The following is a 56,382-nucleotide window of genomic DNA, read 5'->3' on the forward strand; positions in this document are numbered from 1 at the left end:
GGCTTGCTTTGCTGCATGTCTGCCTCTCATTCGAAGTACCCCTGCACCCCGAAGTCACGGCCGCGGTCCCCGGATCGGTTCACGTGCGGGGCCCGAACCACCGGTGTGACGATCACCCCATGAACTTCCGGCCCCCTGCGGACGTGCCACCGGGAAACGGAAAATCGATCTGGTGACGGTGATGACCATGCGTGTGCGGGCACTGCTCCTGACGTTGTTGACGGCATCGACTCTCGCGGCGTGCGGCGGCGAGGGCACGAAGTCCACTCCGGCCGGTGGCGGGCCGGTCCGCGGCGGACCGACGATCAAGGTCGCGGACTCCGAGGTGGGCCCGATTCTCGTGGACGGATCGGGGCGGACGCTCTACGGCTTCACCCGGGACCGGGACAAGTCGAGCAACTGCGACGCGGACTGCATCGCGGTGTGGCCCGCGCTGACCAGCTCGGCGCCGGCGAGCGCGGGCGACCGGGCCGTCACGTCGCTGCTCGGCCAGGCCGGACCGGCCGAGGGAGCGGCCCAGGTCACCTACGGGGAGTGGCCGCTGTACTACTACGTCGGTGACGCCGTGGCGGGAGACCTGAACGGCCAGGGAATCGACGATGAATGGTTCGTCGTGGCCCCCGACGGATCCCTGATCAAGCAAACGCCCTGACGGGCCGCGCGGTGCGGGTGTTCGATCGAACACGGTAAACCACGCATCAATTTGAGGTGCGGATGGCTGACCATCCACCCGGTCCATCGGAGAGGGTGTGACCGGCGGTCCAGCGGACGTGGAAGCGGGTGGCGGCACACCACCCTGCACGTGCTTACACCTCTCGGCGCCGCGTTACTGAAGAGGCCGATCAGGACCCGGTGAGGCAGAAGCTCCGACCGCGCATGGCCGGAGCACGACCACCGGCAGTGGCGCCAGCTCGACCAACCCGTCAGCACGGCGGGTCAGGACCGCCTGCCTAATCGGAGCAGCACCGTGCTCGACCTGGCCGCCGGTACGCCGTGCGGACCGCAAGGGAAATCGGCCGGGACATCACGCAGCCGGTTGGCGTTGTTCCTCAACGAGATCGATCTCGAACTCGACAACATCCGGACCAAAAGAGACGGCAACCGACGCCGCTCGCCAGGGTCAGCAGGGCCGTACTGGCACAGCTGTAGCGACATCACGCTGCACATGGCGGCTCGACGGATGCTCCGCGGCGGTGACCCGACCCGGCCCCCACCGGTACACCACGACACGACCACGCGGTTCCGACCTGCATAAATGTGAGCCGGCGACATGCTCCGACACCCGCCGGAACGCCCTCTTAACCAGCGGGTTCGGAGTTCGATTCCCTGGCGGCGCACCATCAAGCCGCAGGTCGACACCACTGTTGACCTGCGGTTTTGTTGTTTCGGGCGACCTCCAGCAACTGCCCGGACCGTCCACTTTGTTCTGATCGCGTCTCCGTCGCGTCTCCTGGGCGGAACTCGGGACGGAATGAAGATCGACATCCAGACTCGCTCACTCGCGAGATGCCACGCTGAACAGCCGCGGGTTCGAGTCCTGCCCAGGATTCGAACCTGCGCGGCGCTGTGCACCGAGGTGTTGGCTCTCTAGCAGTCTTGGCCGCTGGGAGAAGCGATTGGGAGCAATATGGGAGCACCCCGATGCGCTGAACAGCCCTGAACCGCACCCAACGGTGCTCAACAGACGTGCCGTGACCTGCAAGAGTCAGATTCCTGCAGGTCACGGTACTTGTTGATCTACGTTGACACGGTAGAGGTCACTGGTTCAATCCCAGTATCGCCCACCATCATTCCCAGTTCAGACAGGCTGCTCGGCTGTTTGACCGTGGCAAGTGGCATGTTGGGTTCTGCGGTGATCGTTTGACCGTCAGTTGACCGTGACGCTCGCATCAACGCCGGTGCCGGTAACACGCCCTGTGCCCGGCACCGTGACCTGAGCGTTGCTCGACCGCCAGCAACGCATCGACCGGATCCGCCGCGGCCAGGGCTGGTTTCCAGGCCTGTTGCCGGAAGAAGTCGCGCGGCAGGTGCCCATCCGTGGTTAGCGGCCGTCGCACTGGCCGCACACTGCGGACGGCGGCTGGCCGGATACAAAATCCCGAAAAACTTCACGTTCGTCGACCGTATCCCCCGGTCGGCCGTAAAATCCAACGCTGGTGGCTCGGCCCAGACGATGAGGACGGTGAACCCACACAATGAACCCAGCCGTTGACAACGCGACCGGCACCGGCTCAGCGCACCCGCGGGACCCGATCGAAATCTGGCTGGCCCAGCAGTGGCAGGAAGTCCTCGGAGTCGGAATCGGGGAGAGCTTTGTTCGGAATAGGCGGAAATCGCTGGACGCGGAAAGGACCATCAACGCCGTCCTCGACCAGTTCGGCGTCCAGCTCTCCCTGAACGTAACGATGGAGAGCCCACCCGTGGAAAGCCTCGCCACCCGATTACGCGAGCTAAGAACGCTGGTCGGCTGATGGAACGGCGAGTGCGGCTGACCCCGCTGAGATCGATCCCGGTCAGCTTCAGCGGACGACGAGCCGCCGAAGGACCGCTCACCCTCGGCCAGCTCAACATCCTGGAGTGGTTGAGCCGCATACCCGACCACTTCTTGGCGACCGTCTGCACGGAGCTCGAGGTGCCCGACGGGGTGCGGGTCAACGATGTGGCTGAAACGATGGCCGTACTGCTTGGCCGGCACGAGGCCCTCCGGACCACCTACGTGGACGGCGAGCACCCGCATCAGAAAGTCGCCGCCTCCGGCGTGCTCATGCTCGACGTCTGCGCACTCGGCGACGGGCAGTGGGGACCGCGGGACCGGCCCGCCGTGGCCGAAGCGCTCATCCGGTGGCTGCGACAATCGCCAAACACGGCGCCCCTTCCGGTCCGGGTCGCGATCGCCACCGCGTCCCATGCGGAGCGCGTCATCGCCTGCGCCGCCAGGTTCTCCCATATGGCCGTGGACTTCCAGGCGATGGGGATCATCAAGCACGAGTTCGTCGAGATGATCGACGACCATTCCGCGCGACGGATCGGGGAACCGCGCCACCAGCCACTGGATCAGGCGGAACTGGAAGCCACACCGGCTGCACGGCGCCATGCCGAGGCCGCGCTGCGATACATGCTGGCCCAGGTGCAGCGGATGCCCCAATGCTTGTACGCCACGCCACATGCCCATCCCACCGGCGAGTCGCTCGCGGTGGAACTGTCCTCCGCGGCGGCCGCGATAGCTGTACAACGGGTAGCCGCACGGACCCGGGCCAGCCGGTCAAGCACCGTCCTCGCCGCGATCTGCGCCGTCCTCGCCCGCCGCACCGGATACCAGGAACTCGTGTTTCCCCTCCTATCCAGCAACCGTTTCGAACGCCACCTGAGGCACTACGTCGGCTCCCTGGCCCAGGGCACCATCATCCCCATCGAGGTCGCCGCGAAAACCTTCGACGCGCTCGTCAAACACACCTGGATATCGGTCATCAAAGCATGTCACCACGCCAGATACGACGCCACCAAGCGTGCGGAGGTCGACAAGCGAATCCAGCATGACCGCGGTCTCAGCTTTAACTACGACCCACTCTTCAACAGCCTCGTCGCCGAGTCTCCGGCTGCGTCCGACGCCGTCGTCGAACACCACCCCGAGCAGGTGACCGCCGCGCTCCAGGAGACCGAACTGCGGTGGCGCCCGGCCCCCCGCAACGGATCCCTGATGCGATTCACCCTCAACCAGATCGACGGCCCACTCCGCCTCAACCTCTGGAACTCCGACACCGGGCAGCTGCCCCGCGCGGAGATGGAGTCGTTGCTCCTGGCTGTCGAGCGGCTGCTCGTGGCCGCGGCCCACGATGATCTCGACGTTCAACGGATTCGCGAGGCCGTTGCGCTCGAGCCCATCCAGCGCGGGCCGAACTGGACGCTGGTCGACTCCTGCTGGGTCGACCTCGCCGAGGTCCAGCGCCTCCTCGACGAGGCACTCGCACCCGCGACAGCCCGGATCTTCCCCGCTGCCGGAGGCCAACCCCTGGTTGCCTACCTCGCCGCGACCGGATCCGTCCACACCCCAGAGCAAGCCCACGCCCGCTGCATGGCCGCCCTCCCCGACCGCCCCACCGCCATCGCCCCACACCACTACGTCATCTGTGCAACCGCCCCACCCGATCCGGCGAACCTCACCGCCTGGCACGGGGTCCTTTCCGCGGGCGCCGGCCGCACCTCTGATTCCCCGGAGGACCGTGTGCGACGGTAATCCGGGCGCGACCCGTCAGCGCGGTACTTCCTGAAGTTCGCCGAGGACATCGCGCCGCGGATCAACACCGCTGAACGGGAACGGCGCCTGGCCCGCCTGGAGTCCGAAGTGGACAACTTGCGGGCGGCACCGGCCTGGAGCCGCACCGGCGACCCGCCGGACGTGCATGTTCGGCTGACCGCCGCGCTGGTGTGGTTCTGGCTCTACCGCGGGCATTTCAGCGAGGCACGAGGCTGGCTCGCCGGAGCGGCCGACCGGGTCTGCGGCCAACCCGACCGGCACACCGCGACGGCGATGGCACAAGCTCACGCCGGTGCCGGTTTCATGACCCTGGCGCAGGGCGATCATGCCGCCGCTCGGGCTCACCTCGAGCGGAGCGTCGGATTGTGGCGGAAACTGCCGAATCCGTGGGGTATGGGGCAGGCGTTACGCTGGCTGAGCGCCACGGTGGAGGCGGAAGGCGACCATCCACTGGCCCGCTCGCTCATCGAGGAAAGCGTACGGTTGCTCAGAAGCCAGCCGCACAGTTTCGATCTCGCCAGGTCATTGGCCAGGCTCGGCAACGTGGCGGTGGTCCAGGAGGATTTCGACACCGCCTGGTCCGCGCTCGAGGAAAGCGTCGTCATCAGCCGGCGGACCGACGACCGGTGGAGCCTCGCGACGGCCTTGTGGCGCTGCGGCGTCGCCGAGTTGCACCGCGGCAGGTACCAGCGGGCGGCGGACTGGCTCACCGAAGGGCTGGCCCTGCTGCGCGACGTCGACTACACCTTCCTGAGGCTGCACTGCATGGAAACGCTGGCCGCGGTGTTCGCCAGGCACGATGAACCCATCCGGGCGGCGCGATTGTTCGGTGCTTTGGCAGCGCTGCGCGAGCGGGTCGGGCTGTCGGTGATGTATCCCCGGGACCACGAGCGCGGCATGGCAGCCGCCAAAACCGCGCTCGGCGACAATGCCTTCCATACGGCGTGGACCACCGCCCGAACCATGTCGCTGGCGGCGGCCATGGAGCTGGCGCTGGAACCCGCCGCCCCCGCGGCCGCGCCCGAACTGACCGCCCGGGAGACCGACGTGCTGCGCCTGGTCGCCCGCGGAATGACCAACGAACAGGTGGCCAAGGAACTGTTCATCAGCTCCCGCACCGTCAACTGGCACCTCACCGCCGTCTACAGCAAGCTCGGCCTGCGCTCCCGCACCGAGGCCACCCGGTTCGCCCTCGAGCATGGCCTGCACTGACCCGTGACACGCGGCTTCATGATCGCTGTCTTGGGAACGTCACGCCCGTATATGAGCGTCGGTTTCCCAAAACGGCGATCTTGACCCCTGTGTCCGACAGATGGAAAGGCTCAGTGACCCGGTACTTCTACCGGGTTCCCACCGCGCACGGAACCGGTAGTCCACACGGTGTGCCGCCACCACGGCGGCGGGGAAACTGTTTTCGGCCGAGAACGGCCAGGAATATCTCCTCCGATTGGAGCTCTGAATTACATGAGCAAGTTGCGTCGTGCTTTCGTGGTGGCGGCCGCCTGTCTGGGGTTGGCCGCAAGCGGGGCGGTGGCATCGACGTCGAAGCCTTCCCGCGTCCCACCGAGGACGACGGCAGCTTCGCCTGGGCCCAGTCCAGTGTGGACGTCGGCGCCTGGGAGAGCAACGCCTTCACGCGCTCGCTGCAGGTTCGCTGCCCGCTGACCGCGCTGCCGGAGTGCTCGTACCGGGTGCAGGTCCAGGTGCGTAACCACGCCCAGGGCCTCAACTTCCGCGTCGACGACAGCACCGTGGAAGCCCAGCTGACCTACCAGTGATCTTTCGGTGTGTTGGCCCCTGACGTCGCCATGTTGGCTCGTGGCGTCGCTGCGTTGGCTTGGGGCGTCGTCGTGTTGGCCGAGTGTGCGTCGGGGTTGCCGTCAACGGTGTCCGGCGGCGTCGTCACCAGCCAACACACCCACGCCAGAGGCCAACACAGCGACGTGGCGCGCCAACACGGCGACGTGAGACGCCAACTCACCGCTCGCTGGTGATGACCGGGGGCGCGACCTCGAAGGTCTCGTCGTGCTGCTCGACCACGCTGTACTTGCGCTGGTGCTCCTTGTCCTTCTCGCCGGCCGCCCGGGCGCCACCCAGGCCGCCCAGCGGGACGCCGCCCGGCGTGCCGCTTCCGCCGGTCGAGGTGTGGGCGGTCGGCTGCCTGCGGTTCTGGCGGACGGTGTCGGCGCCGGCGCGGGCGCCACCGGCGAGGCCGGGGCCGGCGGCACCGAACGGGGGCGCACCGCCGGGCGCGGCGCCGGTGGAAGCTCCTCCCCCGCCGGGGTGGCCCGGATACCGGGACGCGTCCGGGATGGTGCCGTGGGACGGTTGGACCGCGCCGGTCGACTGGGCGGCGACTCCCAGCGGGACGGCACCGGGGCCGGCCGAGCCACCCGGCAGGGAGGTGCCACCCGGCGAGGACGCGCCGCCGCCGAGCCCGCCGGCCGTCGACGCCGGGGCCGGTGATCCGGTGGTTGCGGAGTCCGCCGCGCTGTTACCGGGCTCCGCCGCGCCCATGGTGCTCGCGGGGCCGGCGCCCTGCTGGCCGGCACCGCCGCCGGGGTTTGGCTCCGCGTCGGGCCGGATGCTCTGCTGGCTGATGCCCGACAGCGCCTGCTTGATCAGATCCACGACGGCCATCGCGCCCTGCACGAGCTTGAGCAGGTTCTCCCCGCTGGCCACCAGCGCCGCCAACTTCGCGGCGATCCGCAGGGCGTACTCCACGGCGATCCCCACGCACGGCGGGATGGCCTCCACGACGCTCTGGCCGAAGGTTTCCGGGGCCCTGGCGATGGCTTGAGTCATGATCGGAACGATCTGCGAGACCGCCTCGGCGATCAGCTCGGTGACCTCCGCGATGGCCTGCGCCACCACCTGGCCCGCGCCGATGATCGCGCTGCCGGTCGTGGTGCTCGCCTGGCCGAGGCCGGCGACGCCGTCCGCGTGCTGCGCGCCGGCGTCCCGGTACTGCGACGCGGCCGCGCCGGACCAGCTGGAGGTCTGCGCGCTGGTCGACGCCCGGTACGAGTCGGCCACGCCGGCGATGTCCTGCCCGGCGTCGCCGAAGTCCCGCGCCCCCGACGTGACCGAGGCCCCGTTGCCGCCCTGCAGCTGGGTGAGCCCCTCACCGAGAAACGACACGAGGGGCATGAACCAGCCGAGGCCGGCCGCGGCGAGCCCGGACAGCGGGTTGAGCGTCGAACCCAGCAGGCCCAGCGGGGCGCCCGGCACGCCGAGCCCGGGCGCCACCCAACCCTTGGCGCGCACGGCATCGTCCGTCGCCCGCAGGTCGACGACCAGCTGGGCGGTGTTCGTGTCGGTCATCGGGGGTACTCCCGGGTCAGGTTGGCGGCGTTGCTCTCGTCGGTGTACTGGTAGTCGGAAGCCGTCCGGGTGATGCCGGTGCTCATCTCCGCCACCGAGGACGACGCGTCCGTGATCGTGTTCGCGACCTGCGTCATGGCACCCTGCAGGCCGGACGCGAGGAACTGGGCGAACAGGCCGAGCGCGAGGTCGGCGAGGCCACTCGGCAGCCGCCCGCCGATGGCGGACAGCTGGTCGGCGACGTCGCCGACGCTGCCGGCGTGGCCGTAGAGCTGCTCGGTGTCGACGTCAAACTGGGTCATTTGGTGATCTCCGGTGGGTTGGCGAAGTAGTCGTCGTCGTCGCGGCGGTTGATCACCGGCACGCCGGCCGGCAGGTGCTGCTTGATCACCTCCAGCGCGGGGCCCGCACCGAAGTACTCGGTCGCGATGCCGGCGATCTGGGCACTGACCGCGTGCCGCGCCCGCCGCGTGGTGTCCAGGATCAGCCGCGCCAGCTCGTCGGATTCCAACGTGCGGGCCGCGGGTGTGAGGGTGAGGTCCTCGAGCGCGCCGCCGGCGCCGACCCTCACCTCGACCTCACCGCGGGGCGAGGTCGCCGTCCCGCCGACCTGCCGCACGCGCGCGCTGGCCTCCTTGGCCCGGGTCGCGACCTCGGTGAGCCGCTTGTCATAGTGCGCGAGCCACTGTTCAGGATCCATCGTGTTCCCTTCTCGCGATCATGGCCAAACTGTCGAGCGCGAAGCGCATTTCGTGCTGCCGCAACGGGTTGACGCTGGTCCAGTCGTCTGCCGTGCGATTCACCCGCACGCGGCCGCGTGGACCGTCCAACCAGGACAGCTCGGTTCCGGACCGGGTGTCCCCGCCGGCGCCGCGGCGGGTCGCCCCGAGCTGCCCGTTGCCGGTCAGCTCGGGGAGCAACGCGCCGAGCTCGTCGAGCACGGCGGGCTCGCCACCGTCCGGCGGGAGCGTGACCGGCATGGCCAGGGCCGGCTCAACCTCGGGCACCATCCCGATCAGCTCGCCGGCCAGCGCGTTCTGCGCGACCCGCCGGATACGGACCCCGGGCGTCTCCGGGTCGCCGGTCAGCGGCTGGCGGCAGATCAACGCCCAGGACCGGTAGACCATGGCCACCACGCCGGTCGCCGAGTCCGGGCCGACCAGCACGAGATCGACCGTGCCCCGGTACTCGCGGAGCGCCGTGACCACCTCGGCCGCGACGCCGCGCGGCCCGTGCTCGCCGGCCAGCCCCCGCGCCCGCAGGGTCACCCCGGCCGCGGCCAGCAGCACCTCCCGCTCCCCCTCGATCCGGCCGAACTCCGGCACCCGCAACGGAAACGGGAACCGCACCCCGGCGTGCGCGGCGAGCAGGTCCAGCTCGACGAGTCCAAAGTAGATACCGTCCCGCCTCTCCGAATTTAACACTTGTGGTCGCCTTGGGTTGATGCCGTGCGGTTCCGTGCGTACCGGTGGCTGAGTTGCGTCCCGTTCCCCTTGGGTGCGGTTGGCGGGCCCGACGACCTGAGGTGACACAGGGAGTGTCATGGCGCCGTCTCCTGGTCGGTGAACTGCCAGGTGGCCTCGCGTTCGTGGTTCTGATACTCGTTCACGGTGGCCCGCAGCGCCCGGTGGTAGCTGGCCAACTCGGCGTCGGCCGCGCTGACCTCGCCGGTGAGCCCGGCCGGGCCGGCCGCCTCACGCAGCCGCAACGCCAGGTGCATCGCGGGCGGCGCGGTGCCGAGCAACGGCTGGTGCTCGGCAAGCCGCTGCGCCGAGGACACCAGGCCATTCGTCTCGTCGCCGATCTCGATCAACGCCTTGACCTGCCCGATCAGCTCGCCGGTCAGGAGCTGAAAGCCGTGCTGGGGTGACTTCTTAGCGGCCAACGTCGTGCTCCTTGTCTGTCAAGCCGATCACCGGGGCGCTGGCTTTCTCGTCCAGCGCGAAGAGCCGGTTGTCCACGTTGGGCAGGCGGCTGCGGTGGCGCTGGTCCTGCTCGTCGTCCGCTGCTCGCGCGCCCATGCCTGGCGGCCAGAAGCCACCGGCACCCGTGGCGCGCTTGGCGGCCAGGTCAGCCAGCATGGCGCGCTCCGCGGCCAACACGCTCTGCACGGGGCCCGGACCGACACCGACCAGCCCGCCCCCGCCGAGCGGAGCACCTCCGACCAGCCGGGCCCAGGGCGCACCACCACCGGCCACGCCCCGACCCACGAACGGCGCGTCACCCAAGACCGCGGCCGAGCTGGTCGTCGCCCCCTCCAGCCCGTCCACCTGGTACGTCCTGGGCCTGGTGGCGTCGGACTGTGCCGGCACGACCTGGTGGCCGCTGTTCCGCAGGCTTGCTTCGTAGCGCTGCATCACCCGGACCGCCTCGGCCTTGGACGCGCCCGCCACGGCGTCAGCGGTGAATATCCGTGCGCCGCCGACGATCACCGCCTCGACCGGGTTCATCGGTCCGGCGCCGACCGCGCTCGTCATCAGCGTCAACGGGTCCGGCGGCGGCGGTGGCATGGTGTTCCGCGCGAGGGCCAGCGCGTCGCCGGCGTCATTGGTCGCCTTCTGGACCGCGCCGGCCCGGGCACCGACGTTCCAGATGCGGTCGCTGAGCTCGGCGAGCCGGTCCGCAGCCAGTTCGGCCGCCCGACCCTGCCAGTTCGACCGCAGTGCCGCCCCCTGGCCGCGCAGCGCGTCGGCGAACCCGGTCAGCGCCGTGCTGTGCCGCCCCCATTCGGCGGCCACCGTGCCGACATCCCCGACATCCGCGTCCTGCCACAGCATCTGGTACAGCTGCTCGTGGCTGTAGGCATTCCAGTTCGTGCCGCCCGGCGGCGTCGGCGAACCGAAGAACTCAGCCCACACGCTGTCCAGGGCGTCGGTCAGGGTTCGGGTCAGCTGCGCGAGCGGCCCGTCCGGACCCAGTACCGAGGTGACCGCGCTCGCCAGGTCCTCGACAGTTTCGAACACGTCACAGACAGTGGCGCGGACCGGGGTACGCCGACCAGGACCGCGAACCGGCCATCTATGTCCGGCGGCGAAAACCGCAGGTCAGCCGACGTCAGTCAGGTGATCTTGGAGACGGGCGTGCCGGAACTGGTACACGGCACCGACCTGACGGAGCACCCCGCGCTGGCACGCGTCGTCCAGGAACGCGATCAATGCCCAGGGCAACCGCCCATGCAGCGGCAACCAGATCCGCGACAGCGCCAGCCACTGACCCCAGGCGGTCAGGCTGAGCGCGACACCGAGCCAGACCGCGAGGCCGAGCACGAGCCCGTAGGAGAGCCCGTGCGCCAGCCCGTACCGCGGCCCGTGCAGGAGTCCGGCCAGGATTCCGTACCCCGCCGCGCAGACGAGCCCGAGAACCGATGATTCAAAGATCACGGTCGACCGGTTGGTGCGCAGCAGATCGGTAGGGCTGACCACGGTTCTGACATCGACGGGTGCTTCGAAGCGGGCCAGGATCCCCCACACCAGCCCGACCAGCGGACCGAACACCAGCCCGAACAGAACCCCGTACCCGGCCCCGGGCCCGAGCCGGCCCACGATCCAGAACCGGATGCCGAGCACGCCCGCGAGCCCGAGACCGCCCGCGAGCGCGAGCCCTCCTGCCAGCCCAACCATGAACCTGCGGATGAACCGCGCCCCCAGCCGCCGCGTCCCGCCGTGCAGCCGGATCTGCACGCGGGACGGCACGAACGCCGCTCCCCCGAACGCGATCCCGATTCCGCGCGCAAGTCCGACGGTCAGTCCCGCGGCGAGCCCGTCCAGGGGGCCGGCGATGAACCCGTCGACGACTCCGGTCCCGAACCCGAGCCCGCCCATCAGCGCGGCCGCGAGTCCCGCCGCGAACCCGAAGGCCACCCCCGCCACCAACCCGGCGACGACAATTCGCCGCCAGAGGCGCATGGTGCTGCCCAGCTGCCACCAAGCGATGTCATGAGTGCCGAGCCGATCCAGGTGCCGGGCGAGGTAGCCGAGCCAGCTCCGCACCCGCTCGGGATCCCAGCGCCTGCGGCCGGGCTGGTCACGGTAGACCGTGGGGATGAAACTGCCCAGCAGGTGACGTTCGAGGGCGTACTGGCTGTCGAACCGTTCGGTGTCCAGCAACTCCATGGGGTCGCGGCCGGCGGTGTCGCTGTAGATGGCGCGGGCGATCCCGACCATCAGCGGAGTGGTCAGCACCGTGCGGAGATTGACGCAGGCCGGATGCTCCGGATGGTCATGCAGCTCGTTCAGGATGGCATCCCACACGGTCGCACGGACGCCCTTGCGCGTGGTCCGCGGCAGGTAGTTGACCAGGTCGGTCACGGTGAGGTCGGTCAGCCGGACCGCGGCGGCGGCGGTCAGCGCGTCGGTTCCGGCCACGCTCGCGTATTCACCGCGGCGGCTGGTCAGCAGCAGCGGCAGGGTGGTGGCGTTGAGCGCGTCCAGCGCGGCCCGGTGCAGCCCCCCGGCGAGCTCGTCGAACCCGTCCAGCACCGGCAGGATGCGGCCGGCCTCGACCAGCGCGGTCGCCAGTGTCGAGCCGTCCTGCCCGCTCGCCGCAAGCCCCGGATGATCACGAACCAGCTGACCGGCCAACCAGTCCCGGAACCCGGTGGTGGTCGGGTTCCACGACCCGAGGCTGAACACCACCGGAACGGCATCGGCGCGTGATCGGGTCTTCAGGAGGTCGAGGACGAACCGCACGGCCAGCACCGACTTGCCCGATCCCGCCCGCCCCAGCACGACGAGCCGCCCGGACGGTATCCGCCGGTACACGTCGGCGATCTCGTCCAGGTGACCGGCCAGGTCCAGCGGTTCGGCGGACCGGCCCGGCGAGACGCGGCAGATGTTCTCCCAATGATCCATCACGTCGTCGGGCGCGAGCTGCCAGCGGACCGGTAGCGGACACGGATCCTGGATCCGCCGGAGCTCCTCTTCCCGCTCCCAGCGCGCGCCGACCGCGTGCGCGAGATCATCGCTGGCGTCCGCCAACCTGCGCTCGAACGCCGACTCCGGTGGGATTCCGTTGGCACCGGGTGGATCCGGCGCCACCCGGCCGCCGGCGGCGGCCAGCAGCCGGGCCCGCTCGGCCGGACTGAGTTTCAGCGCGTCGGAGAGCTGCCGCACCGTGTCCAGCTGCGGGTTGGCGCGTTCCCCCGTCTCCAGCCGGCGAATGGTCCGCACCGACAAGCCGGAGCGTTCCGCCAGCTCCTCCTGGGTCAACCCCGCCTGCTGCCGCAACTGCCGAAGCAGCACGCTGAACTGGCTCGTCACACGACGCACTCTATCGAGCGCGGCCAGCCACCATTGGCCTGATCCGGCCCAAGGGGCCTAGGACGCGGTCAACGAAGAGTGTGGCGCGGGAAAATTTCGGCGGTCATGTTGGCCGAGCGGGCAGCGTCGATGCGCTGGTCGATTGTGGTGGGTGGCATGGTCGAGAATGAGGGATGGCGATTGGTGCGGAATATCGACCGGGCGAGGGTGCGCAGGAACCTGAACATTATTGATTCTCCACCTGTTGAGGCCGGCCGGACTTTTGGGAAACGGCCGGGGACTATCGGTTCACGTTGAGGAAACCGATGAGGACGGCGCCCCACCAGCAGATCTGGGAAACTGCTGAGGTGCAGCCGCCCCAGAGGAGCAGCCGCATCGGCGGGATCCCGTCGAGGACGCTCATGCGTTTGCTCAGTGCCATCGCTTGTACGCCGTTGACGGTGAGGGCGGTGACGAATCCCAGCTTCAGGATGGTGATTCCGGAGGTGAGGTTCGGGCTGAGCAGAGCACCGCTGATGAGGAGGCCGGCCAGACCGGACCAGATCAGGGGGTGCAGCCGGGTGGTGTTGGTGACGGCTTCGGCGAACGTCGTGCGGCCGAGGACCCAGAGGGCGAAGAAGTAGTCGGCGACGAGGACCGCGCCGAAGCCCAGGACGAGGAAACCCAGGTGGGCGAAGAGGGCCAGGTCATGCAGGACGGGGCTCGGGTGCACCAGGGTCGACAGCCAGACCGCGGCGCCCACCAGGGCGGTTGCCGCGGTGGCGGCGGCGGCATAGCTACGCGGCCAGCCTGGCCGGGCGGTGTCCGACGGGCCCGGAGCGAGCCTGTGGCGCGGAGGGCCGCTGTCGTCGGGCATGATCTTGTCCTCCCCATGAACGGCTGGGCGTGCCATGCGCTGAGCAGCCAGGTTCCGGCCGATGATTTTCGGCGAAAGCAACTGGTGCTGTGTCAGTACATTTCATGGCAGGCTTGGTCGACAGCCTTTTCTGGGAAGGACAACCAATTTATTCGGTTGGGGGTCAGTGCCATGAAGGTGACCTTCAGGACGCTCAATGTCCCGAAGGTGACCTTCATGGCATCAGACCCGGGACGAGGTGATCACGTCGGTTGGTCGGACTCTGACCGGTCGGGTGTGGGCGCCAATACCGGGTATGGCTTGAGTGTGATGGAGTTGGCCGCTTTGTGGATGCCGCTCATCATCTTGCTGGCGCCGGGCAGGTGCGGAAGGAGGCGCATGAGCTGGTTGCGCATCCAGATCCCGCGGCGGGTGCGCGGGGCGAAACCGCTGGCGCTGCTCGCGGCGCGTTTCCTGTTCCGGGTCACGTAGTCGCGCATTTCCTTGTCGTACTCGGCGAATGCGATGCGGTGGTCGCCACCCGCCGCGGCGAGTTCGCCGGCCAGCACGTAGGCACCGACAAGCGCCATGCTCGTGCCCATGCCGAGCGAGCCGCCGAAGGCCGCGTCGCCGAGCAGAACGGTGCGGCCGCGGTACCAGTGGTCCACGCGGACCGTGCCCTCCCGCGCGAAGTAGAGGTCGTCGGTGTGCCGGAGTTGGTCGATCAGGGCGGGGATCTCCCAGCCCGCTCCGGCGAACACCTCGGCGAGCAGTTGTTTCTGGGCCGGCAGGTCCCGGCGGTCGTAGCCCAGGTCGGGTGCGACGAACCCGAGCAGGACCCGGACCTGCCCGGTGTCGCCGAGCGGATACAGCAGCGCCACCCGGCCGCCGACGCCGTTGCCCGCGGGCAGGTTGTACATCAGCTCCCAGCCGTCGAGGTCGAGCTCGGTGCGGGCGGGAAAGTACGACAGGTAGTAGCCGCGGTCCCGGACCAACTCCTGGTCCTGCCCGAAGGTCAGCGCGCGTACGCCGGAGCGCACCCCGTCGGCGCCGACGACGAGGTCGAAGGACCGCGGCGGCGCCTTGTCGAAACTCACCCGGACGTTGCCGGCACCCTCGTCGATCCTGGTGATCACGTTGTCGTACAGGATCTCCACGTCCGTGCCGGCCGCCTCGTGCAGGATGCGGACGAGGTCGCCGCGGAGGATCTCGATCTCGGCGACGATCCCGCCCGAGTCGCCGAAGTCAGTGTTGCCCATGGCCGCGACGCGCTCGCCTCTCCCGTTGAGGAAAGCGAATCCGTGCGTGCCGGTGTGGTGGGCCCGGATGGTGTCCAGGATGCCCATCCGGGTCACCACCTCGCGGGCGGTGCCGCGGATGTCGACGGCTTGCCCGCCGGATCGCACCGCGCCGGCGCGTTCGACCAGCGTGGGCTGGAAGCCGTGGCGGCGCAGCCAGTACGCCAGGGAGAGGCCGGCGACGCTCGCGCCGGAGATCAGTACGGTACGCATGCGTACACCGTACAAACACTCGCTATACACTGTACAGATGCTCTAGTACGCTACATGTGCCAGCAGGTTGTTACGGCCTGAGCGCACTAGTGCATCGGGAGGTCGGCGTGGAACGCGGGGCGCCCTATCAGCGAATCGCCGCGGAGATTCGGGACCGGATCACCAGCGGCCGGCTGCGCCCGGGCGACCGGATCCCGTCGACCCGGCAGATCAGCCGGGACTGGGGAGTCGCCATGGCGACCGCGAGCAAGGTGATCGCCGCCTTGCGCGACGAGGGCCGGGTGGAAACCAGGCCGGGCGCGGGAACCGTGGTGCGGTCAGCGGATCGCGCGTTCACCCGGGCCCTGCCGCGCGAGCACGACGTGGGCCGGGACCAGATCGTGCGCGCGGCGATCGCGATCGCCGACGCGGAGGGCATGCCCGCGGTGTCGATGCGCCGGGTCGCGACCGACCTCGGCGTGGCCACCATGTCGCTGTACCGCCACGTGTCCAGTAAGGACGACCTGATCCTCCACATGGCCGACGCCGTGGTCGCAGACGAGCCGCTGCCGGCGCGGCCCCCGGCGCACTGGCGGGCGTGCCTGGAGTTCGCGCCCCGTCTACTGTGGACGACCTGCCGGCGGCATCCGTGGCTGGCCGAGGTGATGATCTCGGTGACCCGGCCGCGGCCCGCCCCGAACCTGATGCTCTACTCGGAATGGGTGCTGACCGCGCTGCGCCGGCTGGGGCTGGGTCCGGACGACATGATGTACATCCACCTCAACCTGTTCGGCCACGTCCGCGGCCTGGCCCTGGCGCTGCAGACGGAGGCACGGGACCGCCAGGACACCGGCATGACCAACAACGAGTGGATGGACACCCAACTGGCGGCGTTCCAGCAAATCGTCGCCACCGGCCGGTACCCGACCATGGAGTACGTGGTGACCCAGGACTTCGAGCAGGACCTCGACGTCATGTTCGAGTTCGGCCTTCGGCTGCTGCTCGACGGGGTGGAACAGCGGTTGGCACGAGCCACCCCTGCTTCGGCGCCCGGCTGACACCGCAGCCGACTCGATCACGAAGCCCGAGGCTAATAGCCGGCGCGCAGGGAGCCGGCGACGGCGGGTAGGTCGCGGGAAATCGAACCGGCCATGTCGAGGGCGAACGCGCGCACGAGCGGCGAGAGGCGGAGTCCGGCGAAGTCATGGTGGGCGTGGCTGAGGATGCCCGCGTCGACGAGCTCGTCGGCGAGTTCGTCCTCCTCGGACGGCAGCGGGCTGACGTCGTCGGCGGAGGTCCTGGCCAACCAGTGCAGCAGTATCTGGGCGGGCTGGCTGAGCGTGAGATAGGCCGACCGGAGGGATTCGCGCATCGACAGGTCTCCGATGCACAGCCAGCTCAGCGCGTTTCCGTTCTGGTGCCAGCCGTCGAGCAGCTGGCGCAGGATCACGTGCGGGCGCAGGGCGATTCTGCGGAGCGCGATGTCCAGGGCCAGCGGCAGATCGCCGCAGAACTCGGCGAGCCGGTCGAGGTCGTCGGGGCCGGCCGTGACGGTGGGCGGGAGCGCCACGGTGATCATGGCGATGGAGTCGGCGCGCGACAGCGGGGTCACGTGCACGCGGCGGACGTCGCGCAGGCCCAGCAGCCGTTTGCGGCTCACCAGGAGGGTGGTGCTGGTGTCGGTCTCCACCAGCAGCGGTCGCACCTGGCGTTCGTCCCAGACGTTGTCGAGCAGCACCAGCAGCCGGCGCTCGGCCAGCAACGTGCGGTACAGGCCGGCACGGTGGTCGAGGGTGCCGGACAGCTGGTCGGCCGGGACGCCGAGAGCGCGCAGGAACCCGTCGAGGATGTCGTACGGGCTGGGCACACCCTCGGCGTGGTGGGCACCGAGATCGGCGTAGAGCTGCCCGTTGGTCATCTCGGCCGCCCGCGCGTAGGCGTAGTACAGGGCCAGGTCGGTCTTGCCGACGCCGGCCGGACCGCTGATCACGATCGGCGTGTCGCCGGGGGCCTGTAACCACGCCAGCTCGGTCGCCCGCCCGATGAAGCCGCGCGGCCGCTGCGGAAGCTGCGCCGGATACGGCAGCCCGCCCGCCGGCCGGCCCGGCAGCCGCGAGGGGAGCCGCATGTAGCCGCCCGTGACGGCGAGCCAGCGCTGCCGCCAGGTTTCCTCGTCCCCACCGCAGGCGGTGACGAAGGCGAGGGTCACCGGCAGGGACGGCATCCGGTTGCCGCTCGCGGCGCTGGACAGCACGGACGGCGAGAACATCGCGGACTGGGCCATCTCGCGGTAGGTCGGATTCCCCGCCTGTGCGCGTAACTGCCGTAATTCGCTGGCGAACTGCGCGACGAGGCCGCCGGCGGAGTTGACAGGTTTTTCTGGTCTGCCCATGAGGGATCCTTCCCCACAGTCATTCACCGTGGCTGAATTGGCCTGCCTCCTGTGGAAACGTCCGCGCTGATTACGACCAGCTGGGGCCGGTCGCCGGTCTTACGGTCCGCCATGGATAATGAGAACCAGACATCGTAGTTGTCGAACTCATGCGAGCACCGCGAGCAGATGTCCATCAGGTGGAAGAAGTGCGTCCTTTTCCGAAGTTCAACGTAGGCTTTTTGCGCCTCCTTCAGAACAGGGTCGGCTGGGTCGGCTGGCTGGGTTCCTCCGCCGGCTGTCTTCGACGGCCGTTAAGGGCGAACCTGTCCTCTATCGTCTTGTCCGGGTCCGGGAAGCCGTGCTTCGCGATCAGCGGGCGGATCCGGGAGTCGATCTCGTGGCGGTACTCACGCAGCCGCTTCGAGCCCGACGAATACAGCGTCGTGTATTCGCTGACGAGATCCGGATGGGATTCGCGCAACCACGCGAAGAACACGTCCTTCACCCCGGACGACAGGTACAGCGGGTGGAACAGCACGCTGGTCGCGCCCGCGGCCGCCACCGCGCCGACCAGCTCCGCCAGCTGCTCCGGCGAATCCGTGAGCCTGGGCAGGATCGGGGACAGGAACACCGTGCACGGCAGGCCCGCGTCGCGGATGGCGGTGATCGTGGCCAGGCGGGCCGTCGTCACCGGTGTGCCGTTCTCCACGGACTGCTGGAGCCGCTCATCCATGATCGAGATCGACAGGCCCAGGTGCACCGTCGTGACCCGGCTCGCGGCGACCAGGCGGTCGAGGTCACGGCGGATCAACGTGCCCTTGGTCAGGATCGAGAACGGGATCCGGAATGCCGCCAGGGCGTCGATGATCCCCGGCATCAGCGCGTACCGGCCCTCCGCGCGCTGATAGACATCGGTGTTGGTGCCGAACGCCACCCGCGGCGGCAGCTTGCGTTTGCGGGCCAGCTCGCCGCGCAGCACCTCGACGATGTTCGTCTTGACGATGATCTCGTTGTCGAAGTCGCCGGCGATGTTGAGGCCCAGGCGGGTGTGCGTGTTTCTGGCGAAACAGTACTGGCACGCGTGGGTGCACCCGCGGTACGGGTTGATCGTGAATTCACCGGGGAGCATGCGCGCGTCCGCCGGCACGTGGTTCAGCGCGGTCTTGGCCAGGACCTCATGGAAGGTGACGCCGCGGAACTCCGGGGTCCGGACGCTGCGGACGAACCCGGCCAGCCGGGCCAGGCCCGGCAGGGTGCCTTCGTCCACCCGGTCAGCCCGCTGACCGCTCCAGCGCATCCCGGCCACACTGCCGTCGTCGCTCGTGGTCACCAGTCCTCCTTTGAAGTCAGGTGCAGGCGCGCCGATCCTTTCCCGAATTACCTTGCAGAATTCGCCGGCAAACGGCTAGAGGGCCTCACCCCAATGTCCGGGCCCGGACAGGTCGACGGTCGTGGCCCGCGGATCCGCGACCGTGTGGTAACCGCCGTGCACGAACACCAATGCCGGCGGCCGCCCATCGTGCCCGGTGGCCAGGACGTCCCCGATCACCAGCGTGTGGTCGCCGAGGTCGAACCGGTCCTGCAGGCCGCATTCCAGCCAGCTCGCCCCGGCGAGGACGAGCGCGCCGGTCCGTTCGCCGGGGCGCGCCTCGATCTCGGCGACGTGCGCGGCGCGCGCGGCGGGCGGCCCGGCCAGCCGGCGGGCGATCTCCCGCGCACCGGCCGGCAGGATCGACACCGCCCAGCGGCCGCTCGCCAGCAGATCGCCGAGGAACGTCGAATCCCGCCGGAAGGACAGGGACACCAGCGGCGGGTCGAGCGAGATCGACCCGAGCGAGTTGACGGTGACGGCGTCGTGGCGGCGGCCGCCGGGGGTGTCGCGGTAGGTGGTGGCGACGCACACCCCGGTGGCGAAGGTGCGCATCGCGCCGCGCAGGTCGGGAGGCATTCCAGCGGCTCCTCGGCAGGTCATACGGCTTGCGGGAAGGTGAAGAACCGGTCGGGGTCGTACCGGCGTTTGACCTCGGCGAGCCGGCCGGCGTTGGGCCCGTAGTAGGCCCGCTGCCAGCCCTCGAGGTCGGGGTCGGTGAAGTTGACGTAGGCCGCGTCGGGCGCGAACTCGCCGGTTGCGGCGTGCAGGGCGTGCAGCCACTCCAGGTTGGCGCGGACGGTTTCCGGCGGGTCGGCCTCCGTCCAGGAGGTGTCGAGGCTGAGCAGGAACCGGGTGTCGCGGTGCGGGAACGCGGTGTCCGCGACCGGAACCCGGCTGATCGCCCCGCCCCAGGCGAAGAGCGCCGCGCCGGCCCCGTCGGGGTTCCCGCTGCCGGGCCACTTGTCCACGGCCCGGACGAGCGTGGTCAGCCCGGCGTCGTCGATCTCGTGCGGCGTGCACCGGGTGCGCACCGCGAAGGCTCCCCCGGCGCTGCTGTGGTGCAGATACGTTGCGGCGGCCCAGAAGTCCCGGTCCTCGATGTCGGCGCGGCCGGGTGCGGCGATGGCGAAGGCCGGCGCCATCAGCTCCCGCAGCTCCGCCGACGGCCCGAGGTGGTGGCCCACCACGGACACAGCGCTGTCACCGCCGTCAGCGCCGTTGGACGAGCGGGCGATGCCGATGCGGGCGGAGAAGCCGTCCGGCGCCGTCAGCATGATCTCCTGCATCGTGGCGAGCACGTCGACCGCGTGCGGCCACGACCACAGCGCCAGGCAGGTCGACCCGGCCGGGGCGGGCCGGGTGCGGAACGTGAAGCCGGTGTTGACGCCGAAGTTGCCGCCCCCGCCGCCCTGGCACGCCCAGAACAGGTCCGGATGCTCCCGCGCCGAGGCCGTGACCCTGGTCCCGTCGGCGAGCACGACGTCGGTCGAGACCAGCGCGTCGCAGGTGAGGCCGTGCGCGCGGGAGATCGTCGTGACGCCGCCGCCGAGGGTCAGGCCACCGATCCCGACGGTGTCGGAGTTGCCCAGCGGGAACGTGACATCGTAGGGCCGCAGCGCCGCGTAGAGGGCCCGCATCGGGGTGCCGCCGCCCACGGTCACCTGCCCGGTGTCCGGGTCGAACCGGATGCCGGCGAGGTTCCGCAGGTCCAGCACCAGCCCGGTGGACACGCAGTAGCCGGCGTAGCTGTGGCCGCCACCGCGGACGGCCAGCGGCACCGACTCCGTACGGGCCCACTCGACGGCCAGTGCGACGTCCCCGGCGTGGGCGGCCGAGAGGACGGCCGCCGGGCGGACCGCGGCGAACCGCCGGTTCACCGGCGACCCGGTTTCGGCGAAGCCGGGGTCGCCGGGGAGCCGGAGCTCGCCGTCCACCAGCCCGCGCAGCGCCTGCCATCCGGTCATCGCGCCACTCCCACGGGCTCCAGGGCGGGAATCTCCTCGAGGTAGGACACGCCGGTGGCGGCATGCTCGCCGTAGCGCTCCCAGACCTCACGCAGCACCAGGGTGCCGCCGTGCCGCTGCGGTGTGTTGGTGCTGTGCCCGGCGATCACCTCGCCGGTCTCCAGCACCATCGTGTAGGCCAGCCGCAGCACGCCGCGTTCGTCGCAGGTGCCGGTGATCGTGCCGCGCCGGACGTGCCCGCCCTCGAACACCGCCCAGACCAGGTTCCCGCGCTGGTTGTACTCGGCGCAGACGCCGTCGCCGCCACCCAGCGCACGAAACCGGCGCCCGTCGTAGGAGATGCTCATCAGCCCGCCTTTCCGGGATTTACCTGCGGTGAATGCGTCTTTGCTCGCGCTGGCCGTGAGGAAGGACGCATTCATCGCCCTGTTCATTCGTCCACGTCCAGGAGGCCGGCGGGCATGGTCAGGGGGGTGCCGGCCGGCGGGGGGTCGACCGGGTCGGCGTCCAGCTCGACCAGGGCGGCCGCGTGGTCCAGGCGCCGGGCACAGGTGCGCGGGTCCGGGGCCGAGCAGATGACGAAGGAGTGCCGGGCGATGTAGCCGCCCGGCGGCAGGCGCAGCGTGGTGCCCGGATCGACCATGCGGGAGGCGAGGATCAGGCCCGGCGCTTCCCCGGGCACGGTGACCGAGCGGACGACGCAGTCGTGGGCGGGGTAGCCGAACCGGATGCCGGCGACACCGGCGCTGGTGTGCGTGAGGTCGGGGCGCGCCCCGGTGGCGATGTCGAACAGCACGCTGCCGGGTTCGATGCCGGTGGCGATCTGGCCGAGGAACGGGATCAGGTCACCGCCGAGCCGGCCGTTGACCTCGATGATCACCGGACCGTGCGTGGTCAGCCGGACCTCGGTGTGCGTGATGCCGTTCTCGATCCCGAGCACCTGGTGCGCCCGGGCCAGCGTGTCCAGCAGCGCCTCGTCGCGCAGCAGCGGGTCGGCCGGGTCGACGACGTGGCCCAGCTCCTCGAAGAACGGGGGCAGGCCGGTGGTCTTGCGGGCGAGGAACATCGGCAGGTACTCGCCCTTGTGCACGGCGCCGTCGATGCTGATCTCCGGGCCATCGGCGAAGCCCTCGATGATCGCCCCGCCGCGGTAGGGCTCGTCGCCGACGAGGCTGGCCTCGTGCGCGACGCGGTAGGCGAACTCGAGCTCCCGCTCGTCCGGCGCGAGCGAGACACCCATGCTGGCGCCGAGCGCCCGCGGCTTGACGATCACCGGGTACCCGATCCGGGCGGCGGCCCGGCGGGCGTGGTCGAGATCGGCGGCCAGCTCGAACCCGGGCTGCGGCATGCCGGCCGCGGTCAGCCGGGTGCGGCAGCTGAACTTGTCCCGGCAGCCGTGCACACCCGGGATGCTCAGGCCGGGCACGCCGAACTCGGCGGCCAGCTCGGCCGCGGGCATGACCAGCGGCTCGTCCCAGCACATCAGCCCGGTGATCGTGTACCGGCCGGCCAACTCGCGCGCGGTCCCGGCGAGCAGTTGGTGGTCGAACACGTTGGCCACGGTGATGTCGTCGAAGTACTCGTGCTGCCAGGTCGGCCGGAGATTGTTGATCAGCACCAGCCGGAGTTCGGCCTCGCGGGCCCGTTCGGCGACGGACCGGACGATGTACTCGCGGTAGAGCTTGAGGCCGCTGCCGATGACGAGCAGCGCGCCCGGGGCGGTTCTGGTCATGGGGAGATGTCCTTGATGGTCGGATGGGATGTCATGGGGCCATTGCCACGGCACCGGCGGCCCGGCCCGCGAATTCGTCGACGACCGCGTCGACCGCCTGGGGTGCGGTGCGGAACCCGTCGCCGCCGCTGGCCGGGCGGGCCCAGACCGCGGGCCCGACCCGGACGAAGCCGGTGTCGCCGCCGGCGGCGGTGGCGTAGTGGCAGTGCCGCACCGCAACCACGCCATATCTGTCTACTTCGGACACGACACCGGCGGAGAGCACCCGGGCGGCCCAGCCGGCCTGGTCGCCCGGATCGGACAGCGTCGGCACCTCGCGCCGCACGGCGTCGGTGCTGATCTTGAGCAGGGTGCCGGCCACCGGGGGCAGCAGCCACGCCTGCCCGCCGGCACCGATCCCGCCCGCGACCGGCGTCACCGCCCAGCTGTGCGCCAACTCGGCCGGCGGCCGCAGGTACACCATGGTCTGGCAGTGCAGGGTCACCGGCAGCCCCACCAGGGCCGCGGACCAGGGCCCGGCCGTGACGAGCACGGCGTCACCGGACTCGGCCGGGCCGCCGGCCAGCAGTACCCGGCCGCTGTCCGGCAGCACGCCGACGACCTCCCGGCCGGGCCGCAGGTCCGCGAGCGGGTGGTGCCGCAGCCAGCGGGCCGCCGCGGCCAGGATGCGGTCGGCCAGCAGGACCCCGGCGTGCGGCTCGAGCACGAGCGCGGAGCCGGCCGGGAACCCGATGTGCGGGTAGCCGGCCGGGTCGGCGATCCGGATCGGCAGCCCGGTGGCTTCGGCCGTGGCGGCGGCCGAAGCCACCTCGCCGGGGGGCAGCGCCGTCAGCACCCCGACGCGCCGGTAGAGGCGGGCACCCGGCAGGTGGTCGCGCAGCAACGAGTCCAGCTCACGCCAGCGGCGGTGCAACGGCGCCGCCCGGCTCGTGGCGGCCGCGTCGCCGGCGACCAGGGCCCGCAGGGCACGGTGCTGGTCGAACGACGTCGAACCCGGATGCGGGATCGGGCCGCGGTCCAGCAGCACCACGCGGTGCCCGGCCAGCACGCACCGGATCGCGGCGAGCAGCCCGGTGACGCCGGCGCCGACCACCACCACCCGCAGCGCGTCCCGGCCCCTGTCTCCCTGCCGGGTGCCCTCGATCATCGCCCGGCCCCTGCCGCGGCCAGTGGGGGCAGCCGCACCGGAGCGATGGTGGTGACCTCGGCGGGCTCGGCGCCGGGGTTCTCGCCGAGGACCACGGCCGCCAGGTCGATCAGGACCGGCGCGGCCGCCCGCAGCAGGGCGCGGACCTCGAAGCAGAAGTCACCGGCGTCGGCCCCGGTCACCGGCCAGCGGTCGAGCCTGGCCAGATGGTCGGCGATCGCCTCCGCGGCGCGGTTCAGGCTGAACCCGGCCAGCTCGTACGACTCCGCGAACCGCTGCGACATGAGCGCCGCGGCGTGCCGCGAGCGCGCCGACACCGGCAACGGGCCGCGCCCGACCCAGCCGTTGACCCGGTCGGCGATCCGGTTCCACGGCCCCACCAGCCGGGACTCGGTGACCCGCGCCAGCGCGTCCCGGCTGAAGCTGGTCCGCTGGTGCTCCGGGCTGGTCGCGGCCAGGTGGAACCGGATGAGGTCGCGCGGCACCTCGGCGGCCAGCTCCCGGCCCCACACCACGTGCCCCCGGCTGGTGGAGAACTTCTGGTGGTCCAGCTCGTAGAACTCGTTGGTGAGGTAGCGGGTCGGCAGCTCGTACTGGCCGTCGAAGGCCAGCAGCATCGCCGGGCCGGCGATCGCGAACGGGTAGATGTTGTCGAACCCGAGGAAGTACACGATCTCCGACCCGCCGCCGGCCAGCCACAGTTCGTCCTCACCGGCCGGGGTGCCGCCCCGGCTCTCCGCCGCCAGCGCCGAGCTGTGCATGCTCCACGCCATCGGCTCGGCGTTGGGATTGACGACCTGCCCGGCGACCTCCGCGAACGGCACCGGGATGCCCCACGAGATCGGGTAGGTCACCGGGAAGTCCGGCAGCGGCCGGGACAGCAGCCGCGCCATCGCCTGCGCCATGTGCGGCCGCATCCCGCCGGCGTGCGCCTCGAAGTGCGCGCGCAGCCGGTCGCGGTAGCGCTCCACCGGGAGCACGAGCACGTCCACGTCCCGCGGCGTCACCGGGTCATCCGGGTCCACTGTGGACCGAACGCCGATCAGGTCGCCGGCCAGCACCAGGTTCCCGCAGCTCTCGCACAACCCCGCGCAGCCCTCGGCCAGGCACTCCGGACAGTTGCCGGAAGCGAAGCCGTCCACCAGGAACCGTCCGGTCCGCTCGGAGTACGGGAACCTCATGGTCCGCGGCTCCAGCCGGCCCGCGGCGTGCAGCCGGCCGATGAAATCGACCACCCACTTGGTGAACCGGTCGTCGTCGCCGGTGTAGCCGTCGACGCCGATCCCCATGGCGTGCAGGGTCGCCTCGATCTGCGCGGCCGAGTTGGCCACCAGCTCGGCCGGCGCCACGCCGCGCCGGTGCGCGGTCGTCACCACGAACGTCGAGGTGTCCTGGAACCCGGTGCCCAGCAACACTTCCCGGCCCTGCGCCCGGGCGTAGCGGGTGTGCACGTCGGCGGCCAGGAACGGGCCGGCGATGTGCCCGAGATGCAGGTCCCCGTTCGCCGTCGGCGCCGGTGAGATGATCACGGTCCGGGTGCTCATCGCACGTGCTCCACATGCCGGGCGAGGAACTTCGCCGACATCTCGCCGTCCCACCAGATTCCGTAGTACTCGAAGTCGGCGGAGCCGTTGTTGACCACCCGATGGGTCGACCCGACCGGGAGCCGGACGATGTCGCCGGCGACGAACGGATGCCGTTCCTCGTCGATGACCACTTCGGCGGCACCGGAGAGCGCGATGAAGATCTCGTGCTCGTGGTGCGCGTGCGCGGTGGACTCGGTCCCGGCGCGCAGCACGCACCAGGCGCCTTCGAACGGGGCGTTCAGCGCCGGCCACGGCATCAGCCGCTGGCCGTCGAGCCCGTACGCGCGTTCCAGGTGTTCCCGGTCCAAGCGGTGAATGTCGATCATACCGGCATCACCTCCGCCTGGGCCGTGGCGGAAACCTGGCCGTTGCCAGCACCCAGGTCGGCGGCCCGGCGCTCCAGGATGTCGCCGGCGATGTCGGCCGAGCGTTGCGCGAGCACGCTGATCAGCGAGTCGGCGATGCCGTGCGTGGCCTCGTTGACGCCCTGCAGGTACAGCGCGCCCCGCGCGCCCGCACCGACGTCGACGCGGTAGTGCCGGTCGACCGTGATCCCCGGCAGTTCCATGGTGTCGGCCAGGTGGCGGACCATCGCCGGCATCCGCGGGTCGAAACCGGTGCCCATGAACAGGGCGTCGCAGCGCACCTGCTCGACGCTGTCGTCTTTCAGGTCGCGGACGTCGAGCACGACCTCGTCACCCTCGACCCGTGAGCCGACGACCTCGGTGAGGCCGCGGATGGTCGAGACCGGCTGCCCGAGCATCTTCTGCCGGTAGATCATCGTGTACAGCTCTTCCAGGAACGGCGCGGCGAGGCCCGCGTAGTTCGTCAGGTGCATCTCGGCGAGCACCCGCATCCGGGCCTCCTCCGACATCGCGAAGAACTCGTCCACAAAGGACGGATAGAACAGCTCGTTGACGAACTTGCTGGTCTGGTAGTCCTTCAGGGCGATCGAGCGGAGCAGCATCATCGGGGACGAGCCGGGCGCGTCCTGGTGCAGCGCCATGAACATCTCGGCCGCGCTCTGGGCGCCGCCGATGACCACCGGCCGCAGCGGCCGGCCCGGGCGGGCCAGACCCGTGGTGTGGCCGATCCGGCTGCCGTACTCGGTGCTGTGCACGACCCGCTCGGCCGGCAGGCCGTGGAACACCTCGGGCACGAAGGCGTCCCGGCCGGCGCCGAAGATCAGGTCGCGGCAGAGGATCGTGTCACCGTCGGACAGCGGCACCGCGAAGCCGAGGATCGTGCCGTCCTCGGCGTGGATGGGCAGGATCCGCTCGGCCCGGACGCTGTAGCGCACCTGGACGTGCTCCAGCGTGTCGGCCACCCACTGCTGGTAGGTGGACAGCTGCCAGCGGAACGGGTTGAACGTGCCGAGGTTGACGAACCCGTCGAGCTCACCGCGCTCGTGCAGGAAGTTCAGGAACGAGAACCGGCTGCGCGGGTTCCGCAGGGTCACCAGGTCCTTCACGTAGGAGACCTGACTGCGGGTCCAGGGCAGCAGCAGGTTCCGCTGCCATTTCACGTCCCCGTACTGCTCGAGGATCATGGTGTTGGCGGCGACTTCGGGCGAGCCGCACTCCTCGAGGGCAACGGCCAGCGCGAGGTTCGACGGGCCGGCGCCGATCATGAGGACATCCACGTCGTGGACAGACACTTGTATACCTTTCGTTACTTGCTGACGGTCACGGTGAGGAAGTCGAGCTCGCGGAACTGGGTCGGCTGGACGTCATGTACCCGCGAGGACCAGGCCGCGGTGGCGGACTGGAACCAGATCGGGACGGTCTGCATGTCCTGCAGCACCAGCTTTTCCGCCTGTTGGTAGAGCTCGTGGGCCTGCTGCTGCGACGGCGCGGCGTCGGCCCGGGTCAGCAGGTCGTCGACCTGCGGGTTGGAGTACTGGCCGACGTTGGCCGCGCCGTTGGTGCGGAACAGCGGGTTGAGGAAGTTCTCGATGGACGGGTAGTCGGCGACCCAGGCGGTGCGGTAGACCGCGTCGATGGACCGGTTGTTCAGCGATTCGCGGAACGCGCCCAGGGTGGTCTGCGGCTTGAACACGCACGGGTGGTCCAGCGCCTGCTGGATGGACCGGCAGGCCACCTCCACCCATTCCTGGTTGCCCGAGTCCACATTGGACGTGAGGGTGATCGGCCCCTGGAAGCCGGTCGCGTCGAACAGCTGCTTGGCCTTCTGCGGCTGGTAGGTGCACAGTTCGCCGCACTGGTTGGCGACATAGCCCTGCACGTTCGGGGCCACCAGGCCGTCGGCGGGAACCCGGGCGCCGTTGAAGACCTGCTTGATCAGCGCCGGCCGGTCGATGGCCATGGAGATCGCCTGGCGCAGCTGCGTGTCCGCATAGCGCTTGTCGAACAACGGGAACGCGATCGCCTGGTAGCCCAGGTACTTGTAGCCAATCCGGCGCGAGGAGGGCAGGTCCTTCTCGATCTTGTTGCCCTGCGCCGCGGTCCACGGTGTGAACGACAGGACGTCGAGCTTGTCCGCCAGCACGTCGGCGTAGGCCTTGTCCAGGTCGGGATAGAAGCGGAAGTCGATGCCGCCGATCTTCGGTTTCCGCTCGCCGCTGAACCCGTCGAACCGCTTCACCAGAATGTTCTGCTTCGGGGTGTGGGAGACGAACTGGAACGGCCCGTTGCCCACCGGATGCGCCTCGAACGCCTTGCGGTCGGCGAAGAAGCTCGCCGGCATCGGGAAGAACGCCGCGTAGCCGAGTTGGACGCCGAACTCCGAGAACGGCGCGTCCAATGTCACGGTGAACGTCTGGTCGTCGACGATCTTCAGGCCGGACAGCTCCCTGGCCGGAGGCAGGGTGGCCGGCTGCCTGCCGTCCGGGGTCGCGTTGTTGACCTGGGCGAAGCCCTGGATGTGCGAGAGGTAGCTGGCGCCGCCCATCAGGTTGGGGGAATAAGCGGTGTAGTTCCACGCGTCGACGAAGCTCTTCGCGGTGATCCGGGTGCCGTCCTGGAACACCCAGCTCGGCTTGATCCTGATGGTCCACACCCGGGAGTCGGTGGTGGTGATCGAGTCGGCGACGGCGTTGCGCGGGGCGGCTGTTTTGGCGTCGTACTCGATCAGGCCGCGGAACAACGCGCCCAGAATGCCGATGCCACCCACTTCGGTGGTGTTTCCCGGCACGAGCGGGTTCGCCGGTTCGGTCTCGTTGTAGGTGATGATCGCGTCGCTGTCGGCGGAGGCGGCCGCGGCGTTGGGCGGTGCGGCGGTGTCACCGCCACTGGAGCACGCGCCGAGCAGTGCGCCCAGCACGGTGGCCGCGCACACGGCGACCGGGAACTTTCGCATCGGTCTCTTCTTTCGGTGAACGGGAAGCGGATCTTCGGTGATGGATCAGCGCTGGGGCGAGGTGATGCCGAGCGCCAGCGGGAACGAGGGCCGGCCGCCGAGCAGGTGGGCGCCGGCGGTCTGCAGGATCCGGTCCTGCGCCACGATGTGCTGGCACATCGTCGTGGTGTCGCGCAGCCAGCGGTCCAGCGGCGACGGCCGGTAGATCGCGGAGGTCTGCAGCAGGTCGTACAGGCGGGTCACGATCGACCGGGCGGTGCGGAACGCGTGCCGCCGCGACAGCGGCAGCGCGGCCCGCTCCAGCGGGATCAGGTCGTCGAGCGTTCCGCCGGAGGCCAGGACTTCGTGCTGCCGGCGCAGCGCGCCGTAGACCCCGTGGCGGGTGGCGGCGAAGTCGGCTTCGCAGTCGGCCAGGGTGATCTGGGTGCGGTAGTCGTCCGCCCGGCCGGCGGCGACCGCCGCCTCGCGGGCGTGGTCGAGCGCGGCGCGGGCGGCGCCGAGCGCCACGCCCGGCATGTTCCGCATGTGCACCTCGGGTTGGGCCAGCGGGCCGGTTCCCCCGCGGACGTCGGCGAAGGTGAGGGTGCGCTCCCCCGGCACGAACACGTCGGTGATCGTGTAGTCGCAGCTGCCGCTGCCGGCGAGACCCGTGGTGTGCCAGGTGTCGAGCACCTCGACGTCCGACCTCGGCACCATCAGCAGGATCGAGTCGTGCGGTGCGCCGTCGGCACCGGGCTCGGCCGCCCCGTCGCGGTAGAGGAACGCCCCGGAGATCACCCAGTCGGCGTGCGTGACACCACTGCCGAACTGCCAGCGGCCGGTGAGCCGGTAGCCGCCGGGGGCGATCTCCGCGCGGCCGTTGGGAAACAGCAGCCCGGCGGTCACCATGTCCAGGACCGGGAACATCCGCCCGGCGACGTCCCGGTCCAGGAACGAGGCGTAGAGACCGGTGTCCGACCCGATCATGGCGCACCAGCCGGCGGCGGGATCACCGTAGGAAAGGGCCTCGATCACCTCGGTCTGCTCGATCGAGCTGAGCTCGGGGCCACCCCGGTCGCGGGCGAAACCCATCCGGAAAACGCCGGTGGCGCGCAGCGACTCGACCACGTCGAACGGCAGCCGCCGCGCCTTTTCGATCTCGTCGGCGCGTTCCCGCAGCACCGGGGCGAGCGCCCGGGCCCGGGCGAGGATCTCGGCGGCATTTCCGGGTACGGCCACCGGCTCGCCGCGATCAACATCCCGCAGCCCAACCGCGGTCATCTCACATCACTTCCTCACGGGCTTCGAACCGCCGACAACGGAGCCGTTCCGGCCGCTAGGAAGTCATTCAAACCAACGGATAAATTGGCCTACACCCTTGGCCGCGAGAGACAATCAAATGAGCCCGAACACGGCCGGCGAATCCGCACGGGCGGCCGGGTGGCGGTTGGTGGGTGCGCGGATTGAAAGAGCTGAGGAAGCGGGTGGGTGGCCGGCATGAACCCCGGTCGATCACTCACGTCACCTCGGCCCATCCCCGGGTTCCGGGCAAAGTCCCGGTCGGCACTACGTGGGCGCGTAACACGCCTACGCGGAGGCGTAACACGGCTACCCGAATCCGGGACACGCCCGAGTCGCCGGTCCCAGCTCGGCGTGTCCCGCGTCTGCGTAGGCAAGTTCGGCGTTGGCGTAGCCGTGGTACGCATCCGCGTAGCCGACTTTGCCGGGGCCTCAGATAAACAGATCTTGAAAGGTGGCCGAGTCCATTTCGGACCGATACGAAAAAGGCCGCGACGAGGACCAATGGGGTCCTCGTCGCGGCCTTTCGGGCGCCGGCTCAGCGCGTCACGGCACTGTTGATCACCCCGAAATCCAGCCCGCCGGCCAGCGCGTCGTACGTGCCCCGCTCCAGCAGCTCCACCGTGGCCCGGTGGGCGAGGCCGTAGGCGGCCTGCGCGACCGCGGTGCCCAGGCTGATCCTCCGGACACCGGCGGCCTCCAGCTCCGCCACCGTCGGGGCGCCCGGCCAGACCATGGTGTTGATCGGCAGCGGGCTCTCCTTCACCAGCGTGGCGAGCGTGCTGAGGTCGATCAGGCCCGGCACGAACAGGCTGTCCGCGCCCGCGCCGGCGTACGCCTCGACCCGGGACAGGACGTCGTCGAGGCGGCCGTCCGGCTCGCCGATGCCGAACAGGTACACGTCCGTCCGGACGTTGATCCACAGCTCGGGTAGCTCCAGCCCGGTCGCGGCGGCGCGGGCCGCGCGGACCCGTTCGGCCTGGTCGTGGTCGTCGAACAGCGGGCCGCCCGGGGCGCGCGAGTCCTCCAGGTTGATCCCGACCGCGCCGGCCTCGATCACCGCGCGAACGGTCGCCGCGACGTCGTCGGGCGCCGGCCCGTAGCCGCCCTCGATGTCGGCGGTCACCGGGATGTCGACCATCCGCACGATGCGGCCGACCAGCTCGGCCATCTCCTCGCGGGTCAGGCCGTGCCCGTCGGGCCGCCCCGCCGACCAGGCCACCCCACCGCTGGTAGTGGCGATCGCCGCGGCGCCGGCGCGCGCGACGACGGCCGCGCTCGCGGCGTCCCAGGCGTTCGGCAGCACCAGGGTGCGGTCGTGCAGGGCACGCAGGGTCGCGGCGCGACCCCGCTGGATGTCGTCCATAGCTTGGGTGTCCTCCTCGGTTGTTCGGTTCGTGGCGATGGTCAGGCTGCCAGGGCGGGTACGCCCGCGGCGATCAGGTGGGTCGCGGCGAAGGCACGCCACGGCCGCCACCGCGCCGCGAACTCCTCGGCAGCCTCGAAGATGCCGTTCGCCAGCAGGGTGGTGCCGATGGTCCGGTCGGCCGCGGGGAACGCGTCGCCGTGACCGAGGCGCAGCGCGATCTGCTGCGCCGTGCTCGCGGCGATCCCGGGGCAGGCCGCCAGCCGCGCGGTGAGGTCCGCGAGGCTCGCGCCGGGGTCGAGCAGCGTCTCGTCACCGGCCACCGCGACGGCGAGCTCGTGCAGGGTCCGGGCCGTGGTCGCCGGCAGCCCGGCGGCGGCGAGGTCGGCGCCGGCGAGCGTGCGGGCCGACGGGAACAGGTGCGTCAGCCCGCCGTCGAGCCCCGGCACCGGCCGGCCGGCCACCTCGACCAGCGCGCCAAGCTGCCGGCGGACCCGGGGCCGGGCGCCGTGCTGGCTGAGCACGGCCTCGACGGCGATCTCGAAGACGCCCCAGGCGCCGGGCACCCGCAGCCCGGGCCGGTCCGCGATCAGCGGGCCGAGCAGCGGGTCGCCGGCGAGGGCCGCCTCCGCCGCGGCCGGGTCGGCGTCCACGCCGAACACCCGGCCGACCCGCTCGACGACGTGGATCAACCCTTCCCAGAACGGCAGGTGCGCACAGAGCAGCAGATGGTCCGCGCCACCGCGACGCACCTCGAGCACTCCGGCCTCGCCGTCCAGGCTGATCGTCCGGCGGTAGACCCCGTCGTGCACCGACTCGACGCCCGGGACGGCGCGCTCGCCCAGGAACGCCAGCAACGCGTCCCAGTGCAGCGGCGGGGTGAACGGCAACCGCATCATCAGGCCGCCGTCGGCGGCGAGCCGGTCCGCGCGGCGGCGGCGGTTGCGCAGCTCGACCGGCGAGGCCCGGAAGACCAGCCGCATCTCCCGGTTGAACTGGCGGAGGCTGCCGAACCCGGACGCGAACGCCACGTCGGCGACCGTCAGTTCGGAGTCGTCGAGCAGCCGGCGGGCGAAGTGCGCCCGCCGCGAGCGGGCGAGCTGGTTCGGCGTCACGCCGAGGTACTCGTGGAACAGCCGCCGCAGATGGCGCGGCGACAGCGCCAGCCGGGCGCCGAGGGCGGCTTCGGTGCCGGTGTCCAGCGCGCCGGCGATGATCAGTTGCACGGCGCGGCAGACCATCTCCGGCGCGTCGGCGGCGACCGGCCCGGCCACCCGGTAGGGACGGCAGCGCAGGCACGCCCGGAATCCGGCCGCTTCCGCCCCGGCGGGCAGCTCGAACGTGCGAACGTTCTCCGCCAGCGGCTTCGCCCCGCAACCGGGCCGGCAGTAGATGCCGGTGGTGACCACGGCCGAAAACGTTGTCATGTCTGAAGGTGTAGGGGATCCCGGCGCGATGCGCCAGCCATATCCGGACATGTGCGCGGGGGGGGCGAGCCCGGGTCCGATCCTGTCCGGATGTGGCCAGACGTGGGTCGCGGCCGCTCGGCACAGTGTTGGGCGACCGGCGACGCGTGGTGCGCGCAACGGACCAGAAGAAAGGGTTTCTCCATGCTGGCGAAGGTGTTCCCCATCCCCCTCAAGCCGGGCAAGCAGGCCGAGGCCGAAGAGCTCGTGGAGCGATTCGCGCCGATGGGTCCCGCGCAGGAGGACGGCACCCTGTCCTTCCGCGTCTACCGTGACCCGGCCAAGCCGGACTACCTGCTGTTCGTCGAGCACTTCGCCGACCAGGCCGCCTATGACGCGCACACCGGCTCCCCGGCCTACCAGAAGCTGATCGCCGGCGAGTTCGGTGACCTGATCCTCGAGTTCGTCGAGATCGACCACGAACTGGTCGTCAGCCTCTGATCCTATTCGGAGCGCAATATCGGCCGGATGCAGTATTACTGTGTCCGGCCGGACGCATGCGGAGCGGAATTGATTCTCTCGTGGGGTCAAATCTCCCGGCCAACTCCCCGAGCCGCTGCAATGAGCACCCGACGACGAGTCAGCTGGAGGCATCGCCGTGACCGCGACCACCGACAAGACCGCGGGTGTCCTGGCCGCCCTGCGGCGGACCCCGGCGCCGGTGCGCTACCTGCTCGGCGGAGTGCTGGTCAACCAGCTCGGCGCGTTCGTCCAGACGTTCATGGTGCTGTACCTGGTCTTTCGCGGTTTCTCCGCCGGGCAGGCCGGCATCGCGATCGCCGCCTACAGCGTCGGATCCATCGTCGGCGGGCTCGCCGGCGGGGAATTGGTCCACCGGATCGGCCCGCGGGCCACCATCATCAGCGCGATGCTCGGCTCCGCCACGATTCTCGCCGTGGTGCCGCTGTTCGGCCGGCCCGGGATGTTCGGGGTGCTGGTCGCCGCCCTCCTGCTGGCCGGGCTCGCGACCCAGAGCTACCGGCCCGCCGCGGCCGTGCTGCTGAGCGACCAGATGCCGGACGACATCCGCGTCCTGGGCTTCTCGATGATGCGCATCGCGCTGAACCTCGGCGCCGCGCTGAGCCCGCTGATCGCCGCCGGGCTGATCCTGGTGAACTGGAACCTGTTGCTGTGGTTCGACGCGGCCACCGCGCTGGCCTACGCGATCCTCGCCCGCTGGCTGCTGCCCGAGGTGCGGGTCGAGCGCGAGACGCCCGACACGGCCGGCCCGGCGACGACCAGCACCCGCGCCGCGTACCGGATCCTGTTGCGGGACGGGCGCTTCTGGTTCTTCCTCGGATCGGTGCTGATCGGCACGGTCATCTATGTCCAGTACACCGTCGCCCTCCCGTTGAAGATCAGCTCCGAAGGCCATCCGACCGGTCTCTACAGCGCCGTACTGGTCACGGCGTCGGCCGTGCTGATCCTGTGCGAGCTGAAGATCACCACCTACGTCACCCGCTGGCCCGGCTACGTCGCGGCGACGGCGGGCACCGTGCTGATGGGGCTCGGCGTGGCCGGTTTCGGAGTCAGCGGCGGCTCGGCCGTGGCGCTCGTCGCGTGCACGGTCGTGTTCGTGTTCGGCATCATGATCAACGGGCCGACGATGTTCGCCTATCCCGCGACGTTCCCCGCGGCGGTCAAGGCCCGTTACCTCAGCGCGCATCAGGCCACGTTCGGCCTGGGGTTGGCGGTGGGCCCACTGTTCGGCGTCGCCGCGTGGGTGGGACTGGGCAACGGAGTCTGGTGGCTGTGCGGCGGACTCGGCCTGGTGGCCGCGCTCTGTGCCCTGCTCGGCATGAAGCCCGTACGCCACGACGTTGCCGAGGATCCAGCGGTGGCGTGAACCGGGCCAATGCGGTGAATGCGTCCTTCCGCACGCTCGCCGTGCGGAAGGACGCATTCACCGCACATTTGATTGGCCATTGATTGGTCTTCCTATCCCACCACGAATTAGCTGACGCCGACAACTGCCGGCCGGTTGAATCCTTACTATGGCTAGAAACACTCTGACACGAAAATTGAAGGCGGCGGGGATGGCGGCCGGGCTGGCGCTGACGGCATTGTCCGGCCCCGCGGCCGCATCCGCGTCGCCGGACGGTGCCCCGCGGCTGACCGGCGCGCACGCCTGCGCCGGCCAGCCGGACTTCAGCTGCGCCACGCTGAGGGTGCCGATCGACCACAAGGGACGGGTACGGGGCCATCTCCAACTGCAGGTGGCGACCTCGAACAACGTCCGGGCGCCCAAGGGTGTGCTGTTGTTCCTGGCCGGTGGTCCCGGCCAGGCGGCCGTGCCCTTCGCCGACCGGATCGCCAAGACGCGGCTGCCCGAGCTGGTCGACGACTACCGGTTCGTGCTGCTGGACCAGCGTGGCACCGGCGAGTTCGGCGCGCTCAACTGCCCGGAGATGCAGGCCCAGGTCGGCAGCTCGGACATCGCGGTGCCCACGCCCGGCGCCGTCGCGCAGTGCGCCGGCCTGCTGGGCGGCACCGCGCCGCTGTACAGCACGGACCAGACCGTCGCCGATCTCGACCAGCTGCGCCAGGCACTCGGCGTGCGGAAGATGTCCGTCAACGGCGTGTCGTACGGCGCGTTCGTCGCCGAGCGGTACGCGTTGGCGCATCCGACCCACGTCAACCGGATCGTGCTCGACTCCGTGGTGCCGCACTTCCTCACCTCGGCGGAGTCGCTCTACCTCGCCGGACTGCGCGCGCAGGCCCGGGTCCTGCGGTCCGCGTGCGCCACGCCGGCCTGTGGCTTCGATCCGGCCGAGGACCTGGCAACCGTGGTCCGGCAGCGTTCGGCCGCCGACGGGGTGAAGCTCTTCGACCTGCTCGTGAACTACGAGTTCGTCGATCCGACCTACCGCAACCCGAACCCGGCCGCCCTGCCGCCGGGCACCGGCGACGTGATCGGCGCGATCCACGCCGCCCGCACCGGCAGCCAGGACCGGTTGAACACCCTGCTGCAGTTGCTGGCTTCCGGCGGCGACCCGGTCGCCTCGTTCAGCGCCGGACTGCACGCCGCGACGATCTGCGCGGACATGCGCTTCCCGTGGGGCACCGCCGCGACGCCCCTGGCGCTGCGGCCGCGTGCGCTCGCCGTGACGGAACGCGTGCTACCCACTTCGGCGGTCTGGCCGTACACGCAGGCGGTGGCGGTGGGCCAGGGCTTCATCCAGACCTGCCTGCGCTGGCCCGCGGAGCGGCCGTCCTCGGACACCGCCGCACGACTGCCGAACGTGCCCGTGCTCATCCTGAACGGGGACCACGACCTGTCCACGCCGCTGGAATGGGCGCAGCAGGAGGCGAAGTTCATTCCGAACGTCAAGCTGGTCGTCGTGCCCGGCGCGTCGCACTCCATCCAGAACCGGGAAACGGGCCACGTCGGCCGGGACGCGGTCATCGCATTCCTGTAACCCCAACCAGAACTAGTCGATACTGAATCGGAAGTCCTGGGCCGTTGACGCCGTAGTGGGCGCCAACGGCCCACGACTTCGTAACCATGTTGGCATCTCACGTCGTCGTGTTGGCGCGCCACGTCGCTGTGTTGGCCTCTGGCGTGGGTGTGTTGGCTGGTGACGACGCCGCCGGACACCGCTGACGGCAACCCCGACGCGCACCCGGCCAACACGACGACACCACAAGCCAACATGGCAACGCCACAAGCCAACATGGCGACGTCACAAGCCAACATGGCGACGTCAAGCGCCAACATGGCGAAGGCTGCGGCGACAGGAATAATCGCAACGCGCACGGCAAGCGCTTCCGATAAATCGGGCCCCGCGCGGGCGGCTCGTGGTGCCGGTGTCGCCGATGCCTCTGGAATAATAATCGCGCTCGATGCGGGTCGTTTGGGGGACCCGAGCCGGTGTTGTTCCGGGTGGTTGATCCGGTATCCGGCTGGGCCGTAAGGTTGGCGGAATGCTGTTTTCACAACTCGCGGAAAAGTGTCGGTGATTGATGGTTTTCACTGTAGTGGAAAGGGTACAGGCGTTGCCGGATCAGGGGCGTCCGTCCAGCATTGCTCGTATTCGGGACTGCTGGTTGGGCGGTTGGCATCACCGTGAGCGGGACCGGGTTGTCGCCGAGCGCATCCTCGTCTGTGCGCCGCAGATGCCGTACCTGGTGCGCCAGCAGCGGGCCGCGCAGCAGCGGATGGTGCGTTACCTGGTGGAACACGGCGTGCGCCAGTTTCTCGACCTCGACTCCGGGGTGCCCACCAGGGGGCACGTCCACGAGGTGGTCCAGCCGCTGGCGCCGGACGCGCGGGTGGTCTATGCCGATCCTGATCCGGACGTCGCGAGCGACGGGCGGAGTGTGCTCGAAGGCTTTCGGAACGCCGCCTATCTGCACGCCGACGTACGCCGGCCGGATCAGGTGCTCGAGCATCCCGACCTGCACCGGGTCATCGACCTGGGCCAGCCCGTGGCGATATTGATGATCGACACATTGATGTACGTGCCGGATCAGGACAATCCCGCGGCCCTGATCAAGGCGTACACCGACGCCATGGGCCCGGGGAGCTACCTCGGGGTTTCGCAGTTCGGCCAGTCCCAGGACCTGGTTGACGGACTCGAGCTGTTCAGCCAGATGTACGGCGAGCCGCCGCGGTTTCCGATGCGCGAACCCGGGCAACTGGCGCAGTTCCTGGCCGGGCTCGACGTCGTCGAGCCCGGGATCGTGCCGCTGCCGCTGTGGCGTCCGTCCGCGGGTGACGAGACCGGTCCGCATGCCGAGCGCATCCGGGTGTATGCCGCTCTTGGCCGAAAGCCGTGAGAGGTCAGGGTTTGCGGCCGACCCCCGCCCAGATCACCGCCTCGTTCGGCCGTTCGAACTCGATCACGGGGGATGTCGGGCCGGTCTCCTCGGGGTGCCAGGACGGCGTCCACGCCATGCCGGGTGGCAGCAGGTCGAAATCTCCGAAGAGCTCACGGATCTCGGCGTGCGAGCGCCAGATCACCGGGCTGCTCGAGGTGTCGTACAGCTGCTTGAGCTCGATCAGCTTTTCGGCCACGTCGTCGGGAACGCCCTCGTCGGTGATGTGCGAGACCGCGAGGTAGGAACCGGACGGGAGCAGCTCCCGGTAGCGCGCGATCGCTTGCGGCCCTACGTCGACGCCGTCCGGGCCGGGTTGCTGGACGTGCAGTACCGCGATGACGAGTAGCGCTATCGGTTCGTCGAGGTCGATCACTCCGGTTTCGATGACCCGCTGCCACAACCGGTCCGGGTTGCGCAGGTCGGCATTGATCGCCGCATGCCGCGCCGGGTCGCCGTGCTGCTCCAGCAGCACCTGGGAATGCGCCACCGCGACCGGCTCGTAGTCGATGTACACAACTTTCGAATCCGGGGCGATCTCATCGGCCACCTGATGCGTGTTGCCCATGGTGGGAACGCCGGAGCCGATGTCCACGAACTGGCGGACTCCACGGCGCACGAGATGCCGGACCACCCGGTGCAGGTACAGCCGGTTGGCCATGGCGATCGGCCGGAGCAACGGAAAGCTGGCCAGGACCCGCTCGCCGAACCTGCGATCGATCGCCCAGTTCGCGGTTCCGCCGAGGTACCAGTCATAGACCCGGGCGACGTTGGGGCGCTCGAGGTCAACTCCTTGGGGCGGAAAGGGGTCCTGCACGGACTCAGTCATGTCCTGATCCTTCCACCGGGACGTCACCGGCCATGCGCCTGGTCACACCTCCACCTGCTCCCGGAAGTCCTGGGCGAGCCCTTCCAGGAACTCCGCGGTCTCGTTGCGCTCCAGTGCCGCGCCGCGCAGCCGGTCCCAGGCGTCGACGAACAACTCGAAGTCAGCCTCGTCCTCGATGTAGACACCGCCGGCCGCGTGCTCGATGAAGACGAAGTCCTTGGTGGCGTCGGAGAACCGCATCATGGTGAAGTCGTTGGGCACGAAGGAGAGCCTGGTGTCGAACGGGAGAATGTGGATGAACGCCTTCGGATAGGACTTCTCGAGGTCGAGGAGGTGCTCGACCTGGTCGAGCGCGACCGACGGGTTCGGACCACCCGGCATCCGCCGAAATGCGGCCTCGCCGATGATGAAGCGGTAGTACGGCGGGCGCTTGAGCTGGAAGATCTGCTTGCGCTCCAACCGGTTGCGCACCAGCGAGGTGACGTCGGTCGCCCTGGCCTCACTGAACTGCTTGAGCATGTAGTGCTCGGACTGCAGCGGTCCGGGTATGCGTTCGCCGTGCCAGCTGAGGATCTCCGAGGCCGCGGGCTCGAGGTCGGTGAAGGTTCGGAACCAGTGGGGCACCGCCGAGCGGTACCCCGCCCACTGGCCCCGCTGGCCGCTGACCCGGGCCAGCTCGGTCATCATCTCGGCGTCGGTCCTGGCCACCCCGAAGGCGTCCAGCATCTGCTTGAGGTCGGACAGCTTGACCGAGACCGTTCCCGTCTCGATCTTGTTGATCTTCGCCTGTCCGCAGCCGAGCAGCTCGGCGACATCCTGCTGGGTCAAGCCGGCCGCCACCCTGGCACGACGGATCTCGTTGCCGAGCTGCCTGCGCCGCGACGTCACCGTGCTGGACACGGAGTCTCCGCTCTATCTTCCTGGACCACCAAGCGGATCACTGTAGCGTCGGCGCACTGGGGTCACGGTGGCAAGGCGCGATCACACCGCCCGGACCTGGCCGCGCCCAGGAACGCGTCCCACTCCTCGCCGGCGAAGACGAGCACCGGACCACCGGCCGCCTTGCCGTCCCGGAGCCCGACACGTCCACGGACACCCAGGTTCACCTCGACGCAGTTGCCCCCGTTGGGGCCGCAGAACGTCGCCGCCGCCCACGCGCCACCGGGGAAGACGGTCGCCGGCTCGTAACCTTCCATCCTTGGAACCTCCCCAGATCGAGGCCGCTCCTCGACATCGAGATTAATCGGCATCTAGCATTAATCTCAACGTGGACCGGGGAAGGGGGCGAGCAGTGGCAGTCATGCGTCGCGTGCCGGACACCTTCTCAGCCAGGGATGTTGGCACACCTCGTGGCATCCAGGGGGCACCTGCGGGAGCATGCGGTCCAGACCAGCCGTCAGGTTGGGATTATTCCGATCCGGTAGTAATCCTCGGGCGGCTCAAGCCCGGTCGCGCGCCGGAGTCGCGGCGGTTGGTGCACGTCTTCCTGCTGACCTCCGACGTCCGGCACTGTTCGGCGCTCACCGCACGCTGCGGTGCGACGCTGCCCGTCGACGACACCCAGTGGCTGCCCAGCCTGGCCGGCATGCCGTGCGAGCACTGCATCCTGGACGCGCTCGCGGTCCGTTAGCGCGTGTTTCGAAAGTGCGCTGAGGTCGACAAGTCTTTGGCGAGGGCGGCCGCCTTACGGTGCCAAGGACAGGGTGAGGAACGAGCCCTGTCCGCAGGCATCGTCCACGGACCACCTACGACACACAACCATCCACCCGGCCCGCAACCACCCCGGCAACGTGACCCGAGGCCATCGCCGAAGGCGATCGGCGGCCTTGCCCGAGTTATGAAACACAGCCTAACCGCGCTCGACGAGGTGTCCGATCACGTCCGGGCCCGGGTGGCTGGCGCCCGAACCGTCGCGGCGCGGGTCGGAGGCGGGTAGTTCGACGGCGTTTCCGGTGGCCGACGAGCCGGCCGGGCGCGGGCCGATCCAGGCGAGCACGAGGCCGCGGTCGCCCTTGAGGAACCGTTGCGCGCGAACGCCTCCGGTGGCCCGGCCCTTGGCCGGGTACAGCTCGAACGGGGTCACCTTGACATAGCGCCCGGTGGACGTGACCACCATCGGCTCGCCGTGCTCGTCGTCGTCCGTCCGGACCGCCCCGAAGAACACGACGTGCTCCCCGGCGGCCAGGTTGATGCCGGCCATGCCGCCGCCCTTGAGCCCCTGCGGGCGGACCAGGTTCGCGGCATAGCGGAGCAGCGAGGCGTCGGTCGACACGAACGCGAGGTTCTCGGTGCCGTCGGCGAGCCAGGTCGCGCCGACCACCTCGTCGCCCTCCTTGAGCGTGATCACCTCGAACTCGTCCGAGCGGACCGGCCACTCGGGGGCGCAGACCTTCACCACGCCCTGCCGGGTGCCCAGGGCCAGGCCGGACGAACCCGCCTGCTCGCCGCTCAGCGGGGCGATGCCGATGACCTTCTCCTCGGGGAGCAGGGAAACCAGCTCGCTCGCGGCCATCCCGCCGGAGAGCGAGACGGTGCCGGGCTGGTCGGGGAGGACCGGCAGGGTCAGCACATCGGTCTTGATCGCGCGGCCCCGGTTGGTGACGAGCAGGATCTGCCCTCGGGCGGTGGTGTGCACGACCGCGGCGACGGCGTCGTGCTTGGCCCGGCCGCTGCGGCGGCGGCCCTCGGAGACCTCCTCCGACTCGGCGGCCGTCCGGGCCACCACGCCGGTCGCGGAGAGGATCACCTGGCACGGGTCGTCGGCGACCTCGAGTGGTCCGGCCGGCCTGGAGGCGGCGAGGACCTCCTTGAGCTCGCCGTCGATGAGCGTGGTGCGGCGCTCGGTGGCCAGCTCCTTCGCCACCTGGGTCAGCTCGTTCGAGACCACCCGGCGCAGCACCGCGTCGTCCTCGATGATCGTGGTGAGCTCGGCGATCTCCGCGGTCAGCCGGTCCTGCTCGGTCTCCAGCTCGAGCTTGTCGTACTTCGTCAGCCGGCGCAGCGGGGTGTCGAGGATGTAGGTGGCCTGGATCTCCGAGAGTTTGAACGTTTTCATCAGGCCTTCCTTGGCGGCCTGGGCGTTCTCGCTGGCCCGGATCAGCCGGATCACCTTGTCGATGTCCAGCAGCGCGATCAGCAGGCCCTCGACCAGGTGCAGGCGCTCCTCGCGCTTGCGCTTGCGGTAGCGGGTGCGCCGGAGCACCACGTCGAAACGGTGCCGCAGGAACACCTCGAGCAGTTCCTTGAGCCCCAGGGTTTGCGGCTGCCCGTCGACCAGCACGAGGTTGTTGATGCCGAACGACTGCTCCATCGGGGTCAGCCGGTACAGGTCGGCGAGCAGCGCCTGCGGGTTCACGCCCACCTTGCACTCGATCACCACCCGGATGCCGTTCTCCCGGTCGGTCAGGTCCTTCACGTCGGCGATCCCGGTCAGACGTCTTGACTTCGTCACCTCGTCGGTGATCTTCTCGATGATCTTCTCCGGCCCGACGCCGTACGGCAGCTCGGTCAGCGTGATCGCCTGCCGTCGGCTGCCCTCCAGCGGCCCGATCTCCACCTTCGCCCGCATCCGGACCACCCCGCGCCCGGTCTCGTACGCCTTCCGGACCTCGTCGAGGCCGAGCAGGATCCCGCCGGTCGGCAGATCCGGACCGGGCACGAACTCCATCAGCCTGTCCAGGCTCGCCTCCGGATTCCTGATCAACCACTTCGCCGCGTTGACGATTTCGCCGGCATTGTGTGGGATCATGTTCGTCGCCATGCCCACCGCGATCCCCGACGTCCCGTTCACGAGCAGGTTCGGAAACGCCGCCGGCAGCACCATCGGCTCCTGCAACGACCCGTCATAGTTGGGCCGGAAGTCGACCGTGTCCTCCCCCAACTCCCCCACCAGGAACATCGCCGCCTGCGACATTCTTGACTCGGTGTACCTGCTCGCCGCCGGGCCGTCGTCTGGGCTCCCAAAATTGCCATGTCCGTCGACAAGCGGCACATTCATGGAAAAGTCCTGGGCGAGCCGGACCATGGCGTCGTAAATGGCGACGTCTCCGTGTGGATGGTATTTTCCCATTGTGTCGCCGACGATGCGGGAGCATTTCACGTAGGCGGAGTTGGGGCGGTGGCCCTGCTCGTGCATCGAGTAGAGGATGCGGCGGTGGACCGGTTTGAGGCCGTCGCGGGCGTCCGGGAGGGCGCGGGAGTGGATGACCGAGTATGCGTACTCGAGGTAGGAGTCCTCGATTTCGTGCTTGACCGGCTTGTCGATCACGGTCGCGCCGGCACGGTCGAAGGCGCCCGGATCGATCTTGGTGGACGGAGTTTTGCGGCGTGCCATCAATATGCTCTCTGCTCAGATGTCGATTGCTTCTTGGTCGACCCGGGCGGCCGATTCGACGAGCCAGGCGCGGCGGGGCTCCACCTTCTCGCCCATCAGCAGCTCGAGTGCCTCGTCGGCGGCGTGGGCGTCGTCCATGGTGATCCGGCGCACGGAGCGGGTGGCCGGGTTCATCGTGGTCTCCCACAGCTCGTCGGCGTCCATCTCGCCGAGCCCCTTGAATCGCGGCACCGGTTTGACCACCTGCCGGCCGGCCTTCTCCAGCTGCGCGACCCTCGTCTCCATCTCCCGCTGCGTGAAGGTGAAGAACGTCTCCGCATTGCGCCCCTTGGTCATGACCTTGTGCAGCGGCGGCATCGCGGCGAACAACCGCCCGTCCTCGATCACCGGCCGCATGTACCGGGCGAACAACGTGATCAACAGGGTCCGGATGTGCGAACCGTCCACGTCGGCGTCCGCCATCAGGATCACCCGGCCGTAGCGCATCGCGGACAGCTCGAACGTCCGCCCGCTGCCCGCCCCCAGCACCTGCACGATCGAGGCGATCTCCACGTTCCGCAACGTGTCGGCCAGGCTCGCCTTCTGCACGTTCAGGATCTTCCCCCGCAACGGCAGCAACGCCTGATACTCCGACACCCGCGCCATACGAGCGCTGTTGTGCACGAACACACCGGCTTCGAGCGCGAAGTTGTGATGGTGCTCGACGGTCAGGTCGTACACATCCGCTGTCTCACTCAGCCTTTCCACGGAGGCGACGGTGTGGTTCACACGCTTGGCCGCGTCACGGAGACGGGCGTAATCGCCCTGGTAGTAATCGATCAGACGGCTGAACCGGAGTCCGGTAGGCGATTTGCGCTTTCGATCTGCCTCGTACACGGCGGCCAGCTCAGCATCCGGAGCCGTCAAGAGGGTGGCTAGCCGCTTGAGCGCGGCTACTCGCCGCCCTTCACTCTGCCGAAAGACCCGCTCGTCCCGAGGCACGGACTCCACATACCTGCGGCGCCCCGCCTGAATCTTCGCGAGATGTCCGGTGTCCGGATCGGACATGCGCACCTTCATCCGAACCGAGTGCCGCTCACCGAATTCTGGGTGTTCCCGGTGCCAAGTGCGGACCGCGTCCCTCTGCCGCTCCCGCTCGGCGGGATCAGAGAACTGCTCGTTGGTCACCTTCGAGCGCCAAGCGAGCAGACTCTCGTCCTTCCATTGTGCCCGAGATCGCTTGCTCCACTCAGCGAGTCGGCCAGGCTGGGCGAAGTAAATCCGTACACGTTCGGCAGCATCCGCACGGTGTTCCGGATGCGCCCAGTATGCTGCCTGCTGCTCGCGCATGCGTTCGGCGTACGCTGCCCGCCCGGCGTCGCTCAAAGACGCATACCAGTCCTGGAATCCCTGCTCGATGCGCTCACGAAAAGCGGGATCCTTGTTCAGCTCAGCGAGGCGCGCCAAGCATGCCTCGCGGAACTCAGGGTCCTTCCATTGCGCCGACAACATGGCGGACTTGAACTCCAGCCCGCCGTCCGCCATCCACGCACGATATCCGCTCCAAACATGGTCCCCCATCATCGCCGCATGTAGCGCGGCATGACTCTCCCAGGTCATACGGCGCAGGTTGCGCGGATCATTGTTGCGCTTGTGCACATCGACGTGATGGCGAACGTTACCATTGTCGATGCTGTCCAGACCGTGCCGCAGGTTGTACGCATCGGCCAGATAGTGGGTGTAAACCCACTCCTCACGATCGTTCATCCACACACGCTCGTACCCGTCCAGCTTGTCGCCGGCCTTCTTGGATGACACGCTTCGGTACAGCGGCATCAGCGAGTCGCCCGCTACCAAGGCGTCGGCCCGCCGGTAGGAACCATCACGCATCCTGAACAGATGGTCCGGAGTGCATCGAACGGACTCTCCGCTGTCGAGCGTCAATCGCACCAAAGACGCTGCGCGCTTGGTGCGGCGCGGCTCGACGAGCGGCACCACCACAACTCGTCCGGCCTTGTTGGTCGCATACCCGAAATGAGTGATGCCCTGCTCCCAGTCGGCGGCCAGCTCCGCGAATGACCGGCTCGCCCCCGACACAAGCGCGACCCGTGTGTCCCCCGTAAAGCAGCCCAATGCGGAATCCCCTTCCACGAGAAACAATTCGCTGCGGGAAATTCCGGTGGTGCGGCAGTCGACGAGTTTGGCGGGCATGGCCGCGCCTTCGAGGGCGGTCTTGCGGCGGGCGGCGTCCTTCTGCTGCTTCTGGGCCAGGCGGACGCGGGCGGCGTCGACCACCTTCTGCAGCACCGTCTTCGCCTCGGTCCTGGTGCGGCGGTGCTCGGTCCAGGCCTTGATCTCGCGCTCGACGACGCCCTGCAGGACCTTGGTGATGCCGGCGGTGGACAGCTCGTCCTTGGTCTGCGAGGTGAACTGCGGCTCGGGGACGCGGACGTGGATCACCGCGGTCATCCCCTCGAGGACGTCGTCGAGGGCCGGCGGGTCCTCCTTGGGTTTGAGCAGGCCGCGGGACTTCGAGACGGCCTCCTGCACGGCGCGGACCACGGCCCGGTCGAAGCCCTTGCGGTGGGTGCCGCCGTGCAGGTTGCGGATCGTGTTGGTGAAGCAGTCGACGGTGGTCTCGTAGCCGGTCCCCCAGCGCAGCGCCACCTCGAGCTCGACCCGGCGCTCCACTTTGGACCGCATGACGCCGTTCTCGTCGGCGGCGTTCTCGTGGTAGACGCCGTCACCGGTGACCAGCAGCGTGTCGCAGACCGGGCGGTCGCCGGACGGCGTCAGGAAGTCCACCATGTCGGCGAGGCCGCCCGGGTAGTGGAAGGTCTCCTCGCCGATCGAGCCGTCGGTGGCGTGCCGCAGCACGTAGCTGACGCCGGGCACGAGGAACGCGGTGTTGCGCAGCTTCGTGCGCACCGCGTCCACGTCGAGCCCGGCGCCCGCCTCGAAGTAGCGCGCGTCGTACCAGTACCGGATGGACGTGCCGGTGGACTCGCCGCGCTTCGTCCGGCCGGTCACCTGCAACCCGGACCGCTGGCTGAACCTGGCCGCCGGACCCGGGCCGTCGAACACACCGGGAGCCCCGCCGGCGAACGACATCTGGTGCACCTTGCCGTCCCGCCTCACGGTCACGTCGAACCGCAGCGAGAGCGCGTTCACCGCCGACGCACCGACACCGTGCAGGCCGCCGGAGGTCTTGTACCCGGAGCCGCCGAACTTGCCGCCGGCGTGCAGCCTGGTCAGCACCAACTCGACGCCGGACAAACCGGACTTGGCGTGCACCCCGGTCGGGATGCCCCGCCCGTCGTCGTCCACCTGCACGCTGCCGTCGGCGTGCAGGGTCACCACGACCCTGGTGGCGTGCCCGGCGATCCCCTCGTCGGTCGCGTTGTCCACGATCTCGGCCAGCAGGTGGTTGATGCCCCGGCTGTCGGTGGACCCGATGTACATGCCGGGCCGCTTGCGCACCGCCTCGAGACCCTCGAGATGGGTCAGGTCATCGGCTCCGTACAGGGTCTCCGCCGTCACCGCTGTGTCTCCCTCGTCAGCACCCAGTGAGGGTATCCGCCGACCCTGTCATCGACGCGCAACCAGCGCGAGTTTCGGATCGAGTCATCAACGGGGTGGTTGCCCGCACCTCGTGGGTGTATTCCCTGAAGGCCGCCTTCGGGGCGTTGAGTGTCGATGCCAGGGACTTGAGCCTTGATGTGAGCGTGGGCCTTGGTGCAGTGGTCGGCTGTTTGTGCGTCGGTGATCTGTGCTGACCGTCCGGCCGGTCGTGCGGCTGGCGCAGTGCCGGGCCGGTGCCGAGCAGGACGGGACCGGGCCATGGTCGCTGTTGGGTGGGGCTCTCCCGGAGGGAGTTGTGGATCTTGATCGGGTGGTCGGGGTTGGTGTGGCAGGTGGGGCCGGTGGGGCATCGGCCAGTGCCCTGAACGACGCCTTCAGGACGTTCCATGACAGGAAGGGTCCCTTCAGGACATCAGGCTCCGAGCCGCCGCCAGCCGGCCAACAACCGGTAACTCCCTCCAGCAGAGCCACGCCGGTGCACGGCCGGCAACACCAGCCCGCCAGAACCCGCCAACGCAACGCGAGGGGCAGACGAGCCGTGCGCCGCACAGCCACTCAGGTTTCGCCCCTGATGGTCACTCGGTGCGGTTGAACTCGACGACGGCGACGCCCAGCATGACCAGGCCGATGGCGAGCACGATGGCGGCCTCGAGCAGCGCCGGCACCCGCCAGCCGCCCCACGTGACCCCGGCGTCCAGCGCCCGGCGGGCGACCTCGTTGACGTCGAGATGCTCGAAGACGGCGTGGCGCATCGGGTCGACCGCGTAGGTCAGCGGGTCGATCCGGTTGAGCACGGCCAGCCAGCCCGGCAGCCCGGACACCGGGAAGATCGCGCCGCAGATGAAGAACAGCGGCATGACGAACAGCTGGGTGACCGCCATGAACGCCTGCAGCTGGGTGATCCGCACCGCGATCATGAGCCCGAACGCGGTCAGCGTGAACGCCAGCAGCGCCTGCAGGCCGAGCACCGTGATGATCAGCGTTGGGGTGTAAGGGACTCCGACGAGCCCGGCGATGGCGACGACCAGCACGCCCTGCAGCGCGGCGACCGTGGTGCCGCCGAGGCACTTGCCGATGATGATCGAGGACCGGCGCACCGGCGCGACCAGCATCTCCCGCAGGAAGCCGAACTCCCGGTCCCAGACGATCGAGGCCGCCGAGAAGATCGCGGTGAACAGCACCGACATCGCCAGGATGCCGGGGTACATGAAGGTGCGCAGGTCCACCCCGCCGGTGCTGGCCGAGGTCAGGCTGGACAGGCCGCTGCCCAGGATGAACAGGAACGCGAACGGCTGCACCAGGGACGTGACCAGGCGCATGCGGTCGTCGGCGAACCGGATCAGCTCACGCTGCCACACGATCTTGATCGCGCGCAGTTCGCCGCCCGCGCTTCGCGCCGGAACCCGAACCGCCGCAACGGGTGTACGCACGCTCGTCATCGGTCACCGCCCTCCCCGGATGCGGGCCATCATCGGATTGCCGCGCAGCCGGTCGGTCGCGGTCGCCTCCGCCTCGCGGATCGTGGTGCCGGTGAAGGACAGGAACACGTCGTCCAGCGACGGCCGGGCCACGCTGACCGAGAAGATCGGCCGGCCGAGCTCGGCGAACAACCGGGGGACGAACTGCTCGCCGTTCTCCACCGCGAGCGTGACCTGCCCCTCCACCACGCTCGCGGTCAGGCCGAACCGCTCGGCCACCGCGGCCACGGCGCGCTCGTTGTCGTCGGTGCCGATGCTCACCCGGTCCTTGCCGACGCTGGCCTTGAGCGCGGACGGGGTGTCCAGCGCGATGATCGTGCCCCGGTCGATGATCGCGATCCGGTCGCTGTACTCGGCCTCGTCCATGTAGTGCGTGGTCAGGAAGATCGTGATGTCCTCGGCCTGCTTCAGCTCCTGGATGTAGGTCCAGATGGAGCTGCGGGTCTGCGGATCCAGGCCGACCGTGGGCTCGTCGAGGAACAGCACCCGGGGCGAGTGCAGCAGCCCGCGGGCGATCTCCAGCCGGCGTTTCATGCCGCCGGAGAACGTGGACACCTTGCTGCGCCGCCGGTCCCACAGCCCGACCATCTCCAGGACCTGGCGCAGCCGGTCGTCGAGCACGTCCCGGGGCACGCCGTAGAGTTCGGCGTGCAGCCGGAGGTTCCGCTCGGCGGTCAGGTAGCCGTCCAGCGTGGTGTCCTGGAACACCAGCCCGATGTTGCGCCGGACGTCGTCGCGCTGGCGGACCACGTCGTAGCCGGCCACGCTCGCCTGCCCCGCGGTCGGGCGGATCAGCGTGCACAGCATGTTGATCGTGGTGGACTTGCCGGCGCCGTTGGGACCGAGGAAGCCGAAGATCTCGCCCGACGCCACGGTCAGATCGATCCCCCGGACCGCCTCCACCGCGCCGTAGGTCTTGACCAGCCCCTCGACCTCGATCGCTACCGCCTCGGTCATGCGACCAGACTACGATCCGGCCGAAGAGGTGTCGCACAGTTTCGGCGATGGGACGGACTGTGACCGAGGAACTGCCGAGCGTGGCCAGGGTTTACGACTATTACCTCGGCGGTACGGCACACCGCGCGGTCGACCGGGAGTTCGGCGACAGGGTGCTGGCCGCATTTCCGCTGGTGCGTTCCATCGCGGTGGCGAACCGGATTTTTCTGCACCGCGCCGTCCGCTGGCTGGCCCGGCACGGCGTACGGCAGTTCGTCGACATCGGCTCCGGTCTGCCCACCATGGACAGCACGCACGCGGTCGCCGACGAGGTCGTTCCCGGTGCCACCACCGTCGTTTACGTCGACAATGATGCCGAGGTTGTCAACCATTCCCGGGCGATTATCGAGACCGGCGGCGAACCCGTTCGGCACGCGGCGATAAACGGAGATCTCCGCGATCCCGACCGGTTGTGGCGCACCATTGCCAACACTGGTCTCATCAATACCGCGCGGCCCGTCGGCCTGCTCGTCATCGCCGTGCTGCACCTGCGGCAGCTCGATGCCAACGGCGTCGACATCGGGCCCCAGGCTATTGCCCGGTTCCGTGAACTGTTACCCAGCGGTTCGTATCTTGCCCTTTCGCACGCCACCAAGGACGGCGTGCCCGAGCACGTCAGGGCCGGGCTCGCCGGCACCGGTCAGGCCTACCGGGCCCACCGCAGCCCGGCGACCTGGCGGACCCGGGCCGAGATCGCCGGCCTCTTCGGCGACTTCGCGCTCGTCGAACCGGGTCTCACCTGGACACCGTGGTGGCACCCGGAAGAGACCGGACCGGGCGCACCGGAGATCACCTTCGGCACGCCCGCCGAGTCGGCCGTGCTGGCCGGTCTGGGCCGCAAGTCGTGACACGATGGAACCCACGCACGGTTGACCGCTCAAGCCGGATTGTCCGCCATTTGGACCAGTGACCCCCGACTCTGGTTTGGCACCTCGCACTGTGGCAAGCTGTTGATCTACACGGATGAACGGTTTAGGTCGAATGGGGCTATCGATCGAGACAGCGAGCAGCGGGCCGGGCCTCGGCGGGCTCAATGTCGCCCGAATGAACGACTACTGGCTCGGGGGTCGGGATCACAGCGAGATGCACCGCGAATTCGCCGACCGGGTCGCGATCGCCGCACCGTATCTTCCCTACCTGGTCCGTGCCCAGCGGGCGCTGCTGCAACGGATGGTGCGCCATCTGATGGACCAGGGATTGCGGCAGTTCCTGGATCTCGGTTCTGGCCTGCCCACCGCCGGGCATGTGCACGAGATCGCCCAGGAGCGGGATCCCGCGGCGCGTGTGGTATACGTCGACTTCGATTCCAGCATCGTGGACGACGGCCGTCGACTGCTGACCGGAAACGACAACGCGGCGCTGCTGGAAACCGACATTCGGCAGCCGCGCACGGTGCTGGACATCCTGCGGGAGCGGCGCCTGCTCGATCTCCGCGAGCCGGTGGCGGTGCTGGCGATCGCCGTCCTGCAGCACATCCCGGACTCCGACGATCCGGCCGGCGTGATCGCGGCATACCTGGACGCGATGTGTCCGGGCAGCTACCTCGCGCTCTCCCACTATGGGCCCGACGAGCACCTGACGAAGGGCATCACGAGGTTCAGCCAGCTCAACTTCGGCCAGGTGCCCGCCGTGACCTTCCGGGACCGCACCTCGGTGGCCCTCTTCTTCGCCGGGCTCGAGCTGGTCGAACCCGGCATCGTCCCGATCATCAAGTGGCGTCCGGATCCCGACGACGATCCGGGCATCAACCCGGAGCAGCACCCGATCTTCGCCGGCGTCGGCCGCAAACCGTGAGTCAGCTGGCGACCAGCGGGGTGACCGCCAGCGCCACCGTGCCGATCGTCGCCGGCGGCGTCATCCGCCGCAGGATGCGTGCCTTGCGCACCCGGGCCGGATGGCGCAGCAGACTGACGGCGTTGCCGAGAAACGTCGCCTGCGCAGCCGTCAGCGGCAGCGCCCACCCGGGACCGTAGCGCCACCACAGCCCCCAGCCGGTCAGTACCAGGCCGGCGGCGAAGAGGGCGGCGCTGCGCGCCAGGGCGCCGGCCGCGCCGTACCGCACCGAGGGTGTCCGCATGCCGGTCGCGGCGTCGGCGGCGAGGTCGGGGACGGACCACACCGTCATCCGCCCGGCGGCCAGCAGCCACAGGCCCGCCACGACCGGCCAGGTCGTCACGTCGACATCGGGCCGGACCGCCCAGTACGACAGCAGAAACGGCAGCACGAGCGTCGCGGCGCAGAACGCGGCCACGCCGGTGAGCCCGCGGCGCTTCAACCGCACCGGTTCGGCGTTGTACAGCACCTGGATCGCGATGGTCGCCACCGCGGCCGCGGCAATCAGCGGGCGGCCCGACCACACCGAGACCAGCCCGGCCAGGAGCGCCGCAAAGGCCAGCTCCGCCGCGGCCCACCGGAGGATGCGGTCCCGGCCGAACCTCCGCACCGCGCTGGTGAGCCGGCCGCGCTCGGGGTGCCGCTCATCGGTGCGGACGTCGGCCACGGTGTTGAGCGCCTGCGGTGCCACGACCAGCGGCAGGTTCGCCACGATCGCCGCGAGCACGGTGACGTTGCGGAATGACCCGACACCGCCGGCCGCGAAGCAGGCGCCCAGGCTCGCGTAGCACACGTAGTTGACCGGAAGCGGAAACTCCAGGCGATGGATGAGCGCGACGTCCCGCCAGGTGGCCAGGTGGCGTTTCGAGGTCATGACCTTTGACCGGGTCTCGCTCGGTCGCACTCACTCCACAGTGGACACTGCGGTGTCGCCGAGGTTCCGCACCACCGGCACCCCGACGCGGCACGTCGAAACACGGCCTAGTCCCGGCACGAGAGCACGCGCAGCCGCACCCCGGCTGGCGCCAGGACCTGGCCGCGCAACCGCGGGACACCGGCGTTCGGGTTGGCGCAGCGCCAGATCCGGCGGCGCAGCACCGCCGCGGTGATCATCCGGATCTCCGTCTGGGCGAGCTGGCTGCCGAGGCAGTACCGGGTTCCGCCGCCGAACGGGAAGTAGTGCTGCGGCGGCGGCCGGTTGCCGAGGAACCGGTACGGGTCGAACCGGTGCGGGCTGGGAAACACGTCCGGATGGTGATGTGCGAGGTAGATCGCCGGGGTGACCATGGCGCCCGCGGGCAGGGTTCGGCCGGGCGCCTCGCCGTCCTCGGTCAGCACGCGGTGCTCGGCCGACATGGCCGGCGGGGTCAGCCGCAGCATTTCCAGGACGGTGGCCTGCAGCAGCGGGACCTGGCCCGCGTCCGCGCCGTCGGCGCCGCCGGCCTCGAGCTCGGCCAGCACCTCCCGCTGAACCGGCAGGTTGCGATCCAGCCAGTACAGGGTCCAGGCCGCCCCGGCGGCGGTGGTCTCGTGCCCGGCGAAGATCATCGAGACGACCGCGTCCCGCACCTCCGCGTCGTCGATCGCGCCGAGCGGCTCCTCGCCGGACAGCATGCGGGCCGCGAGCGTGGGCGGACGCAGGTCGGTGTGTGCCTTGGCGGTCCGCATCAGCTCCTGCTCCAGCTCGGCCCCGGGCCTGGGCAGACCGCCCAGCAGGTAGCGATACGCGAGCGTGCGGTACCTGGCGCCGAACGCCTTGTCGATCCAGGCGGTGACCGCGCCGAGCAGCTCCTCGTCGAACCGGCCGAGCACGATCCGGGCGATGACCCGCAGCGTGATGGCCCGGGTCCAGGCCATCAGCCCGACCTCGGCACCCGGTCTGAGCCCGTCGACGGCGGCACGCACGGTCGAGGCGATGACGTCGTGCTGGTCGGCGAGCCTTCGCCCGCGCAGCGGTGTGCCGAGCACCTGGCGGTAGGCGACGTGCCGGGGCCCCTCCGCCCACAGCGGGGACCGGGCGCCGAACATCGGGATGAGGCTGCGGCCGCCCGGATGGCGCATCGCCCCGTCCGACCGGAAGATCCAGTCGACCATGTCCGGGTGCCACACCAGCAGCTTCGGCGCCGGGCGGCGGTGCAGTTCCAGGACCCGGGCCGGAGAGTCCACAGTAGACTCGAGGAACGGCAGCGGGCGTACCGCGAGGCGAAGTTCCGGCCAGCTCATCACGACTCCTTTCCGGCGGGGCGGCACTCGGCCGGCGCGAGGTGCGGGCTGCTCGCGGCGAGGCGCAGCGCCGCGAGCCCCTCGGCGCGCACGATCCGGGTCGGGGTGTAGAGATCCTTGTCGTGCCACAGCGCGGGATACGGCGGGCCGCCGGCGCGCCGCAGCCGCGCGCACCCCCGCGCGACCGCCCGGCCGGTCACCTCGCCGCTATGGGCCGTCCGCACCCGGGACAGCACCTGCACCGCGTAGGCGGTCTCCTCGTAGGTGCCGGCCCAGCGCCCCCACGAGCCGTCCGGGCGCTGGGTGTCGAGCAGCCAGTCCACCGCCCGGGAAAGCGGGCCGGCGGCCAGACCGCCGCCGTACCCGGCCAGCGCCAGGGCGGCGCAAGCCGTTGCGTAGTAAGGAGAAGCGTGCCACTTGTCGGACCAGCCGCCGTCGGCCTGCTGACGTTCGCACAGCCAGCCGGTGATCCGCGCCATGGCATCCAGGTAGCGGGACCGGCCCGGCTGGTCGAACCGCAGGCAGTCACCGAAGGACTGCAGCACATGGGCGTTGGTACTGGTCGACGGGGTGCGCTCGTCGGGGAAGCAGGCGAAGTGCCCGCCGGCTGCCTGGTAGTGCCACAGCACCTCCGGCGAGCGCGGGCTGCCCAGCCGGGCGAGCGCGCTCAGGGCCGTGGCGGTGTCGTCGGCGTCCGGCGGCAGGCCGGGTCCGCCGGCCACCCCGTACTCGCCGAACGCGGCGTGGACGCTGCGCACCAGGCCGCGGTTCGGGCGCGGCACCAGGCCCGCCCCGGCGAGCGTGCACAGCACCCAGACCCGTTCGAAGACCGCGAGGGGAGCGGCCACCGGCACCGGACCGGCCCAGCGGCGCTGCACCGCCTCCAGGTAGCGGACCAGCGGGTGGCGCCTGGCCCGCACCATGCCGTCGCCCAACCACACCGCGGTGGCCGCGGGCGAGCAGCCCACGTTGCCGCGCACCGGGTCGATCAACCGCGCTCCCCGCGCCACGTCGCCGTAGACCTCCAGCGAGTGCAGCAGCTTCGTCGGCACCGGACGGCCCTGGCCCACCGCCGCGCGCAGGCCGGCGAAGAGCCGCTCGTTCCCCCCGGGGTGCTGGGTCAGCCGGCGCCCCCGCCATTCCTCCAGCCCGGCCGGCGGGTTCGGGTCCAACTGGGAATTGATCTCGGCGATCAGGCCGGGCACCACGATCTCCACCGCGACCGTGTCCGGCAGCGCCGCCGGCTCACCGGCGTTCAATCTTCGGAACAACGCCCGCAATCCGCGGTCGACCGAGCCGGTCAACTCGTCGCGCCGGATGCTTCGTGTGGACAGGTTCGGAACAACGGACAGCAAGGCCCCGGTGGCGCTCAGCGCCGGCACCAGACCATATCCGTTCTCCCCGCCCCAACCGCCGTCCGGCCGCTGTTCATTGAGCAGAAAACGCACTCGCCGTGCGTGTCCGCGCAACGACGGCGCGTACCGAACTAACCGTCCGGTTTCGTAAACTGACGGAGAGAAATCACCTTGAAGATCAGGAGGCATTTCTGCCACCAGTGCGGCGGTGGATTGCGACCAACTGGGGCGCGCGTCGATGCGGTACACAGCCAGAACTTCCCCTCGAAAGCGGCTGACATGTTGACGCATCAAGGTAGCATTCTGCCCATCTGAATACACCGTAAACTCAAGAATGATCTCCGGGACCGGGCGGCGTGGCCAGCGATCGCGGGGTGTCACGGTGCGGCTGGGCCGTGAGGTGGTCATGATCGCTGTTTGGGGACGGAAGTGCTTGAAAATCAAGCACTTCCGTCCCCAAACGTTGATCAGCCGAGACCATTCCGGACCGGGCGGTGGCGACCACTGTGGACGCCAGCCTCAACCTGCTGCTGCCGGTGGCGCCGGCAGTTACGTCCTCGACCATCAGCCTTGAACCGCACCGGCCAGATTGGCAGCGGCCTCGCCGAGGAGGCGGCCGTTCAGCTTGATGGACAGGCCGCGCGGGGTGAGCCGGCTCAGGGCGCGGAGCCGGCGGTCCGGCACGACGGTGGGGCGGCCGGCGTTCAGGGCGTGCACGGTCTGCCGGACGGCGGTGGCGACCGGGAGGGGCTTGATCGGCAGGCGGGTCCGGTCCAGGCCGAACTTCTCGATGATCGGGGTGTCGACGTTGCCCGGGAGCATCACGGTGACCTTCACCCCGGCCGGTTTCAGTTCGTGGTGCAGGGCCTCGCCGAGGTTGCGGACGTAGGATTTCGCGGCGCTCTCGTGGGCCATGTTGGGCAGCCCGTGGATCGCGCCGAGGGCGGAGACCAGGACCATGGCGCCGCCGCCGCGCGCGGCGAACCGGCGGCCGAAGGCGTGGGCCAGCTCGAAGTGCGTGGTGGTGTTGAGGGTCAGCCGGCGATGCAGGTCGGGTATGTCCTGGTCGAGGAACCGGCCGGGGCGCCCGCCACCGGCGTTGGAGACCAGCAGGCCCACGTCCAGATCCGCCGATGCGGCAAGGAGATCCGCCGCGCCGCCGGGGTCGCTGAGGTCGACGGTGACGACCCGGTGCTCGACGCCGTGGGCGCGGCTGAGCTCCCGGCCCAGGTCCGCCAGCACGCTGGTGGACCGCGCGGCCAGGACGACGTTCAGCCCTTGCGCGGCGCAGTGCCCGGCGAACGCCCGGCCGATGCCGGAGGAGGCGCCGGTGATGACGGCCCAGGGCCCGTAAGCGGTGAGGTCGGCCACGAATGCTCCTTAGTTAGTTGACTGACTAAATCTGAGGTTAGCAGCCGCGGCGGCGGGCAGGCTAGAGTCTGAGTGAGATGGCTGACTCACCCGCCGGCAAGCGTGAACGGCTCGTCGCCAGTGCGGCTGAACTGCTGCACCGCAAGGGCGTCGGGGCGACCACGCTCGCCGACATCGCGCACGCCGCCGACGTCCCGGTCGGGAACGTCTACTACTACTTCCGGACGAAGGACGACCTGGTCCGCGCCGTGATCGACGCGCAGGACGGTCAGGTCGAGGCCATGCTCGCCGCGTGCGAGGCCGCTCCCCTGCCGGCGGACCGGCTCAAGGCGCTGGTGCGGCGCTGGGGGCAGATGCGTGACGTCGTCGCCCGGTACGGCTGCCCGTTCGGCACGCTCGCCGCCGAGCTCGACCGGCGCGACGACGGCCTCGACCTCGAGGCGGCCCGGCCGATCCGGCGCATCCTGGACTGGGCCGAGATCCAGATCCGCGCGCTGGGCCGGCGCAACGCCCGGCAACTCGCCACCACCCTGTTCGCCGGCGTGCAGGGCGGCGCGCTGCTGGCCAGCGCCCTGCGCGACCCCAACCTCATGTCCGGCCAGGTGCGGCAGCTCGAGCGGTGGATCGACACCCTCGCCGCGGTGCGATGAAGGGTCCCTTCAGGACACCCAGTGTCCTGAAGGGTCCCTTCATGGCACCACTGCAGCACTAGCCCGGGCGGCGGCAGGCGGACAGGTAGGCCACGCTCGCCACGATGAACGGCACCAGGTAGTTGATCGCGATGCGCACCCAGGTGACGCCGGTCGCGTGCCCGCCGATG

49 protein-coding genes are annotated in these 56,382 nt (G+C 69.8%); 14 read left to right on the plus strand and 35 right to left on the minus strand.

Features of this window, described 5'->3' with window-relative positions:
- Nucleotides 1-181: 181 nt before the first annotated feature.
- The 5 genes from VGR06_RS07050 to VGR06_RS07070 all read left to right on the plus strand — a co-directional run bounded on the left by VGR06_RS07050 (nucleotide 182) and on the right by VGR06_RS07070 (nucleotide 6,033).
- Entirely contained in the window at nucleotides 182-652 is a 471-nt protein-coding gene (locus tag VGR06_RS07050; protein WP_327558147.1) for a hypothetical protein, read from the plus strand.
- A 1,543-nt stretch (nucleotides 653-2,195) separates the two neighbouring features.
- Nucleotides 2,196-2,471 (plus strand): hypothetical protein, encoded by a 276-nt coding sequence (locus VGR06_RS07055; protein WP_327558148.1) that lies wholly within the window; start codon nucleotides 2,196-2,198, stop codon nucleotides 2,469-2,471.
- Complete coding sequence (locus VGR06_RS07060; RefSeq protein WP_327558149.1) at nucleotides 2,471-4,234, plus strand: condensation domain-containing protein; 1,764 nt, start codon at nucleotides 2,471-2,473, stop codon at nucleotides 4,232-4,234. Before VGR06_RS07055 ends, VGR06_RS07060 begins: the two co-directional genes overlap by 1 nt.
- A gap of 108 nt (nucleotides 4,235-4,342) precedes the next feature.
- On the plus strand, nucleotides 4,343-5,467 hold the full coding sequence (locus VGR06_RS07065) for a LuxR C-terminal-related transcriptional regulator (RefSeq protein ID WP_327558150.1): 1,125 nt from the start codon (nucleotides 4,343-4,345) through the stop codon (nucleotides 5,465-5,467).
- Between the two features lie 389 nt (nucleotides 5,468-5,856).
- Nucleotides 5,857-6,033 (plus strand): hypothetical protein, encoded by a 177-nt coding sequence (locus VGR06_RS07070; protein ID WP_327558151.1) that lies wholly within the window; start codon nucleotides 5,857-5,859, stop codon nucleotides 6,031-6,033.
- Nucleotides 6,034-6,232: 199 nt separating this feature from the next.
- On the opposite strand, the gene VGR06_RS07075 is transcribed toward VGR06_RS07070, so the two are convergent.
- From VGR06_RS07075 to VGR06_RS07120, 10 genes are all read right to left on the minus strand, one after another.
- The gene (locus tag VGR06_RS07075) at nucleotides 6,233-7,579 is read right to left on the minus strand and encodes a hypothetical protein (RefSeq protein WP_327558152.1); all 1,347 of its coding nucleotides are present in this window, start codon (nucleotides 7,577-7,579) and stop codon (nucleotides 6,233-6,235) included.
- A complete protein-coding gene (locus tag VGR06_RS07080) occupies nucleotides 7,576-7,881 on the minus strand; it encodes a type VII secretion target (RefSeq protein ID WP_327558153.1) in 306 nt (101 codons plus the stop codon). The genes VGR06_RS07075 and VGR06_RS07080 overlap by 4 nt, the downstream gene beginning before the upstream one ends.
- Nucleotides 7,878-8,279 (minus strand): YbaB/EbfC family nucleoid-associated protein, encoded by a 402-nt coding sequence (locus VGR06_RS07085; RefSeq protein ID WP_327558154.1) that lies wholly within the window; start codon nucleotides 8,277-8,279, stop codon nucleotides 7,878-7,880. The genes VGR06_RS07080 and VGR06_RS07085 overlap by 4 nt, the downstream gene beginning before the upstream one ends.
- Complete coding sequence (locus VGR06_RS07090; protein WP_327558155.1) at nucleotides 8,269-9,003, minus strand: ESX secretion-associated protein EspG; 735 nt, start codon at nucleotides 9,001-9,003, stop codon at nucleotides 8,269-8,271. The genes VGR06_RS07085 and VGR06_RS07090 overlap by 11 nt, the downstream gene beginning before the upstream one ends.
- A 116-nt stretch (nucleotides 9,004-9,119) precedes the next feature.
- Complete coding sequence (locus VGR06_RS07095) at nucleotides 9,120-9,464, minus strand: hypothetical protein (RefSeq protein ID WP_327558156.1); 345 nt, start codon at nucleotides 9,462-9,464, stop codon at nucleotides 9,120-9,122.
- Entirely contained in the window at nucleotides 9,454-10,542 is a 1,089-nt protein-coding gene (locus tag VGR06_RS07100; protein ID WP_327558157.1) for a hypothetical protein, read from the minus strand. The genes VGR06_RS07095 and VGR06_RS07100 overlap by 11 nt, the downstream gene beginning before the upstream one ends.
- Before the next feature lie 81 nt (nucleotides 10,543-10,623).
- Nucleotides 10,624-12,837, minus strand: a complete 2,214-nt coding sequence (locus tag VGR06_RS07105; RefSeq protein WP_327558158.1) for a helix-turn-helix domain-containing protein — start codon at nucleotides 12,835-12,837, stop codon at nucleotides 10,624-10,626.
- Between the two features lie 68 nt (nucleotides 12,838-12,905).
- On the minus strand, nucleotides 12,906-13,064 hold the full coding sequence (locus tag VGR06_RS07110) for a hypothetical protein (RefSeq protein WP_327558159.1): 159 nt from the start codon (nucleotides 13,062-13,064) through the stop codon (nucleotides 12,906-12,908).
- A gap of 53 nt (nucleotides 13,065-13,117) precedes the next feature.
- Entirely contained in the window at nucleotides 13,118-13,693 is a 576-nt protein-coding gene (locus tag VGR06_RS07115; protein ID WP_327558160.1) for a hypothetical protein, read from the minus strand.
- 242 nt (nucleotides 13,694-13,935) lie between these two features.
- Nucleotides 13,936-15,183 carry an FAD-dependent monooxygenase gene (locus VGR06_RS07120; protein ID WP_327558161.1) on the minus strand — a complete coding sequence of 416 codons (1,248 nt, stop codon included), beginning with the start codon at nucleotides 15,181-15,183 and terminating at the stop codon, nucleotides 13,936-13,938.
- A 107-nt stretch (nucleotides 15,184-15,290) separates the two neighbouring features.
- Here VGR06_RS07120 and VGR06_RS07125 point away from each other — a divergent pair, with 107 nt between their 5' ends.
- Complete coding sequence (locus VGR06_RS07125; protein WP_327558162.1) at nucleotides 15,291-16,220, plus strand: TetR/AcrR family transcriptional regulator C-terminal domain-containing protein; 930 nt, start codon at nucleotides 15,291-15,293, stop codon at nucleotides 16,218-16,220.
- Nucleotides 16,221-16,252: 32 nt separating this feature from the next.
- Here VGR06_RS07125 and VGR06_RS07130 read toward each other — a convergent pair whose 3' ends face one another.
- From VGR06_RS07130 to VGR06_RS07195, 14 genes are all read right to left on the minus strand, one after another.
- Nucleotides 16,253-17,554, minus strand: a complete 1,302-nt coding sequence (locus tag VGR06_RS07130; protein ID WP_327558163.1) for a helix-turn-helix domain-containing protein — start codon at nucleotides 17,552-17,554, stop codon at nucleotides 16,253-16,255.
- A gap of 232 nt (nucleotides 17,555-17,786) precedes the next feature.
- Nucleotides 17,787-18,866: a radical SAM protein gene (locus VGR06_RS07135; protein WP_327558164.1), complete on the minus strand. Its 1,080-nt coding sequence runs from the start codon at nucleotides 18,864-18,866 to the stop codon at nucleotides 17,787-17,789.
- A gap of 75 nt (nucleotides 18,867-18,941) precedes the next feature.
- On the minus strand, nucleotides 18,942-19,484 hold the full coding sequence (locus VGR06_RS07140) for a flavin reductase family protein (protein WP_327558165.1): 543 nt from the start codon (nucleotides 19,482-19,484) through the stop codon (nucleotides 18,942-18,944).
- A gap of 20 nt (nucleotides 19,485-19,504) precedes the next feature.
- Nucleotides 19,505-20,872, minus strand: a complete 1,368-nt coding sequence (locus tag VGR06_RS07145; RefSeq protein WP_327558166.1) for an FAD-binding oxidoreductase — start codon at nucleotides 20,870-20,872, stop codon at nucleotides 19,505-19,507.
- Entirely contained in the window at nucleotides 20,869-21,219 is a 351-nt protein-coding gene (locus VGR06_RS07150) for a hypothetical protein (RefSeq protein WP_327558167.1), read from the minus strand. The genes VGR06_RS07145 and VGR06_RS07150 overlap by 4 nt, the downstream gene beginning before the upstream one ends.
- Nucleotides 21,220-21,302: 83 nt before the next feature.
- Nucleotides 21,303-22,604 carry an ATP-grasp domain-containing protein gene (locus tag VGR06_RS07155; protein ID WP_327558168.1) on the minus strand — a complete coding sequence of 434 codons (1,302 nt, stop codon included), beginning with the start codon at nucleotides 22,602-22,604 and terminating at the stop codon, nucleotides 21,303-21,305.
- Nucleotides 22,605-22,635: 31 nt separating this feature from the next.
- Entirely contained in the window at nucleotides 22,636-23,751 is a 1,116-nt protein-coding gene (locus VGR06_RS07160; protein WP_327558169.1) for an FAD-dependent oxidoreductase, read from the minus strand.
- Nucleotides 23,748-25,295 (minus strand): class I tRNA ligase family protein, encoded by a 1,548-nt coding sequence (locus VGR06_RS07165; protein WP_327558170.1) that lies wholly within the window; start codon nucleotides 25,293-25,295, stop codon nucleotides 23,748-23,750. The genes VGR06_RS07160 and VGR06_RS07165 overlap by 4 nt, the downstream gene beginning before the upstream one ends.
- On the minus strand, nucleotides 25,292-25,663 hold the full coding sequence (locus VGR06_RS07170; protein WP_327558171.1) for a cupin domain-containing protein: 372 nt from the start codon (nucleotides 25,661-25,663) through the stop codon (nucleotides 25,292-25,294). The genes VGR06_RS07165 and VGR06_RS07170 overlap by 4 nt, the downstream gene beginning before the upstream one ends.
- Nucleotides 25,660-26,994 carry a SidA/IucD/PvdA family monooxygenase gene (locus VGR06_RS07175; RefSeq protein ID WP_327558172.1) on the minus strand — a complete coding sequence of 445 codons (1,335 nt, stop codon included), beginning with the start codon at nucleotides 26,992-26,994 and terminating at the stop codon, nucleotides 25,660-25,662. Before VGR06_RS07175 ends, VGR06_RS07170 begins: the two co-directional genes overlap by 4 nt.
- Nucleotides 26,995-27,008: 14 nt before the next feature.
- Nucleotides 27,009-28,655 carry an ABC transporter substrate-binding protein gene (locus VGR06_RS07180; protein ID WP_327558173.1) on the minus strand — a complete coding sequence of 549 codons (1,647 nt, stop codon included), beginning with the start codon at nucleotides 28,653-28,655 and terminating at the stop codon, nucleotides 27,009-27,011.
- 45 nt (nucleotides 28,656-28,700) lie between these two features.
- The gene (locus VGR06_RS07185) at nucleotides 28,701-29,915 is read right to left on the minus strand and encodes an acyl-CoA dehydrogenase family protein (RefSeq protein ID WP_327558174.1); all 1,215 of its coding nucleotides are present in this window, start codon (nucleotides 29,913-29,915) and stop codon (nucleotides 28,701-28,703) included.
- Nucleotides 29,916-30,471: 556 nt separating this feature from the next.
- Nucleotides 30,472-31,299: an isocitrate lyase/phosphoenolpyruvate mutase family protein gene (locus VGR06_RS07190; protein ID WP_327558175.1), complete on the minus strand. Its 828-nt coding sequence runs from the start codon at nucleotides 31,297-31,299 to the stop codon at nucleotides 30,472-30,474.
- 41 nt (nucleotides 31,300-31,340) lie between these two features.
- Complete coding sequence (locus VGR06_RS07195; RefSeq protein WP_327558176.1) at nucleotides 31,341-32,726, minus strand: AlkA N-terminal domain-containing protein; 1,386 nt, start codon at nucleotides 32,724-32,726, stop codon at nucleotides 31,341-31,343.
- A gap of 183 nt (nucleotides 32,727-32,909) precedes the next feature.
- Here VGR06_RS07195 and VGR06_RS07200 point away from each other — a divergent pair, with 183 nt between their 5' ends.
- The 4 genes from VGR06_RS07200 (at nucleotide 32,910) to VGR06_RS07215 (ending at nucleotide 37,544) form a co-directional block, all read left to right on the plus strand.
- Entirely contained in the window at nucleotides 32,910-33,206 is a 297-nt protein-coding gene (locus tag VGR06_RS07200) for a putative quinol monooxygenase (protein WP_327558177.1), read from the plus strand.
- A gap of 157 nt (nucleotides 33,207-33,363) precedes the next feature.
- Nucleotides 33,364-34,611, plus strand: a complete 1,248-nt coding sequence (locus tag VGR06_RS07205) for an MFS transporter (RefSeq protein WP_327558178.1) — start codon at nucleotides 33,364-33,366, stop codon at nucleotides 34,609-34,611.
- Nucleotides 34,612-34,801: 190 nt separating this feature from the next.
- The gene (locus tag VGR06_RS07210; RefSeq protein ID WP_327558179.1) at nucleotides 34,802-36,184 is read left to right on the plus strand and encodes an alpha/beta fold hydrolase; all 1,383 of its coding nucleotides are present in this window, start codon (nucleotides 34,802-34,804) and stop codon (nucleotides 36,182-36,184) included.
- Between the two features lie 544 nt (nucleotides 36,185-36,728).
- Nucleotides 36,729-37,544 (plus strand): SAM-dependent methyltransferase, encoded by an 816-nt coding sequence (locus VGR06_RS07215; protein WP_327558180.1) that lies wholly within the window; start codon nucleotides 36,729-36,731, stop codon nucleotides 37,542-37,544.
- A gap of 4 nt (nucleotides 37,545-37,548) precedes the next feature.
- Here VGR06_RS07215 and VGR06_RS07220 read toward each other — a convergent pair whose 3' ends face one another.
- The 3 genes from VGR06_RS07220 to VGR06_RS07230 form a co-directional block, all read right to left on the minus strand.
- Complete coding sequence (locus VGR06_RS07220) at nucleotides 37,549-38,412, minus strand: SAM-dependent methyltransferase (protein ID WP_327558181.1); 864 nt, start codon at nucleotides 38,410-38,412, stop codon at nucleotides 37,549-37,551.
- Nucleotides 38,413-38,454: 42 nt separating this feature from the next.
- Nucleotides 38,455-39,312 carry a helix-turn-helix transcriptional regulator gene (locus VGR06_RS07225; RefSeq protein ID WP_327558182.1) on the minus strand — a complete coding sequence of 286 codons (858 nt, stop codon included), beginning with the start codon at nucleotides 39,310-39,312 and terminating at the stop codon, nucleotides 38,455-38,457.
- 62 nt (nucleotides 39,313-39,374) lie between these two features.
- A complete protein-coding gene (locus VGR06_RS07230; RefSeq protein ID WP_327558183.1) occupies nucleotides 39,375-39,608 on the minus strand; it encodes a DUF397 domain-containing protein in 234 nt (77 codons plus the stop codon).
- Between the two features lie 275 nt (nucleotides 39,609-39,883).
- Between VGR06_RS07230 and VGR06_RS07235 the strand changes: the two genes are divergently transcribed.
- Entirely contained in the window at nucleotides 39,884-40,042 is a 159-nt protein-coding gene (locus VGR06_RS07235; protein ID WP_327558184.1) for a hypothetical protein, read from the plus strand.
- 219 nt (nucleotides 40,043-40,261) lie between these two features.
- On the opposite strand, the gene VGR06_RS07240 is transcribed toward VGR06_RS07235, so the two are convergent.
- The 4 genes from VGR06_RS07240 to VGR06_RS07255 form a co-directional block, all read right to left on the minus strand.
- On the minus strand, nucleotides 40,262-42,745 hold the full coding sequence (locus VGR06_RS07240) for a DNA topoisomerase (ATP-hydrolyzing) (RefSeq protein ID WP_327558185.1): 2,484 nt from the start codon (nucleotides 42,743-42,745) through the stop codon (nucleotides 40,262-40,264).
- Between the two features lie 15 nt (nucleotides 42,746-42,760).
- Nucleotides 42,761-46,264 (minus strand): ATP-binding protein, encoded by a 3,504-nt coding sequence (locus VGR06_RS07245; RefSeq protein ID WP_327558186.1) that lies wholly within the window; start codon nucleotides 46,262-46,264, stop codon nucleotides 42,761-42,763.
- Between the two features lie 617 nt (nucleotides 46,265-46,881).
- Complete coding sequence (locus VGR06_RS07250; protein ID WP_327558187.1) at nucleotides 46,882-47,745, minus strand: ABC transporter permease; 864 nt, start codon at nucleotides 47,743-47,745, stop codon at nucleotides 46,882-46,884.
- A 3-nt stretch (nucleotides 47,746-47,748) separates the two neighbouring features.
- Complete coding sequence (locus VGR06_RS07255) at nucleotides 47,749-48,741, minus strand: ATP-binding cassette domain-containing protein (protein ID WP_327558188.1); 993 nt, start codon at nucleotides 48,739-48,741, stop codon at nucleotides 47,749-47,751.
- A 47-nt stretch (nucleotides 48,742-48,788) separates the two neighbouring features.
- On the opposite strand from VGR06_RS07255, the gene VGR06_RS07260 reads away from it, so the two are divergent.
- Both VGR06_RS07260 and VGR06_RS07265 read left to right on the plus strand, forming a co-directional pair.
- A complete protein-coding gene (locus VGR06_RS07260) occupies nucleotides 48,789-49,628 on the plus strand; it encodes an SAM-dependent methyltransferase (RefSeq protein ID WP_327558189.1) in 840 nt (279 codons plus the stop codon).
- 196 nt (nucleotides 49,629-49,824) lie between these two features.
- Nucleotides 49,825-50,574, plus strand: a complete 750-nt coding sequence (locus tag VGR06_RS07265) for an SAM-dependent methyltransferase (RefSeq protein WP_327558190.1) — start codon at nucleotides 49,825-49,827, stop codon at nucleotides 50,572-50,574.
- A gap of 1 nt (nucleotide 50,575) precedes the next feature.
- Here VGR06_RS07265 and VGR06_RS07270 read toward each other — a convergent pair whose 3' ends face one another.
- From VGR06_RS07270 to VGR06_RS07285, 4 genes are all read right to left on the minus strand, one after another.
- The gene (locus VGR06_RS07270) at nucleotides 50,576-51,487 is read right to left on the minus strand and encodes a UbiA family prenyltransferase (RefSeq protein ID WP_327558191.1); all 912 of its coding nucleotides are present in this window, start codon (nucleotides 51,485-51,487) and stop codon (nucleotides 50,576-50,578) included.
- A 107-nt stretch (nucleotides 51,488-51,594) separates the two neighbouring features.
- Nucleotides 51,595-52,836 (minus strand): cytochrome P450, encoded by a 1,242-nt coding sequence (locus VGR06_RS07275; protein ID WP_327558192.1) that lies wholly within the window; start codon nucleotides 52,834-52,836, stop codon nucleotides 51,595-51,597.
- Complete coding sequence (locus tag VGR06_RS07280; protein WP_327558193.1) at nucleotides 52,836-54,284, minus strand: prenyltransferase/squalene oxidase repeat-containing protein; 1,449 nt, start codon at nucleotides 54,282-54,284, stop codon at nucleotides 52,836-52,838. The genes VGR06_RS07275 and VGR06_RS07280 overlap by 1 nt, the downstream gene beginning before the upstream one ends.
- Nucleotides 54,285-54,755: 471 nt before the next feature.
- Complete coding sequence (locus tag VGR06_RS07285) at nucleotides 54,756-55,562, minus strand: SDR family NAD(P)-dependent oxidoreductase (protein ID WP_327558194.1); 807 nt, start codon at nucleotides 55,560-55,562, stop codon at nucleotides 54,756-54,758.
- A 77-nt stretch (nucleotides 55,563-55,639) separates the two neighbouring features.
- Here VGR06_RS07285 and VGR06_RS07290 point away from each other — a divergent pair, with 77 nt between their 5' ends.
- Nucleotides 55,640-56,212, plus strand: coding sequence for a helix-turn-helix domain-containing protein (locus VGR06_RS07290; protein WP_327558195.1), 573 nt, complete (start codon nucleotides 55,640-55,642; stop codon nucleotides 56,210-56,212).
- Nucleotides 56,213-56,382: the final 170 nt, after the last annotated feature.

This window comes from Actinophytocola sp., from assembly GCF_036002505.1.
Classification (GTDB): domain Bacteria; phylum Actinomycetota; class Actinomycetes; order Mycobacteriales; family Pseudonocardiaceae; genus DASYTH01.

Coding starts and splice junctions, on each gene's coding strand:
- VGR06_RS07275 (WP_327558192.1), bottom strand. CDS start 52,836: ATGAGCTGGCCGGAACTTCGCCTCGCGGTACGCCCGCTGCCGTTCCTC.
- VGR06_RS07195 (WP_327558176.1), bottom strand. CDS start 32,726: ATGACAACGTTTTCGGCCGTGGTCACCACCGGCATCTACTGCCGGCCC.
- VGR06_RS07255 (WP_327558188.1), bottom strand. CDS start 48,741: ATGACCGAGGCGGTAGCGATCGAGGTCGAGGGGCTGGTCAAGACCTAC.
- VGR06_RS07265 (WP_327558190.1), top strand. CDS start 49,825: ATGAACGACTACTGGCTCGGGGGTCGGGATCACAGCGAGATGCACCGC.
- VGR06_RS07260 (WP_327558189.1), top strand. CDS start 48,789: ATGGGACGGACTGTGACCGAGGAACTGCCGAGCGTGGCCAGGGTTTAC.
- VGR06_RS07140 (WP_327558165.1), bottom strand. CDS start 19,484: ATGCCTCCCGACCTGCGCGGCGCGATGCGCACCTTCGCCACCGGGGTG.
- VGR06_RS07180 (WP_327558173.1), bottom strand. CDS start 28,655: ATGCGAAAGTTCCCGGTCGCCGTGTGCGCGGCCACCGTGCTGGGCGCA.
- VGR06_RS07220 (WP_327558181.1), bottom strand. CDS start 38,412: ATGACTGAGTCCGTGCAGGACCCCTTTCCGCCCCAAGGAGTTGACCTC.
- VGR06_RS07055 (WP_327558148.1), top strand. CDS start 2,196: ATGAACCCAGCCGTTGACAACGCGACCGGCACCGGCTCAGCGCACCCG.
- VGR06_RS07150 (WP_327558167.1), bottom strand. CDS start 21,219: ATGAGCATCTCCTACGACGGGCGCCGGTTTCGTGCGCTGGGTGGCGGC.
- VGR06_RS07080 (WP_327558153.1), bottom strand. CDS start 7,881: ATGACCCAGTTTGACGTCGACACCGAGCAGCTCTACGGCCACGCCGGC.
- VGR06_RS07145 (WP_327558166.1), bottom strand. CDS start 20,872: ATGACCGGATGGCAGGCGCTGCGCGGGCTGGTGGACGGCGAGCTCCGG.
- VGR06_RS07110 (WP_327558159.1), bottom strand. CDS start 13,064: ATGTTCAGGTTCCTGCGCACCCTCGCCCGGTCGATATTCCGCACCAAT.
- VGR06_RS07050 (WP_327558147.1), top strand. CDS start 182: ATGACCATGCGTGTGCGGGCACTGCTCCTGACGTTGTTGACGGCATCG.
- VGR06_RS07240 (WP_327558185.1), bottom strand. CDS start 42,745: ATGGCACGCCGCAAAACTCCGTCCACCAAGATCGATCCGGGCGCCTTC.
- VGR06_RS07085 (WP_327558154.1), bottom strand. CDS start 8,279: ATGGATCCTGAACAGTGGCTCGCGCACTATGACAAGCGGCTCACCGAG.
- VGR06_RS07270 (WP_327558191.1), bottom strand. CDS start 51,487: ATGACCTCGAAACGCCACCTGGCCACCTGGCGGGACGTCGCGCTCATC.
- VGR06_RS07200 (WP_327558177.1), top strand. CDS start 32,910: ATGCTGGCGAAGGTGTTCCCCATCCCCCTCAAGCCGGGCAAGCAGGCC.
- VGR06_RS07215 (WP_327558180.1), top strand. CDS start 36,729: ATGGTTTTCACTGTAGTGGAAAGGGTACAGGCGTTGCCGGATCAGGGG.
- VGR06_RS07185 (WP_327558174.1), bottom strand. CDS start 29,915: ATGACCGCGGTTGGGCTGCGGGATGTTGATCGCGGCGAGCCGGTGGCC.
- VGR06_RS07165 (WP_327558170.1), bottom strand. CDS start 25,295: ATGAGCACCCGGACCGTGATCATCTCACCGGCGCCGACGGCGAACGGG.
- VGR06_RS07190 (WP_327558175.1), bottom strand. CDS start 31,299: ATGGACGACATCCAGCGGGGTCGCGCCGCGACCCTGCGTGCCCTGCAC.
- VGR06_RS07210 (WP_327558179.1), top strand. CDS start 34,802: ATGGCGGCCGGGCTGGCGCTGACGGCATTGTCCGGCCCCGCGGCCGCA.
- VGR06_RS07250 (WP_327558187.1), bottom strand. CDS start 47,745: ATGACGAGCGTGCGTACACCCGTTGCGGCGGTTCGGGTTCCGGCGCGA.
- VGR06_RS07120 (WP_327558161.1), bottom strand. CDS start 15,183: ATGCGTACCGTACTGATCTCCGGCGCGAGCGTCGCCGGCCTCTCCCTG.
- VGR06_RS07060 (WP_327558149.1), top strand. CDS start 2,471: ATGGAACGGCGAGTGCGGCTGACCCCGCTGAGATCGATCCCGGTCAGC.
- VGR06_RS07290 (WP_327558195.1), top strand. CDS start 55,640: ATGGCTGACTCACCCGCCGGCAAGCGTGAACGGCTCGTCGCCAGTGCG.
- VGR06_RS07075 (WP_327558152.1), bottom strand. CDS start 7,579: ATGACCGACACGAACACCGCCCAGCTGGTCGTCGACCTGCGGGCGACG.
- VGR06_RS07130 (WP_327558163.1), bottom strand. CDS start 17,554: ATGGGCAGACCAGAAAAACCTGTCAACTCCGCCGGCGGCCTCGTCGCG.
- VGR06_RS07160 (WP_327558169.1), bottom strand. CDS start 23,751: ATGATCGAGGGCACCCGGCAGGGAGACAGGGGCCGGGACGCGCTGCGG.
- VGR06_RS07230 (WP_327558183.1), bottom strand. CDS start 39,608: ATGGAAGGTTACGAGCCGGCGACCGTCTTCCCCGGTGGCGCGTGGGCG.
- VGR06_RS07155 (WP_327558168.1), bottom strand. CDS start 22,604: ATGACCAGAACCGCCCCGGGCGCGCTGCTCGTCATCGGCAGCGGCCTC.
- VGR06_RS07170 (WP_327558171.1), bottom strand. CDS start 25,663: ATGATCGACATTCACCGCTTGGACCGGGAACACCTGGAACGCGCGTAC.
- VGR06_RS07115 (WP_327558160.1), bottom strand. CDS start 13,693: ATGCCCGACGACAGCGGCCCTCCGCGCCACAGGCTCGCTCCGGGCCCG.